Source organism: Oceanobacillus salinisoli (genome assembly GCF_009733865.1).
In the GTDB taxonomy this organism is placed as follows: domain Bacteria; phylum Bacillota; class Bacilli; order Bacillales; family Amphibacillaceae; genus Oceanobacillus; species Oceanobacillus salinisoli.
In genome coordinates this window covers 1-57,671 of record NZ_WOFB01000003.1, presented here as the reverse complement: position 1 = coordinate 57,671, position 57,671 = coordinate 1, and the positions used below count along the sequence as shown (strand labels likewise).

General features: G+C 37.6%; 56 protein-coding genes (1 of these 56 running past the window's edge). 2 read left to right on the top strand and 54 right to left on the bottom strand.

Annotation, left to right across the window (positions count from 1 at the left end):
• The 35 genes from GMJ66_RS04115 to smc form a co-directional block, all read right to left on the bottom strand.
• On the bottom strand, window positions 1–140 hold the beginning of the coding sequence (locus GMJ66_RS04115; protein ID WP_156289068.1) for a TIGR02530 family flagellar biosynthesis protein. It extends 235 nt beyond the left edge of the window; 140 of the gene's 375 nt are visible here — the first part of the coding sequence; it begins with the start codon at window positions 138–140; its stop codon lies beyond the left edge, outside the window.
• Window positions 141–175: 35 nt separating this feature from the next.
• A complete protein-coding gene (flgD, locus tag GMJ66_RS04110; RefSeq protein WP_156289067.1) occupies window positions 176–619 on the bottom strand; it encodes a flagellar hook assembly protein FlgD in 444 nt (147 codons plus the stop codon).
• 9 nt (window positions 620–628) lie between these two features.
• Window positions 629–1,924, bottom strand: coding sequence for a flagellar hook-length control protein FliK (locus tag GMJ66_RS04105; protein WP_156289066.1), 1,296 nt, complete (start codon window positions 1,922–1,924; stop codon window positions 629–631).
• Window positions 1,925–1,954: 30 nt separating this feature from the next.
• On the bottom strand, window positions 1,955–2,554 hold the full coding sequence (locus GMJ66_RS04100) for a MotE family protein (RefSeq protein WP_156289065.1): 600 nt from the start codon (window positions 2,552–2,554) through the stop codon (window positions 1,955–1,957).
• 5 nt (window positions 2,555–2,559) lie between these two features.
• Window positions 2,560–3,006: a flagellar export protein FliJ gene (fliJ, locus tag GMJ66_RS04095; RefSeq protein ID WP_156289064.1), complete on the bottom strand. Its 447-nt coding sequence runs from the start codon at window positions 3,004–3,006 to the stop codon at window positions 2,560–2,562.
• Window positions 3,006–4,325, bottom strand: coding sequence for a flagellar protein export ATPase FliI (fliI, locus tag GMJ66_RS04090; protein ID WP_156289063.1), 1,320 nt, complete (start codon window positions 4,323–4,325; stop codon window positions 3,006–3,008). Before fliI ends, fliJ begins: the two co-directional genes overlap by 1 nt.
• Window positions 4,322–5,080, bottom strand: a complete 759-nt coding sequence (fliH, locus tag GMJ66_RS04085; protein ID WP_231514817.1) for a flagellar assembly protein FliH — start codon at window positions 5,078–5,080, stop codon at window positions 4,322–4,324. The genes fliI and fliH overlap by 4 nt, the downstream gene beginning before the upstream one ends.
• A 1-nt stretch (window position 5,081) precedes the next feature.
• Window positions 5,082–6,095 (bottom strand): flagellar motor switch protein FliG, encoded by a 1,014-nt coding sequence (fliG, locus tag GMJ66_RS04080; protein ID WP_156289061.1) that lies wholly within the window; start codon window positions 6,093–6,095, stop codon window positions 5,082–5,084.
• A gap of 13 nt (window positions 6,096–6,108) precedes the next feature.
• Window positions 6,109–7,698: a flagellar basal-body MS-ring/collar protein FliF gene (gene fliF / locus GMJ66_RS04075; RefSeq protein WP_156289060.1), complete on the bottom strand. Its 1,590-nt coding sequence runs from the start codon at window positions 7,696–7,698 to the stop codon at window positions 6,109–6,111.
• Window positions 7,699–7,746: 48 nt separating this feature from the next.
• Complete coding sequence (gene fliE / locus GMJ66_RS04070; protein WP_156289293.1) at window positions 7,747–8,043, bottom strand: flagellar hook-basal body complex protein FliE; 297 nt, start codon at window positions 8,041–8,043, stop codon at window positions 7,747–7,749.
• 29 nt (window positions 8,044–8,072) lie between these two features.
• On the bottom strand, window positions 8,073–8,525 hold the full coding sequence (gene flgC, locus GMJ66_RS04065) for a flagellar basal body rod protein FlgC (RefSeq protein WP_156289059.1): 453 nt from the start codon (window positions 8,523–8,525) through the stop codon (window positions 8,073–8,075).
• Window positions 8,526–8,527: 2 nt separating this feature from the next.
• Window positions 8,528–8,923 (bottom strand): flagellar basal body rod protein FlgB, encoded by a 396-nt coding sequence (gene flgB, locus GMJ66_RS04060; RefSeq protein WP_156289058.1) that lies wholly within the window; start codon window positions 8,921–8,923, stop codon window positions 8,528–8,530.
• Between the two features lie 1,281 nt (window positions 8,924–10,204).
• Window positions 10,205–10,984: a GTP-sensing pleiotropic transcriptional regulator CodY gene (codY, locus tag GMJ66_RS04055; protein WP_156289057.1), complete on the bottom strand. Its 780-nt coding sequence runs from the start codon at window positions 10,982–10,984 to the stop codon at window positions 10,205–10,207.
• A 28-nt stretch (window positions 10,985–11,012) separates the two neighbouring features.
• Complete coding sequence (hslU, locus tag GMJ66_RS04050; protein WP_156289056.1) at window positions 11,013–12,404, bottom strand: HslU--HslV peptidase ATPase subunit; 1,392 nt, start codon at window positions 12,402–12,404, stop codon at window positions 11,013–11,015.
• A 19-nt stretch (window positions 12,405–12,423) separates the two neighbouring features.
• Entirely contained in the window at window positions 12,424–12,969 is a 546-nt protein-coding gene (gene hslV / locus GMJ66_RS04045; protein ID WP_156289055.1) for an ATP-dependent protease subunit HslV, read from the bottom strand.
• Between the two features lie 30 nt (window positions 12,970–12,999).
• Window positions 13,000–13,908 (bottom strand): tyrosine recombinase XerC, encoded by a 909-nt coding sequence (gene xerC / locus GMJ66_RS04040; protein WP_156289054.1) that lies wholly within the window; start codon window positions 13,906–13,908, stop codon window positions 13,000–13,002.
• A 931-nt stretch (window positions 13,909–14,839) separates the two neighbouring features.
• The gene (gene topA, locus GMJ66_RS04035; RefSeq protein WP_156289053.1) at window positions 14,840–16,915 is read right to left on the bottom strand and encodes a type I DNA topoisomerase; all 2,076 of its coding nucleotides are present in this window, start codon (window positions 16,913–16,915) and stop codon (window positions 14,840–14,842) included.
• 403 nt (window positions 16,916–17,318) lie between these two features.
• Window positions 17,319–18,221, bottom strand: coding sequence for a DNA-processing protein DprA (dprA, locus tag GMJ66_RS04030; RefSeq protein WP_156289052.1), 903 nt, complete (start codon window positions 18,219–18,221; stop codon window positions 17,319–17,321).
• Window positions 18,222–18,568: 347 nt separating this feature from the next.
• On the bottom strand, window positions 18,569–19,471 hold the full coding sequence (gene sucD / locus GMJ66_RS04025; protein ID WP_156289051.1) for a succinate--CoA ligase subunit alpha: 903 nt from the start codon (window positions 19,469–19,471) through the stop codon (window positions 18,569–18,571).
• A gap of 23 nt (window positions 19,472–19,494) precedes the next feature.
• Entirely contained in the window at window positions 19,495–20,655 is a 1,161-nt protein-coding gene (gene sucC / locus GMJ66_RS04020; protein WP_156289050.1) for an ADP-forming succinate--CoA ligase subunit beta, read from the bottom strand.
• Between the two features lie 93 nt (window positions 20,656–20,748).
• Entirely contained in the window at window positions 20,749–21,024 is a 276-nt protein-coding gene (locus GMJ66_RS04015; RefSeq protein WP_156289049.1) for an EscU/YscU/HrcU family type III secretion system export apparatus switch protein, read from the bottom strand.
• Entirely contained in the window at window positions 21,021–22,799 is a 1,779-nt protein-coding gene (locus GMJ66_RS04010) for a hypothetical protein (RefSeq protein WP_156289048.1), read from the bottom strand. The genes GMJ66_RS04015 and GMJ66_RS04010 overlap by 4 nt, the downstream gene beginning before the upstream one ends.
• Entirely contained in the window at window positions 22,756–23,559 is an 804-nt protein-coding gene (locus tag GMJ66_RS04005) for a ribonuclease HII (RefSeq protein ID WP_331279661.1), read from the bottom strand. The genes GMJ66_RS04010 and GMJ66_RS04005 overlap by 44 nt, the downstream gene beginning before the upstream one ends.
• A gap of 1,005 nt (window positions 23,560–24,564) precedes the next feature.
• Window positions 24,565–25,407, bottom strand: coding sequence for a ribosome biogenesis GTPase YlqF (ylqF, locus tag GMJ66_RS04000; RefSeq protein WP_156289047.1), 843 nt, complete (start codon window positions 25,405–25,407; stop codon window positions 24,565–24,567).
• A gap of 10 nt (window positions 25,408–25,417) precedes the next feature.
• Window positions 25,418–25,978 (bottom strand): signal peptidase I, encoded by a 561-nt coding sequence (lepB, locus tag GMJ66_RS03995; protein WP_156289046.1) that lies wholly within the window; start codon window positions 25,976–25,978, stop codon window positions 25,418–25,420.
• Between the two features lie 244 nt (window positions 25,979–26,222).
• On the bottom strand, window positions 26,223–26,567 hold the full coding sequence (gene rplS, locus GMJ66_RS03990; protein ID WP_156289045.1) for a 50S ribosomal protein L19: 345 nt from the start codon (window positions 26,565–26,567) through the stop codon (window positions 26,223–26,225).
• Window positions 26,568–26,708: 141 nt separating this feature from the next.
• On the bottom strand, window positions 26,709–27,440 hold the full coding sequence (gene trmD, locus GMJ66_RS03985) for a tRNA (guanosine(37)-N1)-methyltransferase TrmD (protein WP_156289044.1): 732 nt from the start codon (window positions 27,438–27,440) through the stop codon (window positions 26,709–26,711).
• Entirely contained in the window at window positions 27,440–27,955 is a 516-nt protein-coding gene (rimM, locus tag GMJ66_RS03980; RefSeq protein ID WP_156289043.1) for a ribosome maturation factor RimM, read from the bottom strand. Before rimM ends, trmD begins: the two co-directional genes overlap by 1 nt.
• A 19-nt stretch (window positions 27,956–27,974) precedes the next feature.
• Window positions 27,975–28,364: a YlqD family protein gene (locus tag GMJ66_RS03975; RefSeq protein WP_156289042.1), complete on the bottom strand. Its 390-nt coding sequence runs from the start codon at window positions 28,362–28,364 to the stop codon at window positions 27,975–27,977.
• 91 nt (window positions 28,365–28,455) lie between these two features.
• On the bottom strand, window positions 28,456–28,683 hold the full coding sequence (locus tag GMJ66_RS03970) for a KH domain-containing protein (RefSeq protein WP_156289041.1): 228 nt from the start codon (window positions 28,681–28,683) through the stop codon (window positions 28,456–28,458).
• 20 nt (window positions 28,684–28,703) lie between these two features.
• Complete coding sequence (rpsP, locus tag GMJ66_RS03965; protein ID WP_156289040.1) at window positions 28,704–28,970, bottom strand: 30S ribosomal protein S16; 267 nt, start codon at window positions 28,968–28,970, stop codon at window positions 28,704–28,706.
• Window positions 28,971–29,315: 345 nt separating this feature from the next.
• Window positions 29,316–30,659, bottom strand: a complete 1,344-nt coding sequence (gene ffh, locus GMJ66_RS03960; RefSeq protein ID WP_156289039.1) for a signal recognition particle protein — start codon at window positions 30,657–30,659, stop codon at window positions 29,316–29,318.
• A gap of 13 nt (window positions 30,660–30,672) precedes the next feature.
• Entirely contained in the window at window positions 30,673–30,990 is a 318-nt protein-coding gene (locus tag GMJ66_RS03955) for a putative DNA-binding protein (RefSeq protein ID WP_156289038.1), read from the bottom strand.
• 84 nt (window positions 30,991–31,074) lie between these two features.
• Window positions 31,075–32,088, bottom strand: coding sequence for a signal recognition particle-docking protein FtsY (ftsY, locus tag GMJ66_RS03950; RefSeq protein WP_156289037.1), 1,014 nt, complete (start codon window positions 32,086–32,088; stop codon window positions 31,075–31,077).
• Window positions 32,089–32,103: 15 nt separating this feature from the next.
• Window positions 32,104–35,670 (bottom strand): chromosome segregation protein SMC, encoded by a 3,567-nt coding sequence (gene smc, locus GMJ66_RS03945; RefSeq protein WP_156289036.1) that lies wholly within the window; start codon window positions 35,668–35,670, stop codon window positions 32,104–32,106.
• Window positions 35,671–35,953: 283 nt separating this feature from the next.
• Here smc and GMJ66_RS03940 point away from each other — a divergent pair, with 283 nt between their 5' ends.
• Window positions 35,954–36,178 (top strand): DUF1128 domain-containing protein, encoded by a 225-nt coding sequence (locus GMJ66_RS03940; protein WP_156289035.1) that lies wholly within the window; start codon window positions 35,954–35,956, stop codon window positions 36,176–36,178.
• A gap of 73 nt (window positions 36,179–36,251) precedes the next feature.
• Here GMJ66_RS03940 and rnc read toward each other — a convergent pair whose 3' ends face one another.
• The 9 genes from rnc to GMJ66_RS03895 all read right to left on the bottom strand — a co-directional run bounded on the left by rnc (window position 36,252) and on the right by GMJ66_RS03895 (window position 45,548).
• Complete coding sequence (rnc, locus tag GMJ66_RS03935; protein WP_156289034.1) at window positions 36,252–36,938, bottom strand: ribonuclease III; 687 nt, start codon at window positions 36,936–36,938, stop codon at window positions 36,252–36,254.
• Window positions 36,939–37,002: 64 nt separating this feature from the next.
• Complete coding sequence (acpP, locus tag GMJ66_RS03930) at window positions 37,003–37,239, bottom strand: acyl carrier protein (protein ID WP_156289033.1); 237 nt, start codon at window positions 37,237–37,239, stop codon at window positions 37,003–37,005.
• Between the two features lie 151 nt (window positions 37,240–37,390).
• Window positions 37,391–38,131: a 3-oxoacyl-[acyl-carrier-protein] reductase gene (gene fabG, locus GMJ66_RS03925; protein WP_156289032.1), complete on the bottom strand. Its 741-nt coding sequence runs from the start codon at window positions 38,129–38,131 to the stop codon at window positions 37,391–37,393.
• On the bottom strand, window positions 38,131–39,069 hold the full coding sequence (gene fabD, locus GMJ66_RS03920; RefSeq protein ID WP_156289031.1) for an ACP S-malonyltransferase: 939 nt from the start codon (window positions 39,067–39,069) through the stop codon (window positions 38,131–38,133). The genes fabG and fabD overlap by 1 nt, the downstream gene beginning before the upstream one ends.
• A 5-nt stretch (window positions 39,070–39,074) precedes the next feature.
• Complete coding sequence (gene plsX, locus GMJ66_RS03915; protein WP_156289030.1) at window positions 39,075–40,073, bottom strand: phosphate acyltransferase PlsX; 999 nt, start codon at window positions 40,071–40,073, stop codon at window positions 39,075–39,077.
• Window positions 40,057–40,647, bottom strand: a complete 591-nt coding sequence (gene fapR, locus GMJ66_RS03910) for a transcription factor FapR (protein ID WP_156289029.1) — start codon at window positions 40,645–40,647, stop codon at window positions 40,057–40,059. Before fapR ends, plsX begins: the two co-directional genes overlap by 17 nt.
• A 98-nt stretch (window positions 40,648–40,745) precedes the next feature.
• Window positions 40,746–42,779: an ATP-dependent DNA helicase RecG gene (gene recG / locus GMJ66_RS03905; protein ID WP_156289028.1), complete on the bottom strand. Its 2,034-nt coding sequence runs from the start codon at window positions 42,777–42,779 to the stop codon at window positions 40,746–40,748.
• A gap of 713 nt (window positions 42,780–43,492) precedes the next feature.
• Complete coding sequence (locus GMJ66_RS03900) at window positions 43,493–45,154, bottom strand: DAK2 domain-containing protein (RefSeq protein ID WP_156289027.1); 1,662 nt, start codon at window positions 45,152–45,154, stop codon at window positions 43,493–43,495.
• Window positions 45,155–45,185: 31 nt separating this feature from the next.
• Complete coding sequence (locus tag GMJ66_RS03895) at window positions 45,186–45,548, bottom strand: Asp23/Gls24 family envelope stress response protein (RefSeq protein WP_156289026.1); 363 nt, start codon at window positions 45,546–45,548, stop codon at window positions 45,186–45,188.
• A gap of 357 nt (window positions 45,549–45,905) precedes the next feature.
• Here GMJ66_RS03895 and rpmB point away from each other — a divergent pair, with 357 nt between their 5' ends.
• The gene (rpmB, locus tag GMJ66_RS03890; RefSeq protein ID WP_156289025.1) at window positions 45,906–46,094 is read left to right on the top strand and encodes a 50S ribosomal protein L28; all 189 of its coding nucleotides are present in this window, start codon (window positions 45,906–45,908) and stop codon (window positions 46,092–46,094) included.
• 163 nt (window positions 46,095–46,257) lie between these two features.
• On the opposite strand, the gene spoVM is transcribed toward rpmB, so the two are convergent.
• The 10 genes from spoVM to coaBC form a co-directional block, all read right to left on the bottom strand.
• On the bottom strand, window positions 46,258–46,341 hold the full coding sequence (spoVM, locus tag GMJ66_RS03885) for a stage V sporulation protein SpoVM (RefSeq protein WP_156289291.1): 84 nt from the start codon (window positions 46,339–46,341) through the stop codon (window positions 46,258–46,260).
• Window positions 46,342–46,368: 27 nt separating this feature from the next.
• Window positions 46,369–47,025: a thiamine diphosphokinase gene (locus GMJ66_RS03880; RefSeq protein ID WP_156289024.1), complete on the bottom strand. Its 657-nt coding sequence runs from the start codon at window positions 47,023–47,025 to the stop codon at window positions 46,369–46,371.
• A 6-nt stretch (window positions 47,026–47,031) separates the two neighbouring features.
• Window positions 47,032–47,688, bottom strand: a complete 657-nt coding sequence (gene rpe / locus GMJ66_RS03875; protein ID WP_156289023.1) for a ribulose-phosphate 3-epimerase — start codon at window positions 47,686–47,688, stop codon at window positions 47,032–47,034.
• A 2-nt stretch (window positions 47,689–47,690) separates the two neighbouring features.
• A complete protein-coding gene (gene rsgA / locus GMJ66_RS03870) occupies window positions 47,691–48,572 on the bottom strand; it encodes a ribosome small subunit-dependent GTPase A (RefSeq protein WP_156289022.1) in 882 nt (293 codons plus the stop codon).
• A complete protein-coding gene (gene pknB, locus GMJ66_RS03865) occupies window positions 48,573–50,636 on the bottom strand; it encodes a Stk1 family PASTA domain-containing Ser/Thr kinase (protein WP_156289021.1) in 2,064 nt (687 codons plus the stop codon).
• Window positions 50,633–51,394: a Stp1/IreP family PP2C-type Ser/Thr phosphatase gene (locus GMJ66_RS03860; RefSeq protein ID WP_156289020.1), complete on the bottom strand. Its 762-nt coding sequence runs from the start codon at window positions 51,392–51,394 to the stop codon at window positions 50,633–50,635. Before GMJ66_RS03860 ends, pknB begins: the two co-directional genes overlap by 4 nt.
• An 81-nt stretch (window positions 51,395–51,475) precedes the next feature.
• On the bottom strand, window positions 51,476–52,825 hold the full coding sequence (gene rsmB, locus GMJ66_RS03855; RefSeq protein WP_156289019.1) for a 16S rRNA (cytosine(967)-C(5))-methyltransferase RsmB: 1,350 nt from the start codon (window positions 52,823–52,825) through the stop codon (window positions 51,476–51,478).
• Between the two features lies 1 nt (window position 52,826).
• A complete protein-coding gene (gene fmt, locus GMJ66_RS03850) occupies window positions 52,827–53,765 on the bottom strand; it encodes a methionyl-tRNA formyltransferase (protein ID WP_156289018.1) in 939 nt (312 codons plus the stop codon).
• A gap of 33 nt (window positions 53,766–53,798) precedes the next feature.
• Complete coding sequence (gene priA, locus GMJ66_RS03845; RefSeq protein WP_156289017.1) at window positions 53,799–56,207, bottom strand: primosomal protein N'; 2,409 nt, start codon at window positions 56,205–56,207, stop codon at window positions 53,799–53,801.
• Window positions 56,204–57,412, bottom strand: coding sequence for a bifunctional phosphopantothenoylcysteine decarboxylase/phosphopantothenate--cysteine ligase CoaBC (coaBC, locus tag GMJ66_RS03840; RefSeq protein WP_156289016.1), 1,209 nt, complete (start codon window positions 57,410–57,412; stop codon window positions 56,204–56,206). The genes priA and coaBC overlap by 4 nt, the downstream gene beginning before the upstream one ends.
• Window positions 57,413–57,671 lie beyond the last annotated feature (259 nt).

Sequence of the window (57,671 nt, the reverse complement as noted above, 5' to 3'; positions counted from 1 at the left end):
GCATGCTTACTTACTTTTAATACTTCTTGTTCAGCTAAAATATCTTTAAAAACTGCTTTCGATTCCGTTTTCACTGGTTTTTTAACTGTCGGAATTTGTAACGCATATTGCTGTGATACTTGATGAATTCTATGATCCATTATTATTCACTTCCTTTATTCCGTTACATCCATTCTTACTTATCTTCTGTTGTACTTACTTTGGTCACAGCATCTGCATAAATCTTTTCACCATTATCCAATTCCAGGATAGCAGATCCTTCTTTTTGACTGACCGCAACAACATTTCCTGATAACACACCTAGTTCTTGCCCTGTTCTTTCATCCACTTGCTGGTACATAACCTCTTTCCCAATCATGTGGCTATATTGAATAACTGGAGATACAAGCTGATTTTGAACAAGCTTGTCAATCGAGCTTGCCATATTCATCATTTGTTCTAACGATGTAAGTGTAGACATCTGTTGAACCATCTCATTATCATCCATTGGGGCTGTTGGGTCTTGATTTTGCAATTGCGTCATCAGTATTTTTAAAAATCCATCCTTATCAAGAGTAGGACTTGGTTCCCTTGTCGTCTTTTGATTGGATAAGTATAACGATGTGTCTATATTGTTCATTGATATCACCTATACTTTCTCATTCATTAGTAATTCACGAAACTGTGTTTCAAAGTCATCTTCTGAGTGTTGGCTGCTTTCCTGTTCAGGATGATTAGACTGTTCACTGTCATTGTTATCTTGCAAGTTATCACTATTTTGTTCCTTTTGTGATAGTTGACCTTGTTGTGTATTCATTTCCTGTTTTTCAATAACAACTTGATGTGGTGAAAACATATTTCTTAACTGACTGGTATTGGATTCCAGCATTTCTTTAGCAGCTTGTGTCGTAACCATTATCTTCACCGTCATTTCGCCATTTACTTGCAAGAGACGAATTCTCATTTCCCCTAAATTATGTGGTTGTATGGTAATGGATAATTGATTGGTTCCATTTGGCTTAGCTAAAAATTTACTGGATTTTATAATGTTTTCAAACTGGTCCAGTAACTGCTGGTTAGCCGGTTGCGCCCCTTGGCTTTGATTAATATGAATGGCATATTGCTCGAGTTTAGACATTGTAGTACCCGTATGTACATGTAATGAAACTCGTTCGGTTAAACCATGATTTTCAAAAGCCTTTTCTAACCATCTAGTAACATCCTTATTTGTCACTTTGGCATCTGAATTATAAAGTTGTTTTGCAGATAATTGATCCCTTTTTTGAAAAGATTGAATTAAATCCTTCCAAACCATTTGTTCTTTTGACTGATTGTTCTTAAACAACTGTTGCATGTCGTTTACTTGAACAGAATTCTTTTCCAAAGCTGTCCATTGCCGAAGAAGTTCTAAAATCTTTGGTGCTACTTTGGAAGCATCTTCTTTTGTATCCATTTGTGACAGCAATGATTCAAATTCAGCAATGATTTCCATGTAAGATGGTTTGACTGGAGTTAAATCTGCTCTGTTGGAAAACATTTGATTCATTAAAACGGAATGCATGGCGCTCATCGTATCATCCGATTCTTCAGTTGATAATTGACCTTCTAATAGTTTAATTAGAGTGTTCATGTCCAAGTCATCTGAATGATTCTCGCCAATCCAATCAGATAGTGAATCTAAATTAATACTGTCCTGCACCAGTGTATCAATCGTTTGTTCGCCGGAAAGCACTCTACTTAATATTTCTCTAAGCTCTTCAGGTAATTCCTTTTCATCCATCTCCATCTCTGATAAATCTGTATTAGCTGTGGTCGTTTCCTTTGGATTATGTCGTTCACTTAGTATTTGTCTAAATAAATTTCCATTTGAAGGACTTTCCTGACTTTTTACAGATTGTCCAGATGATGTTTGTAAAAGTGGAATATTCATTCCGATCGCATTCATTTATTCACCCCCTTTCAAGTTTTCGGCGTTTTAATTACTGCTTGACATAAGCCTTTGTGTTATATCTGCGGCAATTTCCGGATCCATTTCCTGTAATATTTCTCCGCGGATATCATTGGGGACTTCTTTTAGTATGGTAACGATAGACGTTCTATCCTCCATATTTTCAAGGATGACCGCTGCTTGTACCCTGTCCATCTCCTCATAGGATTTTGCTACAGTCTTAACCGCTTCGTTCATCTGTCCTTCTATATTTGCCTCTTCCAGAGCATCCTGTTCACTTTGTGCCCTTTCCAGCCGGACCATTTCCTGTTCCAAATCACTAATAACCATTTCCAGATCACTAATATTTTGGTTTAACTGTTCAATTTCTTCATCTTTATCTTCAATCGTTTGCTCAAAGTGGTTTTCTCTTGATTTGATTTCTGCTTCTTCCTCTGTCGTAACAAGGTTAGAAACAACTGGAATATTATCTCCTTTTTCTTTTGCCCAGTTTATGACATCAATCCCGGCAATGTTTAAAATGATAATAACCAGAGTGATAACAATAATAACCGGAATAACAACTGCAAACAAAAACCAAAGGAATGGGTTCATTTTTTTATTTTCGTTCTTCTTCTTTTCTGCCATTTGCTTCACCTTATTTTACTGCTTAAAAATTGATTGATAGAGATTTCATCCATAAATGCTAGTTCCATTTTTTTTTGATGATTATCTTCTATTTGCCTGCGATGTTCAATGATTTTTTCAAACTTCTTTACTTCAATATGAGCATCAGAAAGTTTTGTTTGCTTTACTTCCATATCATTTCTTGCATTATTCACTTGTTGCTGTACTTCCAAGATCTGTCTGTTTAACAATTCGATATAGCCGGTAAGCTGTTTGATTTGATCAATAGGTACATTGGAATGAATATATTTCTCATAGGAATCCTCAGCATTCTCTTTTTTCTTGAGTAAGGTATAAAAATCGGATGCTACTGCTTCAAACGTATTCATTGACTGTGTATAGTCTTTTTGTGCAACTTTCTTTTCACTTTCTCTAACATTTAAGATTTTGGTTAATGTCAATGTTTCCGCCATCAGTTTACCCCTCCATTTAACAAGGCCTTCATCATACTAATTGTTTCTTCCAGTGTTGTGTACTCGAAAACACCCTGTTTTAAAAATGCCTGAATCTTTGGATAGAAAGATATCGCTTTATCAATATCTTTGTTTGTTCCTCTCTTGTAAGCACCTATATTAATAAGTTCCATATTCTCTTCAAATGTTGAAATCAGTGTACGCAATTCATTTGCAGCGTCCCGTTGTTCCTCTGTTGTAATCTGATTCATCACCCTGCTTACTGACTTCAAAACATTGATAGCTGGAAATTGACCTCGTTCTGCTATTTTACGATCCATAACAAAGTGGCCATCTAAAATTCCACGTACCGCATCGGCAATCGGCTCATTCATATCGTCACCATCCACTAATACGGTGTAAAATGCGGTAATGGTTCCAAGATGATTTGTACCTGTTCGTTCCAGCAGTTTAGGAAGAATCGAAAATACAGACGGGGTATAACCTTTGGTTGTTGGTGGTTCTCCTATAGCAAGACCTATTTCTCTTTGTGCCATTGCAACACGTGTCACTGAATCCATCATTAAATTAACCTGATAACCTAAATCACGAAAATATTCACTTATCGCTGTTGCTGTATAGGCTCCCTTAATTCGCATTAGCGCAGGCTGATCAGATGTTGCAACTACTACAATTGATTTTTTTAATCCTTCTTCCCCTAAATCTTTCTCGATAAACTCTCTAACTTCTCTGCCACGTTCTCCAATAAGAGCTATGACATTTATATCTGCCCCACTGTTTCTGGCAATCATGCCTAGTAATGTACTCTTTCCAACACCACTTCCTGCAAAAATTCCAACACGCTGTCCTTTACCAACTGTCAATAGCGAATCAATAGCCCTTACACCTACTTGTATAGGCTCAGAAATTGGTGGACGCAACATAGGATTCGGGGGTGTTTGATCTGTTGGAATACTAGTTAACCCTTTAGGAAGTGGAGATAAATCCAGCGGTAACCCTAATGGATCAATGGCACGACCTATTAAGCTGCGCCCGATTTTCACACGTAACGATTTGCCAGATGATTCGACTAAACATCCTGGCCCAATTTCATTAACTTCTGCATACGGCATTAAAATGATTTTCTCATTATTAAACCCTACTACTTCGGATAGAATCGGTGACTTATCCTTCCTGGAAGTATGGATATAACAAACATCTCCAATATTCGCTTGTGGTCCTTGCGATTCAATCATTAGTCCAACTACGCGAAGAACTTTACCATAATACTTATACGTATCAGCTTGGTCAATTGCAGAATAATGGTTCCCTATATTCATTGTTTGTTCTCCTGTGCTACATCCTGTAATATTTCGTGAATTTGTTTTAACTGAGTATCAATACTTGCGTCAATTTGTCCAAATGGATGTTCAATCAAACATGCATTCTCATCAAGGTCATCTTTTATATAAATGGACAATTTCATTTCATCTCCTAATGAACGTGTCAATTCTTCTTTTTGTTCTACAACAAATTCAAAATTAGCCGGATGCAAATAGATAGTAATAATTGACTGGTCCTGCAGTTCTTTTATTGCTGCATGTACAATACTCAAAAATAGTTTTGGTTCATCTGCCAGTTTCTGTGTTAATATTTTCTCAGCCGTATAAATGGCTAAGTTTAAAATGGTTTCATCACTTTTTTCAAGAGTCGCATGATAATCTTGATTGGCACGTTGAATTATAGAGTTTGCTTGTTCTATTAAACCTTTATATTGATCAAAGCTCTCTTCTTTTCCGGTTGTGAAACCAGCCGAATATCCCTCTTCCTTCGCCTGTTCAATCCATTCTGCTTTTTCCCGCACCCAATTATCTTTTTCTCTCTCGATTTCAGTTTTTGTCGATGTTAACAATTCTGTTTGCTGCTTTTTTAGAATTTCTAAATGTTGGGCAGTTTCCTGAACTTTTTGCTGGAGTTCGTGGAGCTCCACTTCTTTTGATTGAGTATCATCATCTGTCGGGATTTCATCTTGCTTAAAAAATTCAGGAGGCTTAATTTTAATAACCTTTTTAGACGCTGACATTGATTTCTGCATATCAGACAATAATATCGTCTCCTCCACCTCGTGCAATGACAATCTCACCAATCTCTTCCAACCTTCTGATAGTGGCTACAATTCTTGTTTGAGCCTCTTCTACATCAACCAACCGAACCGGCCCCATATACTCCATTTCTTCCTTGAATGTTTCCGCCATACGCTGGGACATATTGGAAAAAACAATATTCTTCACTTCATCACTAGCTACCTTAAGTGAAAGGCGAAGATCTTCATTTTCCACTTCACGAATAACCCGTTGTATTGCACGGTTATCCAGAATAACAATATCTTCAAACACAAACATACGTTTCTTAATTTCGTCAGCAAGCTCTGGATCTTGAACTTCCAACGCATCAAGGATGGTTCGCTCTGTACTCCTGTCCACTCCGTTTAAAACTTCCACAATTGCCTGTAAGCCACCGGTTTCCGTATAATCTTCGGTTAAAGCGCTGGATAAGTTTCTCTCCAACACTTGCTCTACTTGATTAATAATCTCTGGTGAAGTTGAATCCATGGTTGCAATACGCTTCGCAACATCTGCTTGCATTTCCTGAGGCAAGGCAGACAATATTTGAGCAGCTTGTTCTGAATCCAGATAGGAGAGTACTAAAGCAATCGTCTGCGGGTGTTCACCTTGGATAAAATTCAGTAGCTGCTGAGGGTCAGCCTTTCTGGCAAAGTCAAACGGCCGAACCTGTAAAGAAGAGGTAAGGCGATTAATGATACCAGACGCTTCATGGCTCCCGAACGCTTTTTCCAGTACTGTTTTCGCATAGCCAATTCCACCCTGTGATATATAGTCCTGTGCAACTAAAATTTGATGGAATTGATCAATAACATCTTCTTTAAGACTGCCATCGACTTTTTTCACGGAAGATATCTCCAGACTTAAACTTTCAATCTCTTCATCTGTTAAATGCTTATATACTTGAGCTGAAACATCTGGACCAAGAGAGATTAATAGAATTGCAGCCTTTTGTTTTCCAGTTAACGACTCTTTCGATTTCACCATTATTCATCCCCCCCTAATCTTGACCAATCCAACTTCTTAACAGTTTTGCAAATTCCTCAGGATTTTCTTTTGCCACTTTTTCTAATTGTTTCCTTCGAACCACTGATTCCGAATCATTATCCTGTTCTAAATCAGGTACTTCCGTAATCGTCTCTGAAGAAACAGATTCCTCTACGGTTTCTTCATCATTTTTTCTATTTCTAAATAGTAAAATAGCCAATACAATAATAATGATTAACAAAATTGCCCCTGTCACATACATCCAAGTAGGAATAGCTGGTGTTGTTGTCTCAGCAATGGCTGGTCCACCACTAAATTCCTGGAACACAATGGAAACTTTTTCTTCCGGATTAAACTCTCCATATCCACCATCAATGGAAGTTGAGACGATGGAATCTAAAATAGAAGCTATTCCTTCCTCTACAGCAGTTTGTTCCTCCTGGGACAAGTATTCAACCTGCCCAGCTGCTTCCCTTGCGCTATCAACTGCAACTTGAATCCCTAAATCTCTAACCTTATATGGACTTTCTACAATTTCACGGCGGATACGATTAAATTCATAATTAATCGTATCTTTGTCCAGCTCATATTCGCCATAATTGCCTTCCTCACCAGCAGGATAATTAGGAACATCTTCTTCACCTGTACCGGCAACTCCACCTTGGGCTGCATCTCCAGTATAAGATTCCTGAATGGTTTCAAGACTTACCGGGAGACCCTCCATATTTTCAATATCAACCGGCTCAACTAGCTCCTCTGTTCTATTTTCCTGAGTGAAGTCAATATCAGCCGTTACCGAAACAATTACATTATCCATGCCTACCATATTACCCAGCATTTGCTGCAAACGGCGCTGGATATCGCGCTCCACATCCCGTTTGACGGTTTGCTGATACGTATGAGCGTCCTGTGATGTGTACTGTGTTTGCGACTGGAGATCGTAGTACTCAAAATATTGATTCATAATGACTATATTGTCCTGTGGTAAATTTGGCACAGCCTGAGACACGAGGTGATATAAGGAGTTAATTTGATTTCCTTGAAACTGATGGCCTGGCTGAGTGTTTAAAACGATAGATGCACTTGCTTCACCAGTTGCTTCACTGGCAAATATTGGCTCTTCCGGAATATTAATCATAACCTGTGCATCATTAATCCCTTCAATACCCTTTATGAGGTTTGCCAGCTCTGATTGCATTGCATCAAGCTTCATGATGTTGAATTCATTATCAGTAACCCCCCAGGAGGAGTTCTCACTAAAAAAGGAATAATCTATACTTCCACTGTTCGGTATTCCTTGCCCTGCTAATTCAACTAATAACGTATCCACTTGTTCTTCTGGTACAGAGATTGTTGTTCCTCCATTTGTCAGTTCATATGGAATACTTCGCGAATCCAATTCCGTCTTTACCTGATTTGCTTCCTGTAACGACAAATCCTTATATAAAGGAACGAAATTGGAGTTTGATGTTAGTAGTACCGTTCCAATTAAAATGACAAAAACCAGCAATACGGAACCGATAAAGATTCCCTTTTGATTTTTAGAACGTCTTGTCCAAAAAGAAACGGTTGATTCCTTCCATTTAGTTAACTTTTCGTTCATTCATAAAGTCCCCCACCAAAGTGCAAGATTTAATCATTTTTGTATAAATTAAACTTGCATTCTCATAATCTCGTTATATGCATCAATTACTTTTTTCTGAATTTGCACTGTAGTCTCTAATGTTACACTCGCTTTTTGCGCTGTAATCATGACATCATGTAAATCATCTATTTCCCCTTTTGCCAGGGCTGCTGTTTTTTTATCTGATTCAATTTGAACATCATTCAAATTTTCTATCGCATTTTTTAACGTATTTGAAAAGTTTTGCTGCGCCTCACCTGGTGTAACCTTTGGATTAGGCTGGATGGTTTGCGGACCAGGGTTTTGTGCGACTACATTTATCATTGGATTCATGTCAAAAACTCCCTACATTCTTATTTTCCGATTTCTAAAGCTTTCATCAGCATACTTTTACTTGCATTTACCGCCGTCACGTTTGCTTCATAAGATCTGGTTGAACTCATTAAATCAACCATTTCCTGCAGAGGGTCTACATTAGGCAATTGAACATAGCCATTTTCATCTGCATCAGGATGATTTGGATTATATTCAGCTTTAAATGGTGCATCATCTTCAATAATTTCCGATACCTTTACTCCTGAAGATGAGTCGCCATTTCCAGATGCATGTTTTAGAAAGGATTGAAAACTTTTGTTACCAGGTTCCATTACGACCATTTTTCGGCGATATGGTTCATACTCTCCATCTTCGTTTATGGTCGCTCTCGTTGTTTGTGCGTTCGCTATATTTGACGAAACGACGTCCATACGTAGTCGCTGGGCTGTTAATGCACTGGCACTCGTGTTTAATGAATTAAATATGGACACGATTAATTACCTCCTCTTATCACGGTCTGCAGACTGCCGAATTTACCATTTATACGATCAATCAAAGCATTGTAATAGATTTGATTTTTAGCTAGTTCGGCCATTTCTTTATCAACATCAACATTGTTCCCATTGTGGTTATATAATGTACTGTTATTGGTTGTAACACGATATGCTGAATCCATATTTGAATTAAATGAAAGGTGTTTAGCATTCGTTCTTTTTGCTTCAACATTAGATTCAAGTGCACTATTTAAAACATTTTTGAATTCGACATCTTTCGCTTTATAATTAGGCGTATCAATATTTGCAATATTATCGGATATAACTCGATTTTTTGCTGATGCGTAATCAAGTGAGTTCTCCAAAGTGCGGATGGTTCCTCCAAATAAATCCACCTATATTCCTCCTAAAAAAAATTATTCCTTATACGGACATAATTGTTATCTAGCCTACGAATATTTTAATTTAATCCCCCGACAAAGTCTATCGATTTTCGACATTTTCTTTGTTCGATATAATAAAATAGTTATTAAAAACCAGGACTATTGAACTAATATAAAATCAATCTTAGGACTCATTACCGTTATTTTAACTTATTTATCGGGTTACTGATATGTTTTTTTGTCGAAATGTATGTAAATTTATTTGGTAGTACCGGTTAGATTTTCCTATTGCACGAAAATCAAATAACTGAAATTTTTGGAAGGTATAAAGGAATCCCGTGTGGCGCTTGTGTGGTGTAAATTTTAAAATATCGTTATTGTAACAGGCAGCAAATTTTCAATACACGTAGAATAGAGCAAATTGACCGAAACGAATATGTCAGTCTTATTCATTAAACTGTGGCCATTACTATGGAGCGGTTCAAGGTTTCATTCCACACTGATTGTTAACGAACGAATCAGGGGGTTGCTGGCTGCCCGTCCCCCACTTTTCATTCTTGAATTTCTCATATTCTTGAAATGGTATTCTTACAGCCTGGAAACTACTTCATTAAAAATACAGAGGCTGAGACATAACTAAACACCCTACCCTAATAATAATGATAACCTGTTAGAGAAGTTATACCTGTTCGCTAAATTTGTTGTTATGGAATTTATATAGAATGCGAATTAGTTTAATTCGGGATAATACTACGGCTACAGGAAATACATTACGACTTCCGCGGGTGACCATAAAGAAGCAGATGTCGACCGTTGTGCAAAATATCAACACAAAGAAAGCTCATTTCAACCAGTGTATGCGGGATATCAACCATTAGATGGCATTTATCACTCGTGTCTAGACTTTAGCAGCGCGGGTACTACTTGAGTAATCTCCTTTGTTCTCTTGCGCCGAGGAAGCCTACTACGGAGCGTTAATAGAAGACTAGAGGCGCACTTACGGTTTTCCTTGATTAGGCTTTAGGTCGTGCCCACGAACCGTAAGTATTCTCCCGGAGCAGATGAAGCACGCTTTCATCATTAGAATAAGCGAGAGCATCACGATGGGAATTTTCATTAGTTCAAAGTTTATATCAAATTCGAAATAAAGTTTTTCTGCAAAGGGCAATAACCCTTTAGGAAACATCCCTATATAAAGAAAAATCCGAACTAACTTTAATCTTCAACTGAAGAATTTAGTTAGTTCGGATTTTTTTAAATAAAACACTTTGGTAATAGCCTGTAGTTTGTTACTTATCTGGAACGTAATTTATCAAGCTCCACTAAGAATTTATCGTTTAGCACTTTAATATAAGTACCTTTCATTCCTAATGAACGTGATTCAATGACACCAGCACTTTCTAATTTTCGTAAAGCATTTACAATAACGGATCGAGTGATACCTACTCTGTCTGCAATTTTACTTGCAACAAGCAGTCCTTCGTTTCCATTTAACTCTTCAAAAATGTGATCAATTGCCTCTAATTCACTGTAAGAGAGAGAGCTAATGGCCATCTGCACCACCGCTTTACTTCTAGCTTCCATTTCAATTTCTTCTGTTTTTTCGTGAAGAATTTCCATTCCTACTACCGTTGCACCATATTCAGCAAGGAGTAAATCATCATCATTAAAGCTATTATTAACTCTTCCAAGAATTAATGTTCCTAAACGGTCTCCACCACCTATAATAGGTACAACGGTAGTTAAAGCATCTTGGAACAATTCTTTGTTTTCCACAGGGAACACAGAATATTGACTGTCTATATCCAGATTAGCAGTCGTTTCATGAATGTTAAAAAGACCTTGTGTATATTCTTCTGGAAATCGTCTTTCTTCCAGCATTTGTTTCATTCGATCATTTTCAATTTCCTGATTTACTGCAAATCCTAATAATTTTCCTCTTCTGCTTAAGATGTATACATTTCCTCCAATTACATCTCTTAATGACGCAGACATATCATTGAAGTTTACAGATTTCCCAGTTGCTTTTTGTAACATTGCATTAATTTTTCTAGCTCGATCTAAAAGTTTCATTATAATCCTCCATTTCATTTCTTAAACATTATAGTATAAATTGACTTAAATCTTTGTTTTGAGCGATAGATTTCAGTTTCTCGTCAACATAACTAGGAGTGATTTTTATCTCTTCCATTGTTACGTCTGGTGCTTCAAATGATAAATCCTCGAGTAGTTTTTCCAGTATAGTATGAAGCCTTCTCGCTCCAATATTATCTGTATCCTGATTAACCTGATATGCAATTTCTGCCAGTCTTACTATAGCTTCGTCAGTAAATACTACATTTATACCTTCTGTTTTCAATAAGGCCTGATATTGCTTGATTAACGCGTTAGAAGGTTCGGTTAAAATCCGTTTAAAATCTTCGACAGATAATTTTTCTAATTCTACTCGAATTGGAAATCGGCCTTGAAGCTCCGGAATCAAATCAGATGGTTTTGCCATATGAAAAGCTCCTGCCGCGACAAACAGCATATGATCCGTCTTTACTGCACCATGCTTTGTCATAATGGTAGAACCTTCGACAATTGGTAAGATGTCACGCTGTACACCTTCTCTGGAAACATTTGCTGAACTATTGTCTTTTCCAACCACCTTATCAATCTCATCAATGAAAACAATGCCAGATTGTTCGGCAAGTTCAATAGCTTCTTGTGCAGCTTCTTCCATATCCACTAACTTCTGTGCTTCCTGCCCGGTTAAAACTTTTCTTGCTTCTGAAACAGGTAATTTCCGCTTCTTTTTCTTCGTTGGCATAAATTGTCCAAAAACATCCTGCATATTCATTCCCATATGTTCCATACCCGAACCTTGCAACATGTCAAACATGGATGGGGGAACTTCTTCCATCTCCACTGTCACCATATGGTCTTCCAATTCACCTAGTGCCAGCTTTTGTTCCATCCGCCTTTTTTCACTTATTACCTCTTCATCCTTCTCATTGTCACTGTCTTCCTCTTCTGTGACATTATTTGAAAATAGCATTTCAAAAGGATTTTTTACATTTGTTTGTTTTTTTGCTTGAGGGAGAAGAAGTTTAACAAGCTTTCGATTAGCCTCTTTTTCCGCTTGGTCTTTAACTTCATTCATCTTTTCTTCCTTGACCATTCTAATGGACATTTCAACCAAATCTCGAATCATCGACTCAACATCCCGGCCAACATAACCAACTTCGGTGAATTTCGTTGCTTCTACTTTTACAAAGGGAGCACCAACCAGTTTTGCCAATCTCCTTGCAATTTCTGTTTTACCTACACCAGTTGGGCCGATCATTAAAATATTTTTGGGTACAATTTCATCTTTCAGGGAATCATCCAATTGCATTCTTCTATATCGATTCCGTAAAGCAATTGCTACAGACTTCTTAGCATTTTTCTGTCCCACAATATATTTATCTAATTGGTCCACTATTTGTCTGGGAGTATAGCTGATACTCATGCTTTAGATAGACCTCCTTTTATTCAAGTACTTCTAAAGTAATTTGATCATTCGTGTATACACAAATTTCACCAGCAATTTCTAAAGCTGACTGGGCAATTTCTTTAGCAGATAACTCCTTGGAATGTCTAACTAAAGCTCTGCCAGCGCTCAGCGCATAGTTACCACCTGAGCCAATTGCAAGAATTCCATCATCAGGCTCAATAACCTCTCCAGTACCTGAGACTAAATACATTTGTTCCTTATTCATGACGATAAGCATAGCTTCTAATTTTCTTAGAACCTTATCACTACGCCATTCTTTCGCCAATTCAACAGAAGCACGTGTGAGGTTACCATTAAAAGATTGCAATTTCCCTTCAAACTTTTCAAACAATGTAAAAGCATCAGCAACCGAACCGGCAAAACCGGCCAATACCTGACCATTGAATAAGCGCCTTACCTTTTTGGCTTTATGTTTCATCACTACAGCATTTCCCAATGTCACCTGACCATCACCACTCATGGCGCACTGACCATTATGCTGAATAGCAAATATAGTTGTCGCATGCATCTCATTCGTCATATGTTTCACCTCAAATACGATACTAATCACTTAATCTTTCGCACGCGGATGACTTTTCATATATACATCACGCAAGAAATCTTTGGTTACATGTGTATAAATTTGCGTGGAAGATAAATTCTCATGCCCAAGCAACTCCTGTACTATTCGTAAATCTGCACCCTCATTAAGCATATGAGTAGCAAATGTATGACGCAGTTTATGCGGATGAACATGTATAGTTAAAGCCGCTTTTTCTACCATCTTGTTTAGTATCAGTCGCATTCCTCTAGCCGTTAATGGAGTACCCCTTGAATTTAAAAAAACGGCATCTGTATCGGAATTGGACTTTTCTAACAGCTTAGCCCTACCTTCATTTATGTAGGTCTCCAGAGCGATTTCAGCAAACCTTCCAAAAGGGACGTAACGCTCTTTGTTGCCCTTACCGCGAATAAACATTGTTCCAATTGAAAAATCAATATCCCCTAATCTTAGGCCTTGACATTCACTTATTCGAATACCGGTTCCATATAGGGTTTCAATCAGCGCCTGGTCGCGTTGCCCCAGTGGATCTGTCGTATCGCTGACCTCGAACAGCTTTTCTATCTCTTCTTTATATAGAAAGGTAGGGACTGGTTTATCCGTTTTTGGAAGCATAATTTGAATAAATGGATTACTTGAAACAATTTCTTGTCTTTCCATAAATTTAAAAAAGCTTCTGAGAGACGAAATTTTCCTTGAAACTGATTTTCTGCTAAGTTGTTTGTCATAAAGATGAGTAAGAAATAATCGTACTGTTCTTGAATCCACGTCTGTCAAATCCTCAACTAATTCCTGCTTTAAAAAGGCAAAAAAAATTTCAATGTCCTGTTGATAAAACTTAGTTGTATATGGGGAAACATTTTTTTCGATCTGCAAATACTCCATGAATAACTTAGAATATTCAGCGATTTGACGCATCATAACATCCCCTTCACCCACCAGCTATAAAATCATATCATACAAAATTTTTCCATGCAATAAATTTAACAAAATTGCAACAAAATTCTGAATCGTAGCCACTCAAATTTATTATAGCATAATTATTTGATTTGTCACGCAATTTGTTAATTTATGTATTAAACAATTACTACCTCACCAATGCGTAATTATAACGATTATAATTTAAGAAGTCAACGATATATTATTCATTTTTTTATAAATAGGAGATACAGTGAAAATTTTGTGAATAAAAGTACTATTACTTTTATAACCAAATTCAATAAAAGGTATTCCTTTTTTCTAAAAATTTTCGTTTCAACTTTTAAGAAAGGCTCTTCTCATATGTTAGCTCCCTCTAGTCCTTCACAATTGATATAAACTCCTGACTAACTTAATTAAGAATAAATGTCTGATGGGATGGGTGCTATGTTGATTTCCGCTCCGGGCAGTTGCGGACCTTAGGGCACGGCCTCAGCCTCCTCGGAAGAAAACCACTTCCTGCTCAGGTCTGGACACGTGCTATTCCCGCAGGAGTCGACTGCCCTCCGCTGCAATCACCATCTTAATAGTGGTAGAGTATATTTTATAGCATAATCACATGCTAGAAAGCCAAAAGCACCAAACTAGCGGAGGAAATACACGGAGACTCCTGCGTGAAAAGAGGCATCGGTGAGACCCCTAAAGAAGACAGCACGAGGAGGCTCACCAGCCGCCCTAAGGTGCGCGTAGTGTATTTCGCAGCGGTAGTATTATCTCAAACTAAATATATTTGCAGCCTATATAAAATGCGTAAATAAAATTTTACTTTAAAAGGCAACAATCCTTTAGAAAGCAGCCTTTAGTTAAAATAAACTTTGAAAGAAACCTTACCTCAAATGGCTGCTTACCCCTAAAGGTAAGCAGCCATGGGTTAATTTTGAGCTTCTTCTTTATAATCACAATTGGTACACTGTACTTGTGTTCCTTTTTTATTTTTCTTTTCAACAAGCAAAGATTCACATTTTGGACATGGTCTGGCTATTGGTTTATCCCAGGAAACGAAATCACAATCAGGAAATTGATCACAGCCATAAAAAGTTCTTCGTTTTTTTGATTTACGTTCTACCACATTTCCCTCTTTACATTTAGGACATTTCACACCAATTTCTTTTAGTATTGGCTTCGTATTTCTGCAATCCGGGAAATTGGAACAAGCTAAAAACTTCCCATATCTGCCCATTTTATACACCATTTCATGTCCACATTCTTCACAGTCAATACCAGCAGGTTCGTCTTTAATTTCTATTTTTTCCATTTCTTGTTCCGCTTTTTCTAACCGTTTATGAAAACCTTGATAAAATTCATCAATGATTGTCACCCAATTGCGTTTGCCCTCTTCAATGGAATCTAAATCACCTTCCATTTTAACGGTGAAGTCCACATCAATTATTTCTGGAAAAAACTCTTCAAGCAGCTCCGTTACAATTGTACCAAGTTCCGTCGGTATAAAACGTTTATTATCAAGCGTAACATACCCACGGCGCTGTATGGTATCCAAAGTTGGAGCATAAGTTGACGGTCTGCCAATTCCCAATTCTTCCATCGTACGTACCAATCTTGCCTCGGTAAATCTTGGTGGTGGCTGTGTGAAATGCTGATTAGGTATGATTTCTTTGGAATCAACGACCATCCCTTTTTCTAGATGGGGTAGTAATTTATCTTCAACCTTTTTATTATCATCTGTTCCTTCAATATAAACTTTCATAAACCCTTTAAACTTAATCTTTGAACCTGTTGCTCGAAATTCAATGTTATTATTCAGCAAATGAACTGTCATAGTGTCCATTATTGCTGGGGCCATTTGGCTCGCCAAAAAACGTTCCCATATTAATTTATACAACCTGTACTGGTCTCTGGATAGAACATCTTTCAGCGATTTCGGATCCCGATGAATGGACGTCGGCCGAATAGCCTCATGTGCATCTTGAGCTGCCTCGTTCTTTTTTTTCGGTTTACTTGTACCCAAGTATTCTTCTCCGAAATTTTCAACAATATAATCATAGGATTCTGCTTTTGCTGTATCAGAAATCCTGGTGGAATCTGTACGCATATAAGTAATTAAACCGGTAATCCCACCAGCCTTTTTGCCAAGATCTATCCCTTCATATAGCTGTTGTGCAACCATCATCGTTTTTCTTGCTCTGAAATTTAACTTCCTTGCAGCTTCCTGTTGAAGAGATGAAGTAATAAATGGTTGGGCTGGATTTCTTTTCCTTTCTCTTTTGGTCACTTTATCTACAGAAAATTGCTTATCTAATTTATTTATAATTTCTTTTACATCATTTTCTGTCTTTAATTCCTGTTTCTTTCCATGGATGCCATAGAAGGATCCTTCAAATACAGCATCCTCTTTTAGAAACTCCGCTTCGATTGACCAGTATTCTTCCGGTTTAAAGTTCTCAATTTCCTTTTCACGGTCCAAAATTAATTTCATAGCAACAGACTGTACACGACCTGCGCTTAAACCTTTTTTCACTTTTTTCCACAATAAAGGACTGATATTATAACCAACTAAACGATCTAATATACGCCTTGCTTGCTGGGCATCGACTAAATCAATATCAATGGTGCGTGGATGCTTAAAAGATTCCTTAATCGCATCCTTTGTAATTTCATTAAAAACGACGCGGCATTCGGAATTCTCGTCAACATCCAATATATGTGCCAGATGCCAAGCAATCGCTTCCCCTTCACGGTCCGGGTCGGCTGCGAGGTATACTTTTTTAGCCTTCTTGGCTGATTTACGTAGTTCTTTTAATACATCACCTTTACCGCGTATCGTTATATATTTTGGTTTATAATTTTCATCTATGTTTACCCCCATCTGACTTTTTGGCAAGTCACGGATATGTCCCATAGATGCTTTTACTTCGTATTTTTTACCTAAATATCGTTCAATGGTTTTCGCTTTAGCAGGTGATTCTACGATTACTAGATATTCTTTCATGTGAGATCCTCCTAGAATGAGGTTACAATTTTTAGAAAAACTTAGTATTCTATTCTGCTTTTATCAAGAATTCAAGAGTTTTTCTCATACTTGGTACCTTGAAATTTTTATTACGGCGATATACATCATTTCTAAAATTTCCCTAACTTGTAAAATTAGAAATCTTCACTAATACTAAATAGTTACATTCAATTTGTCAAACATACTGTTACGATAACTTACTAAAATGAACCCTCAACCAATGGCGAGGTCTCTCACCCCTACTTATTGTCTGACCATAAGGATATAACCTAAAGACATCTTAACCAATCAGGTGTTTACTGCCTGTTCCTCTTGTGATAAATATAAACGTTTTATAATTATATGATCACTTGCTTTATTTACATTAAATATTTTACGCATGTTACGATTTTGCATTACCATATATTTTTGAAAGGGTTTCCCAATCTTCGTGAATATCCTCTGAAGAATAAACTAATTTCGCACCTTCCTGTATCATTCGGTGACACCCTCTCGTTTGAGGTAGTAATGGTGAACCAGGTACTGCATAAACTTCCCTGCCTTGATCAAGTGCCTGATCTACCGTGATTAATGTACCACTTTTTTCCGTCGCTTCAATAACCAGCGTTCCAAAGCTAAGTCCGCTAATAATCCGATTTCTTTCAGGAAAATGAAATTTTGCAGGAGGAATATCTGGTGGGTATTCCGATATAATTAAACCATTTTCTGCAATTTGCCGAAATAAAGAGGTATTCTGTTTTGGGTAGATATGATGAAACCCACTGCCAACGACAGCAACCGTTTTACCTTTATTTCTTAATGCAATATGATGTGCAAAACTGTCAATACCTTTTGCTAATCCACTTACAATGAACCAGTTATCTTTAACCAATGGCTTTACAATATACTCCATTTTCGCTATTGCTTCAGTGGAGGGATTTCTTGTACCAATCACACTTAGCATTTGAGTATGACTCAATAAATTAAAATCCCCCATCGTATACAATACAAGTGGTGCATCTTTTATTGTATTTAACACAGGAGGATAGTTGTCGTCAACTATAGTGACGTTTTGATACATGCTTAAATCCCTTTTTAACCTCTGTCTAACACTTAAATTATGTAAATCTGAATGAAATAATGATGCGTTTTTCAGTGGAATCGAGAAGGTTTTTGAAATCTCAAGAGGGGATAATTCATAAATCTTTGTTAATGTAGAGTCAAAAAGGAGGAATTTTCGAATTACTCTTCTAGTTACACCACGACATCTAGTTAAATGAATTAATCGGAGCCGGATCTTTTCCATAGTATCACGTCCTTATTTTTAGGTCTTAGAAAAGCGCAAGCGCCCGTTTAGCGACGTACGGACTGAGCCTGGCCATGCTAGGTGGTTCGGTGTTGCCTCGTAAAGCGGGGCGATGGTGCTAGACATCAAAGCGCAAATTTATACTTTCTTATCTTACTAGAAAAACTCACATTCGATTGTATTTTAGTAAATGTTTTCTTACAAATGGGGCAGAACTAGTGACAAGATTAATGTAAAAAATGGAACCTAAAAGATGACTCCCTTAGGTTCCATTACTAAGATTATTGCATTTGGAAATTAATGGGCCTTTTCTATACAATATTCGCTAAACGAGTACTTTCGCCTTTCTAGTGGGTTTTACATTTTTCAGCGAGGCCCTTTTCCTGTAGAACTTTGATCATGGTCTCACCAATTACGGCCGGTGTATCAGCAACAGCGATTCCGGACTCTTCCATAATACGGATTTTTTCCGCTGCAGTACCTTTCCCCCCAGAAATGATCGCTCCAGCGTGCCCCATGCGTTTTCCTGGAGGAGCTGTAGCACCGCCAATAAATCCAACAACGGGTTTGTTCATATTTGCCTTCACCCATTCTGCAGCTTCTTCCTCTGCAGTACCGCCAATTTCACCTATCATGATTACTGCCTCTGTTTCAGGGTCTTCATTAAATGCTTGAAGGACATCGATGAAATTCGTTCCATTTACAGGGTCACCACCAATACCAACAGCAGTTGTTTGGCCATAACCTGCTTCAGATAATTGGTGAACGGCTTCATATGTTAAGGTTCCTGAACGAGATACAACACCAATATGACCTTTTTTATGAATATAACCAGGCATAATTCCTACTTTACATTCATCTGCAGTGATAACACCTGGGCAATTTGGTCCAATTAATCTTGTTTTCTTTCCTTCCATATAACGTCTTACTTTTACCATATCAAGCACCGGAATATGTTCTGTTATACAAATAACTAAATCCAGTTCTGCATCAACCGCTTCAATAATCGCATCAGCAGCAAATGGTGCTGGAACATAGATAACAGAAACCGTTGCACCAGTTTGATTTACTGCTTCTTGCAATGTATTATAAACCGGTACTCCTTCTACTTCTGTACCACCTTTTTTAGGTGTCACGCCTCCAACAATTTTCGTGCCGTATTCAAGCATTTGTTTTGTATGGAATCTGGCAGTTCCGCCAGTAATTCCTTGGACAATTACTTTTGTGTCTTTATTTAAATATACACCCATTTTCGTCCGTCCTTTCTAAGTTATTATTTCACCATAGAAACAATTTTTTCCGCGCCATCAGCCATAGAATCTGCTGAAGTGATATTTAATCCGGATTCGTTTAGAATTTTCTTGCCTAAGTCCACATTAGTTCCCTCTAGACGTACAACTAGCGGAATCTCTAATCCTACTTGTTTTGTTGCTTCTACAACACCTTCCGCAATAACATCACACTTCATTATTCCACCAAAAATATTTACAAAAATGCCCTTAACATTTGGATCGGATAAAATGATTTTAAACGCTTCCGTAACTTTCTCAGCAGTAGCACCGCCCCCAACATCAAGGAAGTTAGCCGGTTCTCCGCCAAAATATTTAATAATATCCATCGTTGACATCGCAAGACCAGCACCATTTACCATACAGCCAATATTCCCATCTAGTGCAACATAACTCAGGTCATATTTAGAAGCCTCAATTTCTTTTTCATCTTCTTCATCTAAATCACGCAATTCCGTAATCTCAGATTGACGATATAAGGCATTATCATCGAAATTTAACTTTGCATCCAATGCCATTACTTCCCCATCTCCAGTTGTAACTAGCGGATTAATTTCTGCAATCGAACAATCTTTTGCTACGAATGCCTCATATAGCCCTGTCATAAATTTAACCGTTTTTCCTACTAACTCATCTGGAATATTGATATTAAATGCTAATCTGCGAGCTTGATAAGGTGCTAGTCCAACAACAGGGTCAATTACTTCCTTAAAGATTTTTTCTGGTGTTTCTGCAGCCACTTCCTCAATCTCTGTTCCACCTTCTTCTGATGCCATCATTACGACACGGGATGTAGCACGATCGAGAACAACACCTATGTAATATTCTTTTTTAATATCACATCCTTCTTCAATTAGAAGGCGTTTTACTTCTTTCCCTTCTGGTCCTGTTTGATGAGTGACCAATGTTTTTCCTAATATTTCATCGGCGTATGTACGTACTTCATCCAAATTCTTTGCAACCTTAACACCACCTGCTTTACCGCGTCCTCCAGCATGAATTTGTGCCTTGACAACGGTTACAGCAGTGCCTAACTTTTCCGCTGCTTCTACAGCTTCATCAACTGTATATGCTACGTGTCCATTAGGAACTTTTACACCAAATTCACGTAAGACTTCTTTACCTTGGTACTCGTGAATGTTCATCGTTCATCCTCCTAACAAATTTACTGCAATTTCATTGTATTAGAAAAATAAGCATTTAACAAGAAAAACTATCTAATATTAATCACAAAATTGTCATATTTTTTTCTCTAAACTTTGGTCTGTTCGGTAAATAAACGCAAATACCTCAGCAACCGCCTCGTATAATTCAGCTGGGATTGTCTCATTTATATTTAATTTTGCAAGCAATTCAACTAAGGAGGGATCCTCCAATATTGGAATATTATTTTTCGTTGCCCTTTCTATGATTTCTTCAGCAATCAAGCCTTTTCCAGATGCAGACAGGACTGGTGCAGCATTCTTTTCCAAATCATATTTTAGAGCAGCGGCTTTCTTTTGCATATTGGTCATATTCGATAGTCAACTCCTTGATAAGAAGATTGAAATAGCTTCTTGTCTTTTAAAGGGTAATCGTTATTTGTCTCGGATGGAATTGGTTTAAAAGAGATTGCTGTCAGATGATAGTTCAATTTTTCCAAACCAGACTTTAATAAAGGTTGTAATGAAAGGGTCTGATTTTTTAATGATTCTGTATTATTATAGATGGTTAAGGTGACGTTTCGTTGTTGAATATTCATATCAATCATCGTTTCTTTTAAGTTAGCAAGTTCTAAATAAAAATAAATCCGACAAAAATCAGGACTAATTTCCCCATCTTTTGTTTTTCTGCTCTCCATTTCAAGATTCAAATCACTTTTCAGCCCTAACCTTTCCCCAGGTATTTGAAAATTGGCATGTACAAAATTATCCATTTCAGTCACTGTATTTAATTGCATGCCATTCATAAAATGGAGTAATTTTGCTGCATGATCATGGTATGAACCGTCGTTATTTGCTATAAGTTGTAATAGCAGACCTTTAATGGTTTGTTCTTGTTCCATTTGGTGATGTATTCTGTATTCATAGTCCAGTCCGGTAACCGTAAAAAACTGGTTAAATTGCTGCAATAACTGATCTTTCGGCCCCATGTTTATAAATCCATGATCATGTTTTATCGAAGCTAGTCTAGATTGAATCACTTTATATACTTCATCCGTACTTAATGTTTGTAAGAGACGGAATGCTTCATGCAAAGAGCTTGGATGATTGTTAATCTTCATTTCTTTATTTTGATTTAGCATCTCTATTAAAGTAGATAACTGCTTTTTAAATGAGATAAAATCATTATGATTCAACGACTCATTTCTGTTTATCGCTGTTTGTAATTTTACTCCCCAATTTTGTAAAAGGGGTTCCGCCTGTTCTAGCAGTAATCCTCTATTTTTGCTCATAGTCTCCAATAATTCCCGCATATCTCCAGAATCTAATCTAAATGGCAGTGGCATCGAATGTTTATTTGATTGAGAAAATACTTCCCACTGTGATTTCCATTCATTAAAATCTACATTTGAATCCACTAGCTGTGAAGTTTTTAAAATTTGAAAAAACTGCTGTGAATTCCTACCAATGTCTGACATAATATGCTTGACCAAAGCCTCTTTTTCTGAAAGAGCAGGTGCTACTGTATTTCTTAAATGATCATATAACGGATTATCGTCACCATTTTGCTCTAACTGGTTTAACAGGTTCCACATTAATTCCGATTGGTTCGAAGTCTTATACGAAAGAAAAGCTTGAAATAATCTTTCTGTAATTGGCAAATTGCGGTTAATTAATTCTTTTAATACATCTTGAACCTTTTCATCATTTTTATGTTGATGCAGTAATGGTATAGCACTGGCAAGCTGATGCTGTTCAAAAGGAACGCCTTCCCTCATCAATTGTTGGACAAATACACGATTTGCCTGATTGGCTTTTAATCCTAAGTGTTGTAAAAGAACGGATGCATCCAACTTAGATTGATTTTTAAGTTTTTCTCCAATTACCTTTAAATATAAGACATTATTCTTTAACTGTACTTGAAAATGATATTTCCCGCCAATAACTAAAGGTGCTTCCAATTTTGCGATTAATGTTTGATTATTTAACTGAATGAGTGCCTTATTTTCAGGATATAGCTTGGCTACCTGGCCTTTGATAATCTGTCCTTGATTAAGTGTTGATGAAATAGAGGACGTCTTAAAAAGTTGTCCTCCTCCAGTCCTATAAATATTCAGTTGTAGCCCCCTCCTTTTTCTCCAACACATTTCTTACTGGTGCAAATGTCTTCCGGTGATAAGGAGTTGCACCAAGTTCTTCCAGTTTTTTCATATGATGCTTTGTTCCATATCCCATATTTGCTGCAAAATCGTATTCAGGAAATTCCATATGTATCTCTCTCATGATATGGTCACGAGTTACTTTCGCCAGTATACTCGCTGCAGCAATGGATATGCTTTTAGAATCGCCTTTAATAATGGATTCCGATGTACAGGGAAGGTCTGTTAATTGTACCGCGTCAATTAACACATGATTGGGAAGAACATGGAGTTTTTGGATGGCCCCCCTCATCGCTAATTTTGTAGCTTCAAATATATTGATTCTATCGATGGTTTGACTATCAATTACTGCAACTCCATAACTAATAGCCTTGTTTTTTATAATAGTGAAATAGTTTTCTCTCGCAGCCTCATTTAATTGTTTCGAATCATTTAAACCCAGCAGTTTAAAATCATCCGGTAAAATCACTGCAGCAGCAACTACAGGACCAGCTAACGGACCTCTTCCCGCTTCATCCACACCAGCAACAAACTTCTTCCCTAACTGAATGGCACGGTGTTCAAATTGGGACATTTCGCTAAACTTTTTCTCTAGCTCCTGTTCTTTTTGTCTTTGTTTCTCGTAAGCTTTAACTAGACTTTGTACACCTTTTCGTTCATCTGTTTTTAATTCCTTTATTTTCTCTTCCTTTAATTCTCCATTTTCAAATAAACGCCTTAAATCAGCAATGGATTGTTTCTTCATCATTACACCTGTCTCTCTTTCTTTTATATCGGTATGTATCCCAGCTTTATGTAGTTCTATTATATAGCCTTTTCGGGCGTATGTTCACTTAGAACATTTTGAACACTTAGTTAATAAAGGCTCATTTCGCAAAGTTTATTGTGATGTAATTTATATAAACTTAGAACTAATGAAAATTCTTATCGTGGCTCTCGCTTGTTCTAATGATGATAGCGTGCTTGCATTCTCTCCGGCAGAATACTTACGGTTCGTGGGCACGACCTAAAGCCTCCTCGCGGAAAACCGGTGCGCCTGCGTCTTCTAGTAACGCTTCATAGTAGACTTCCTCGGCCCAAGGGAACAAAGAAGATTACTCAAGTAGTACCCTCGCTGCTCAGGTCTGGAACGTGCTATTCCCACAGGGGTCTACGTATTCTTCCTACGCTAGTACTGATTTTCTGATTTATGTATAGCTATAACTTATAAAAGGGACGTTTGATAATAAGCTTCTTTTCACCTGAAGATAGAGCTTAATTTATTCTATGTAAAAAGATACATAATGCACTAGACTGCTTGTTACTCATAAAAAAGAAAAAATCTTTGTATTCTAGAGAAATAAACTATTCTCTAATCCAATCAAAATAGGTTAGTAATACTCAGATAGAAAGTTGAATAGCACAAACCCAGCGGAGGAAATACACGAAGACTCCTACGGGAACAGTGACCAGAGTGAGACCCCTAAAGACGAGACAGCACGAGGAGGCTCACGGGTCGCCCTAAGGTGCGCGTAGTGTATTTCCGGAGAGGAATGTAAGCAATATCCTACTTTGTGAGGAGTTTATATCAAATGCGAAATAAAGTTTTCCTGTAAAAAAGCAACAACTTTTTAGAAAACCCCGCATTCGTCGTCTTTTAGAGTTACATAGGAGGTAATAGCTTAAAGCTACGTCCGGAATCACTTATTTGTCTAATACTTTCCTGGTGCAAAAAAAATAGGACACCCATCCTAAGATGCATGCCGCATAATCCTTATGGTGTTTCCAGTGTTATTCTTCCAAGCCTTCCTGTTCGTAAGTCTCTGAGAACAATATCCGAAACTTTATCAAAGTTTACATTTCCACCGCTTTCCAGGGCCCCTCGCTGTTTACCAATTTTAACAAAAATATCCCACATATCGTCCATATTTTCATCGATCTGATATCGTTCCATCAGTGAATCCGGATAATGCTCTTGCATGTATCTAATAACAAAAGCCACAATATCCTGTAATGACAGCAGCTGATCCTTAATAGTACCTATTGCTGCCAGACGATGGGCAACGGTCTGATCTTCAAATTTGGGCCAGAGTATCCCGGGTGTATCGAGCAGTTCAAAATCCTTTTTCACTTTTATCCATAATTGATGTTTGGTAATACCAGGTCTGTCACCTGTTTTCGCTATTTTTTTATTGACTAAGCGATTGATCAGCGTTGATTTCCCAACATTAGGAATACCGACAATCATTGCGCGGGATGGCCTTGGTTTGATTCCCTTTTTTTCGAGTTTTTTCATTTTCTCTTGTCCCAATTCTTTGGCAAGCTGAATTACACTTTTTATATCTGCTTTATCATTCACATCCACTGCAATAGCTGGAATATTTTTTTCCTGAAAATAAGTTAACCATTTTTCCGTTGTTCGTGGATCAGCTAAATCTTTTTTCATTAGGACTACCATTTTAGATTTATTTTGCAGTGCTTGCTGCAGCATTGGATTTTGCGATGATAATGGTGCTCTGGCATCCAACAGTTCTATTACAAAGTCCACTAACTTTAACTTTTCTTCAACTTCCCGTTTGGCTTTCGACATATGTCCCGGGAACCACTGTATTGTCATAAGAAAAAACCTACTTTCCTACAAATTGCATCCTGTCCAATGGCCAATAAATAAGGCTTGCTTCCCCAACAATCTGGTCCATGGAAATGACGCCCAACATCCTACTGTCGGTTGAATTCCCACGATTATCCCCCAACACAAGAACATGTCCTTCTGGAATCACTTCATACTCACCAGGCAAATCCTCCATGGTGAAATCATTTGTAATCGTTTGGTAGGATTTCATGTTCTCTTTTTGTTCTCTTAAAAATGGCTCTTCGACAGGTTCCCCGTTTATGTATAATACTTCATCTTTAACTTCCACATGTTCACCAGGCAATCCAATTACCCGTTTAATAAAATCCTTTTGTGCAGACGCATGAAAGACAACGATATCAAAGCGTTCTGGCTCACTAATTTTATAAGTAAATTTGTTTACAATCATTTGATCTTGGTCATGTAGGGTTGGTAACATGGATGGTCCATCTACAACAATCGGAGAAAAAAGGAACATTCTCACAATAAATGCTAATCCTAATGCAAATAAAAGTGCTTTTAACCAATCAAACCATTCGTTATTTTTATCAGCCATTCGTTCTCCTCCGCGCCGTGCAAATCTCTATATACTATAGTTTATCATATCCTCCAAAATTAATGAGAAAGATTAAAAAAACTCATTTATTTTTCTAATCCAACTAAATGATTTTAAAGATACGATACAAAATGTAATAAAAAAGGAGCTTGTGCTAAGCCCAAGTTCCTTTTTCATCACTGTTATACAGTTCCATTTTATTCGTCTAGCATCTGTGTAAACTGACACTTCAGCTATTGAATTATTATCGGCGTTCTTTAATACGTGCAGCTTTACCACGTAGATTACGTAAGTAGTATAATTTCGCACGACGTACTACACCACGACGAGTTACTTCAATCTTATCAACACGAGGTGAATGTACTGGGAATGTACGCTCAACACCTACACCATAAGAAATTTTTCTTACTGTAAATGTTTCACTGATTCCACCGTTTTGGCGTTTAATAACAACACCTTCAAACACCTGGATACGCTCACGAGTTCCTTCCACAACCTTAACGTGAACTTTTACCGTATCACCAGGGCGGAATTCAGGATGGTCTGTGCGTAATTGATCTTTCGTAATGTCTGCAATTAATTGTTGCATCCTACTTCACTCCTTCCAAACTAATGCTCATCATTCTTTTAAAGAACAGCGGAACATCGTTTTACGGCCTAAACGTACTTAAGCACAATAATTAATATATCATAACAAAATTATTTGTTCAACTATATTTAGCGTATTATTTTACTTTTCCTGCCATCTATTTAATAGCTTTTTATCCTCTTCCGAAAGATTGATGAAATCCAATAAGTCCTTGCGGCGATCATATGTTCTTTTTAACGATTGTTCCCTGCGCCATGATTCTATTTTTGCATGATTTCCTGATAATAGTACATCTGGTACTTTCATTCCACGAAATTCAGCAGGGCGGGTATAATGAGGATGTTCCAGCAATCCGGTTGAAAATGAATCCTGTGGTGCCGATTCTTCGTTTCCCAGTACCTCTGGCAGCAAACGAACCACACTGTCGACAACAACCATAGCACCCAATTCACCACCAGTTAATACGTAATCACCAATCGATATTTCATCTGTCACCAAGTTCTCTCTAATTCGTTCGTCATAACCTTCATAATGCCCGCAAATTAAAATTAGATGTTCCTCTTCTGCCAATTGTTCTGCTTTTTTTTGACTATATGTTTCTCCTTGTGGACACATCAGGATAATCCTTGGCTTTTTCTTAGTTTTTTTTGTAATGGATTCAACCGCATCAAACACTGGCTGCGGGGAGAGAACCATTCCAGCTCCACCACCGTAAGGATAATCATCTACTTTATTGTGTTTATTTTTTGCATACTCTCTAAAATTCACAAGATTATAGGTGAACTGACCTTTATCATGTGCTTTTTTTAATATCGAGTTATGAAATACACCTGTAAACATTTCAGGAAACAGTGTAAGTACATCAATTTGCATTAATCAAGCAGTCCTTCCATCGGTTCAATTACAATTTTTCTGTCATCAATATGAACATCCTTCACTACTTCTTCTATATAAGGAATTAAGATATCCTTGCCTTTTGGCTGTTTCACTACCCAAACATCGTTTGCACCAGGTGACAGGATTTCCTTTACTTCCCCTAGTCGTCTGTCGTCTGTTGTAAACACGTCACAACCAATAATCTCGTGATAATAATATTCGTTTTCCTCTAACTTGGATAGCTGGTCCTCTGATATTTTCAAATGAAACCCTTTAAAATTCTCCACATCATTCAGATTATTATATCCCTCAAAATGAAGAAGATCATATCCCTTATGTATTCGGTGCCCATCAATAACTAATTTTAATTGTTCCCCATTTTCTTTCACTAAATAAACAGTGTTTCCTTTTTGAAAACGATCTTCAAAGTCACTAATACGCAGGACCTTTACTTCACCGCGAATTCCATGCGTATTAATAACTTTTCCAATATTAAACATTTTTATAGTCATTTTATCACCTGCTGTTTCTCTATTTATCAATACGAACAATAACACCATCTTTTATAATGATTGCTTGTTCGCTCATTATCTCATCCCAATGCGTACCTTCCGAGACTTCAACAAGAGCCTCAACCTCTTTTTCAAGAATTTCACTGCCTAGTTCAAGCATTTCCAATTGCTCTGTTTTAAAATCAACGAGTTTTATTTTTTCCCGACGTTTGTTAATTTCTTTTTGAAAACGTCGGGTAATTTCCTGTTTGGAAATACCGGATTTGTTTTGCAGTTTTCGTTTTTCAAACAGTAATTGTTGACACTCTTGTTCAAGTCGCATTTTCTCTTTATAAAAATTTTCCTTTAATTTCTCCTTGCTTTTCTCTGTGACAATTTGCTTGATCAGGACTTTTTTCAATATTTCCAACGCTCTCTCCTCACTCTCACAAAAGGTCTATAAAAACATATGGAAGAATGTAGAAAAGGGAAAGAAAAACTCAATGGTCCCTTTCCCTTGTCTACATAATATCTAAGTAAATGCGCTTTTCCCCATCTGTTTTAGCTGCGTAAACAACTGTACGAATCGCTTTTGCAATACGACCATTCTTGCCAATCACCTTTCCCACATCGTCTTGATGAACCGTTAGATGGTAAACAATTTTTGTACCTTCTTCTTTTTTTGTCACCGCAATATCTTCCGGGTGATCAACAAGTGGTGTAACAATAGATTCAATTAGGGCTTTCATGATATCACACTACTTTGCTATTAATTTTTCTGTTCGTGGAATTTTTTCATGATGCCTTCTTGTGAGAATAAGTTGCGAACAGTATCACTTGGTTTTGCGCCTTTTTTCATCCAATCAAGTGCTTTTTCCTCATCTATTTTAACTTCAATTGGATTAACAACCGGGTTGTACGTTCCAATCTGTTCGATATTACGTCCATCACGAGGAGAACGTGAATCAGCTACAACGATACGATAAAAAGGATTTCTTTTAGATCCCATACGTTTTAAACGAATTTTAACTGCCATTTTTTTAGCACCTCCATAAAATGTTTTTCACAAGATATGATTCTAACAGATATTTTCATGTCTGTAAAGTGTTTTTCCATTACACAATGAAAAAAGTATAAATTCTAAGCAACTCCCACTTTATTTAAATCGCTCTTATCGATAGTGTTGTTACTTTTCACCCTAACAATTGATATAAACTACGAACTAACTTCATATAATGTTGGAGTATCAGCATAACGCTACGGAAATAACAGGACGCGCACCTTAGGGCGACCCGTGAGCCTCCTCGCGCTGTCTCGTCCTTAGGGGTCTCACTCTGGTCACTGTTCCCGCAAAAACAACAATTTATTGGAAAACAGCCATTTACATAAACGGGAAGTTCATGCCTTTGCCTTTTTTTCCTTTTTGCATGTTGGTCATCTGCTTCATCATTTTCTTCATATCATTAAATTGTTTAAGTAATCGATTGACTTGTGAGACAGTTGTACCTGAGCCTTTTGCAATCCGCTTTTTGCGGCTTGCATTAATAATATTTGGTTCCTGTCTTTCCTTTTTGGTCATCGACTGGATAATAGCTTCCACATGGGAAAGCTGTTTCTCATCTATTTGTGCGTTCTTTAAGCCCTTCATTTTATTGGCACCAGGAATCATATTAATCAATTCATCCAATGGCCCCATATTTTTCACCTGTCCCATTTGCTCTAAAAAGTCATCAAATGTAAAGGACATTGTGCGCATTTTTTCTTCCAGTTCTTTCGCTTGTTTCTCATCCACATTGGCTTGAGCCTTTTCAATCAGTGAAAGTACATCTCCCATTCCTAGAATACGGGAAGCCATTCGCTCCGGATGAAAAGGTTCCAGCTCATCTAACTTTTCGCCCATCCCTGCAAATTTAACCGGTTTATCGGTTACTGCTTTAATAGACAGTGCTGCACCACCACGAGTATCCCCATCAAGCTTAGTTAATACAACACCAGAAAGATCCAGCTGCTCATTAAAACTTTCCGCAACATTTACGGCATCCTGACCAGTCATAGCATCTACCACAAGGAAAATTTCTTCGGGTTTTACATTTGCTTTAATTTGCTGGAGTTCTTCCATTAATTCAGAGTCTACATGCAAACGCCCGGCCGTATCAATAATGACATAATCATTATGCTCTTCTTTCGCTTTTTCTATTGCTTTTGTTGCGATATCTACAGGGTTTGCTTCTGTTCCCATAGAAAATACGGGCATATTTAATTGCTCGCCTAAAGTTTCCAACTGGTTAATTGCTGCAGGTCGATAAACATCACAAGCGACAAGAAGTGGGGAACGATTATGCTTCTTGCGCAAATGATTTGCTAATTTACCTGTGGTCGTTGTTTTACCAGCACCTTGCAAACCGACCATCATAATGACAGTAGGCGGACGATCAGCAACTGCAATCTTGCTTTGCTCACCACCCATTAGAGCAGTTAATTCTTCTTTTACAACTTTGATGACTTGTTGACCAGGCGTTAAACTTTCCATCACTTCTTGTCCGACAGCACGTTCTTTAATTCGTTTGATTAAGTCTTTTACGACCTTAAAATTAACATCTGCTTCCAGCAATGCAAGGCGTACTTCACGGGTCATTTCCTTTACATCTTGCTCAGAAACTTTACCTTTGCCTGTAATTTTTTTTATCGTACTTTGCAGGCGTTCGGCCAATCCTTCAAATGCCATAGAAGGTGTCCTCCTAATCTATTTCTTTTAATTGTTGTATAAAAGATAACATGCTTTCATCCGAAGTAGACTTTTCCATTTTCTCTAATATCTGTCCACGCTTAAGAAATCTTTCATACAAATGTAATTTTTCTTCATAGGATTCAAGCATCGACTCGGTACGTTTGATATTATCATATACAGCCTGCCTCGATACTTGATATAATTCGGATATTTCTCCTAGCGAATAATCTTCTAAATAGTACAATTCCATATAATTACGTTGTTTAGAAGTTAACAATGCTTGGTAAAAATCATATAGATAATTCATCCGGGTTGTTTTCTCTATCAAAACGCCACCCCTTTGTTAAGTGAATCTCCTTTACATAATATCATACCGGAATATGTATATCTGTCAAGGGAATCCTTTTCTTTATCAAACATCCTTTTGTTCTTCTTCACTGTCTTCCATCATATCAGCGAAAAGTCCATACACAAATGCATGGGCATCAAATTGCTGCAGGTCATCCACTTTTTCTCCAAGGCCAACAAATTTCACTGGAATATTTAATTCATTACGTATTGCCAAAACAATACCACCCTTAGCTGTACCATCTAATTTCGTTAAAACGATACCTGTTACATCGGTAGCCTCAGAAAATGTTTTTGCCTGGCTTAATGCGTTTTGGCCTGTTGTCGCATCTAATACCAATAATACTTCATGCGGAGCACCAGGTATTTCCCGCTCAATGACGCGTTTTACTTTTGCTAGTTCGTTCATTAAATTTACTTTATTTTGGAGTCTGCCAGCTGTATCACAAATTAATACATCTGCTCCTCTTGATTTGGCAGCTTTAATTCCATCAAATATAACTGCAGCAGGGTCACTTCCAGCACTTTGCTTAATAACGTCTACACCTGCGCGTTCACCCCAAACCTCAAGCTGTTCGATAGCACCTGCGCGAAACGTATCACCAGCAGCGAGAACAACATTTTTTCCTTGTGTCTTTAATTGATGTGCTAATTTACCAATGGAGGTTGTTTTCCCAACCCCATTCACACCAACTACTAAAATAACAGATAACTCATCCTCTTTGACCTTTAATTTCTCAATCTCTTCATTTTCATCACCATAATAAATTTCCACCAATTTTTCAGAAATAACGTTTTTAACTTCTTTGGTATCCTTGATATTCTGACGCTTGACTTCCATTTTTAATTCATCGATCAAATCCATAACAGTCATAACACCAACATCAGCAGAAATGAGGACTTCTTCCAGTTCCTCAAAAAAGTCTTCGTCCACTTTTCGATATCTGGCAATGAGATCGTTGATTTTTCCTGAAAAAGTATTACGGCTCTTTTTCATACCCTCTTTATATTTTTCACTTATCTCTTCTGTTTCCTTGTTTTGTGTAAATTTACTCTTCAATTTGTCCATAAATCCCATAATTGTTCTACCTCCTTAGGAATTAATTAATTCTTTCGTATCTTCCAGTTTTACGGAAACTAAGCGGGACACACCAGATTCCTGCATCGTTACACCATACAATACATCCGCCTCTTCCATCGTACCTTTTCGGTGTGTAATCACAATAAATTGTGTTTTTTCACTGTACAGCTTAATATACTTGGCAAAACGAGTGACATTCGCCTCGTCCAATGCCGCTTCCACTTCATCTAAAATACAAAATGGTACAGGCCTTACCCTTAAAATGGCAAATAACAGGGCAATAGCTGTCAGAGCACGTTCCCCACCTGAGAGCAATCCAAGATTTTGCAGTTTTTTACCTGGAGGCTGGGCAATAATATCTACCCCCGTATCCAATAAATGGTTTGGGTCGGTTAATTTCAATTCAGCATGCCCACCACCAAATAACTGTTTAAATACAACTCCAAATTCTTCTTTAATTTTTGAAAAGGTCTCATCAAAGCGTTTCATCATTTCTTCGTCCATTTCAGAAATAACGGAAAACAGCGTTTCCTTTGCTTCTACTAAATCATTCCTTTGATCCGATAAAAATTTATATCGTTCTGAGATTCGATCATATTCTTCAATGGCTCCTAAATTAATAGTACCTAATCGTTCAATTCTAGTTTTCAACTCTTGCACTCGTGCTTTGGATTGATCCATATCTACTGCTTTTTCATAGAGCTGGGCTGCCTTTTCATAGGTAATGATATATTCCTTCTGCAGGTGATTTAAACGATTTTCCAAATCAACATCCAGGCGATTTGCTTGTACTTCCTTTTCCTGAATCATTTGCACAAAAGCTTGATGTTTTTTATTTTCTTCTTTCAATTCCCTCTCCTGATCCTGTATCCATTGTGTTAGTTTAGCACGATCAGATCGTTTTTCTTGAATGGAATTGGTGATTTCCGCTTTTTTCTTTCGATTTGAAAGCAGCATTTGCTCTATTTCTTCTTCTGTTTCTTCGATGTGATTCATCTCCAGCAGGGTATCTAAATCTTTGGTATAAGAATCATATTGTTGCTGTAATTCCGTCAACTGGTCGTTAACCACAGTTACTTTATCTTTTTGACTTTTCACTCGTTCTTCCTGCTCAGCTAAGGAAACTTGATACTGATGCAGTTCATTTTGCATCGTTTCCTGATTATCCTTAAATTGTGCTTCTTGTACGGTTAATCTGTCAATTTTCTTTTGAATCGTCTCTAATTGTTCTTTTACGTGAGCCAAGTCATCTGTTAATTGTTTATCACGTAACTCTAAAGAATTCCCATCCTGAATATATTGTTTTTGATCCTGATCATAGATATACAGATTATCGTTTAATGAATCCAGTTTTAGTTCCATTTCTTTATACTCAGTTTTAAGTTTTTGCAATATTTGCTGTTCATGCAAGATCACTTCTTCTTCACTTTGAAGTTGTTTTTCTGTGTCTGTAATTTGCTGTTTTTGTTTTTGAACCTTCTGCTCAAACAACAAAATCTTTTCCTGGAATTCATCTATTTTTTCTGTTAATTCCTGAATATCCTTTTCCCTGGAAAATAAGGATTGATTTGTCTTCTTTAATGCACCACCCGACATAGAACCACCAGGGTTGACCACATCGCCATCCAGTGTTACCACTCGAAATCGACGTTGTACCATTCGTGCAATTTCATTGGCATCTTTTAGTGTTTTGGAAATGATTACATGCCCCATGAGATGATTAACGGCCTTTTGATAAATCAAGTCTGACTTTACCAGGTCTGCTGCAATTCCAATAAAACCTGGATGGTTTTCAATTTGTAAAAGCATGTCTTTTGAAACAAAACGCTCTTGAATCGATTCAATCGGCAGAAAGGTTGCACGGCCATTATTCGTTTTCTTAAGCCATTGAATCGCGTTACGTGCTGCTAAGTCATGCTGCACAACAATATGCTGTGCTTGTCCGCCAAGAACCGTTTCAATTGCCGTAATATACGTTTTAGGAACATCAATTAATTCAATCACTGCACCATGAATATGCTCTAAAGCATTTTGTTCACGTGCCTTCAATACAGCCTTTACCCCTTGGAAAAACCCTTGAAAGTCTTCTTTCATTTCTTCAAGCATTTCTCTTTTGGACTTTAGCTTTTCAATATACTGATATCCTTGGTAAAGCTTCGTCTGGGATTCCTGAAAATCATTTCTTTCCTTTTCTAAATTGGCTTTTAAATCTTTTACCATCTCTTGCTTTTCAGCATATAATTTTTCCTGTTTTTTATGTTCCTCTTCCATTTGATGTTTCTTTTCTGTAAGTTCATCTCTTAATTTTAATAAATCCTGAAACTTTGCAGCTTGTTTATCTTTTTTTCCTGAAATTTGCTGGAGTTGCTGTTGAATAGATTGCTTCTCATTACGCATAGCAGCTTGCTTATTCAGGTATTCAATATAATCCGATTTAAGTTCTTCAATTTGATCGGAAATGGACTCCTCGCTCCATGTTAATTTCTCCTCCAATTGTTTAACCTGTTGCTTGGTCTTTTGTCTCATTTCCATTAGATCGGATAATTTGTTTTGCTCCTGAACTAGCTCTTCATGTAGTTTTCCAATATTCTCTTCTGTATCATTTTTTTGTAATTCCAGCTTTTTTCTGTTCTCATCAAAATGTTTCGTTCGCTCATTTAAAAGTTGCTTTTTACCTTCGTATTTTTCTAATTGTTCCGTTGTGAACAGCAGCTCCTGTTGAGATTTCTCAATTTCTTCATCCATTTTATCTATTTGCAATCTCTGTTTTTCGATTTCGGATTCTTTTTGCTGAATGGATGTCTTTAGCTGCAGTTCTTCCGACTTTTGTTCATTAATACTTTCCAGCAGCAACTGCCATTCATTGTGCAGTTTTTCGATTTCAGCAATTAAAAATGAGATTTCTTCCTGTTTTAGCTCTTCTTTTAGCTCTAAGTATTTTTTGGCAGTTTCGGCTTGTTCTTGAAGCGGATTAATTTGCTGTTCAATTTCGTGAATGATATCTTCCACACGATTTAAATTTTCCTGTGTTTCTGCCAGTTTATATTCGGCTTTCTTTTTTCGTTGTTTATATTTTAAAACCCCTGCAGCTTCTTCAAATATCGTACGTCTTTCCTCTGCCTTGGAACTTAAAATTTCCTCTACTTTTCCTTGACTGATAATGGAGAATGCTTCACGTCCGAGCCCGGAATCCATAAACAAGTCAATAATATCTTTTAAGCGACAGGATTGTTTATTTATATAAAATTCACTCTCTCCAGAGCGGTAAACTCGTCTAGTCACACTAACTTCATCGTAATCTAACGGTAATGAATGATCTTCATTATCCAGTACGAGTGTTACTTCGGCAACATTCAACGGTCTTCTTGTATCACTGCCCTGGAAGATAATATCCTCCATTTTAGACCCACGTAAAGATTTAGCGGATTGTTCACCAAGTACCCAGCGAATAGCATCCGTTATATTACTCTTACCGCTTCCGTTTGGACCAACCACAGCAGTAACACCAGGAACAAATTCAACACTGATGCGTTCAGCAAATGATTTGAAGCCCACACTTTCTAACCGTTTTAAATACATATACATTCTCCTAGTTTTCAGAAAAACTTGGCACCCGCCTTCTTTAGCGAATGCCTCTGTTTCATTAATACTTACACCATAAACCTTTACTTTTATTAGTACGCCGTTAGAAAATTTTATGGTTTTATTCTTACGTAATTAAATTTGTTGATTTTCCATTCTTTTTTTAGAAAAACATTGGCTTTTTACCGCATTTATTTTATCATAAAGTTATTAACAAAAGAAGTGTAGAACTGATACATAACGTATTTGCAACTTATAAAAATAAAGGAGGTACATGAAGATGAGTTTAGAAACCGCATCACAGGAAAACCTTAAAATTCTCCTTGATGAATTGGCTGACCGGCTAAATGTCGTAAATCGAGGTCTTTTGGATGCAGAAGATTATGATCTGAATAAGTATGAAGACCTAAAATTAATGTATGATATTGTTGTACAAAAAGGCAGACTTAGTACATCGGAAACCCAAGCATTTGTAGAAGAATTAGCAACCATAAGAAAAAAATAACCATGTATAAAAGGCTGTTATTCCAAACGAATGACAGCCCTTTTAATCTAATCTTTCAATATTCATTAGTAAATTATGATTCATTATATTGATCAAGCGCTTTTTTAGCTGCCCGCTGTTCTGCTTCTTTCTTTGTTCTGCCAACACCTTTTCCAACCACTTGTTGATTAATTAATACATTTGCAATGAATTCTTTATTATGAGATGGACCTTTTTCATCCACAATTTTGTATTCAATCAATCCATTCCTATACTGTTGAACATATTCCTGTAATTGACTTTTATAATCCATCGCATGCGAAAAAGTACCTGCTTTGATTTTCGGAAAAACATGCTCTTGTAAGAATGTTAAAGCTTGTTCAAACCCTTGATCCAAATAGAGTGCTCCTAAAAATGCTTCGAACACATCTGCTAAAATAGCCGGGCGTTCTCTCCCGCCAGTCCGCTCTTCCCCTTTTCCTAATAACAAATAATCCCCGAAATGAAGATCTTGTGCAAACCCCATTAATGAAGGCTCACAAACGATAGCTGCCCTTAGTTTTGTCATTTCGCCTTCAGGCATTTTTTCATTATTACGATACAGGTATTGAGAAACACCCAATTCAAGAACGGCATCCCCTAAAAATTCCAAGCGCTCATTGTCCGAAAATACTTCTTTCCGATGCTCATTCACATAAGATGAATGCGTAAAAGCCTGTTTGATTAATTCGTGGTTATGAAAAGAAAGGTTTAATTGTCTTTCCAGTCGTTCAACATCCATATCTGTCACCTCTATGCAAAAGATACGGAAAGTCCCGCAAGGATTGCGGGACTTTCACTATTCATTAGGATTGTTTACTGTTTATGTAATTAACAGCATCCCCTACTGTATTAATATTTTCCGCTTCCTCATCAGCGATTTCCATATCAAATTCATCTTCAAGCTCCATTACAAGCTCAACTACGTCTAATGAATCTGCTTCAAGATCATCCTTAAAAGATGCTTCTAGCGTAATTTTATCTTCTTCCACATCAAGACGATCTACAATAATAGCTTTTACTCTGTCGAACACATCTGCCATCATACTTCACCTCCCTTCAAGTAATTGGAAAGGGCTATACAAAAGCTTATCCCCTCTAAACACATAAAACGTCTCATAGCTGAGATATTATACTATCATAAGTCTCGGTAAATGTACTAGTAAAAACTAACACATTTTATATATTTGTGAACTACATAACCATTCCGCCGTCAATATGAATCGTCTGTCCAGTGATGTAATTTGCATCATCTGAAGCAAGAAAACGAACCACTTTTGCAACATCTTCTGGCTGTCCCAATTTTGCCAATGGAATCATATCCAGCATGCCATTTTTCTGTTCGTCAGTTAACTCATCTGTCATGTCTGTTGCAATAAATCCAGGTGCAACAGCATTCACCAATATATTTCGTGAAGCAAATTCTTTTGCCGTTGTTTTCGTCATACCGATGACACCAGCTTTTGCAGCTACATAATTAGCTTGTCCAGGATTGCCGGCTACGCCAACGATGGATGCTACATTAATGATTCTTCCTGATCTCTGTTTCATCATTTGACGAGAGACAGCCTTTGTGCAAATGAATACCCCTTTAAGGTTCGTGTTAATAACTTGGTCAAATTCTTCCTCTTTCATTCGCATTAATAAATTATCTCTTGTTATACCAGCATTATTTACTAAAATGTCTAAACTTCCAAATTGTGAGGTAACTTCCTTAACCATTGCCTTTACTTCTGATTCACTAGCAACATTAGCCTGTACTTTACATGCTTTCACGCCAAGTTTTTCTATCTCTTCTACCACTTCTTGTGCTTTCTGTTCACTACCAGCATAGTTCACCGCAACATTAGCACCCTGTCTGGCCAATTCCAATGCAATGGCTCTTCCAATACCACGGGATGCACCGGTTACTAGCGCATTTTTACCTTGTAACATTAATGTTCCTCCCTATACCATGAAATAAACTGATCCATGGACTCCATATTTTGAACAGCAAATACTGGCATTCTGCGGTTTATTTTTTTCAATAAGCCAGAAAGTACTTTGCCATTCCCAACTTCAACAAATGCATCGACACCTTGTTCGATCATATTCCGAATCGATTCTTCAAACCTTACTGGTGAGTACAACTGTTTGATAAGAAGGTCTTTTATTTCATGCTTATCCGTTACAGGACTTGCTGAAACATTTGCAAATACTGGGATCTTTGCGTCGTTAAATTCAATTTGGTCCAGGTAGCTGGAAAACTCTTCATTTGCTGCTTTCATTAATCGGGAATGGAATGGTCCACTGACATTTAGTGGGAGAACTCGCTTGGCACCCTGTTCTTTCAAAAGACCTGATGCTTGCTCTATCCCTTCTTTAGAACCAGAGATGACAATTTGACCTGGACAATTTAAATTGGCAATATCAACGATTTCATCTGTTATTGCTTCCAATGCCTTTTCTATTTCTTCTTTTTCCAAACCAAGTACCGCAGCCATGGTACCTTGACCTTTAGGAAAAGCGTCCTCCATTAATCTGCCACGAGTAGCTACCAGGGGAACAGCATTTTCAAACCGTATGGCATCTGCTGCGACTAATGCACTGTACTCTCCTAAACTATGACCAACCGTCATTACAGGTTCGATTCCTTCTTTTAATAGTAATTGATGGATAGCCACACTGGACAATAATAATGCAGGCTGGGCATTTTCTGTTTCTGTTAGTGACTCCTTGGGACCTTCGAACATTAACTTAGTAATATCTTTATCTAATAGGTTATTTGCTTGATGAAAAAGGGCTTGTACCTCGGGATAGGCATCATAAAATTCTTTACCCATTCCAATATCCTGGGAACCCTGACCCGGAAACATAAATGCAACACGTTTCATCATCTTCACTCCTTCTCAAATTCCATGGACTCAACTGTTGTTTTAATAATGTTGGTTACATCGTGGTCCACCATATATTTTGCTTGTTTAATAGCACTTACAATAGCACGATGGTTAGATGAACCATGTGCCTTTATTACGGGCGCAGCAAGACCGAATAATCCTGCACCACCATACTCTGAATAATCAAGCTTCCCCTTTAATCCGCGTAGATCATTTTTCAGCAATGCAGCACCAATCTTCGTTTTAAAAGAAGACATCATCGTATCCTTTAAGATGGTAAATAAAGCCCCCGCTGTCCCTTCTATCGATTTTAAAGCAACATTTCCACTAAATCCTTCCGTAACAACTACATCCGCTACACCATTTAACAGATCTCGCGCTTCTACATTTCCAATAAAATGAATGGGGGCGTGCTGTAATTGAGCAAATGCTTTTTTCGTCAGTTCATTTCCTTTTCCATCTTCGGTTCCGACGTTTAGCAGACCAACTGTTGGCTTTTCGATAGAACGAACGTTTTCTGAATAAATCGATCCCATCACAGCGTACTGTACGAGGTGTTCAGGTTTAGCATCGACATTAGCACCTACGTCCAAGAGTAAAAATCCCTTTCCATCAATAGTAGGTAATGTGGGAGAAAGCGCTGGTCTGTCAATACCAGGAATTCTGCCAACAACAAACAAACCTGCACTCATTAATGCACCAGTATTTCCCGCTGATATACAAGCATCTGCTCTCCCGTCTTTGACTTCTTTTGCTGTTAATACAAGGGATGCGTTTTTTTTGCGTCTTACTGCCCGTACAGGTTCATCATCCCCTGTAATCACCTCTTCCGTATGGATGATATCAATATTTTTGGAGTCAGTCAGCAATGGTTTTATTTGATTTTCATTACCAACTAACGTGATATGTAACCCCTCTATCTCGGAGACTGCTTCTAACGCACCACGAACAATTTCCTTTGGAGCATGATCGCCTCCCATGGCATCAATTGCTAATTTCATGATTGTCTTCTCCTTTTTCTTCATTGGATCGGTACATGTGGAAAATGCCACTAAACACTTTTTCATTTCCTACATAGCTTTTAACATTAACAATCGTTAACCCTTTTTGATTTCCTTCCACAAAAGCCTTGGCAACAACACGTTCTCCCTCTTTTACCTGTCTTGTAAATTTAATATCTGCTTTAGCAGTCAGTGCTAATTCATCATTAATCACAGCAACAGCAAGGGAATTTGCCTGAGCAAATAAATGATGACCGCGGGCTATCTTATTTCTGGAAAATACCAAATCGGAATGGATGTCTAAAATAGAAATGGCACGTCTGTCCAATTCCAAATCAATGACTTCCCCAATTACTTCTTCCAGTGGTAAAGCTTTTACCGTTTCATTCCATTGATTGGTTGCTACGTATTTTATCCTTTCCCTTAACTCCGGAATGGAAAGTTCCATACGGTCAAGCCGGATGGTTTGTATACTGACAGCAAAAAAATTAGCCAATTGTTCATCCGTTATAAATGGTGTTTCCTCAATTTTTTCTTTTAAGAGTCGTTGACGTTCAGCTTTTGTTCGTTTCATTATTATCACGCACCGTTCAAATCTATTGACCTTACAATTTTATGACTTGGTACTAACAGTAATATATAATACCATATTCAATTATGCAAGTAATGTTATTAATCTAATGTATTTGTAAAGACCGGGTCGCTTTCCAGCAATTTTCTTAAGGAAAAATATTCCTCATCTTCATACAGAAGATTATTCTCAATCATTTCCTGCGCATCTACTCTGGCAGTTTCCAGTGCTTTATAATCGTGCACCATATCAGCAACTTTAAATTCAGGAACACCACTCTGTTTTTTTCCAAAGAAGTCACCAGGTCCCCTTAATTTTAAATCCTGCTCGGATAATTCAAATCCATTTGTCGTTTCTGTCATAATTCGCATTCTTTCTTTCCCGACTTCACCTTTAGGGTCTGCAATTAATATACAGTAGCTCTGTTTATTTCCTCGTCCAACTCTTCCCCGCAATTGATGCAATTGGGATAAACCGAAACGCTCAGCATCATAAATAACCATAATCGTTGCATTTGGAACATTCACACCTACCTCAACCACGGTAGTAGACACCAATACCTGAACCTCATTCTCAGCGAATTTCTTCATGACGTCTTCTTTTTCATTCGATTTTAACCGTCCATGCATCAATCCTACTTTAAGATGTGCAGGGAAATATTCCACGAGCTGATGATATAAATCAACAGCATCCTGAATATCCAGCTTATCGGATTCCTCGATAAGTGGGCAAATAACGTATGCCTGTTCCCCTTGGGCGACATGTTTTTCTATCATTTTTAATACTCTCTCAAACATATTATCTTTTGCCCAATACGTTCCAATTTCCTTTCTTCCTTTTGGCATTTCATCAATAACAGATACATCCATATCACCAAAGGCTGTTATTGCAAGTGTTCTGGGAATGGGCGTTGCAGTCATAAAAAGGACATCCGGCTGTAATCCCTTATCCCTCAAGGCCCTTCTCTGCTCCACTCCAAAACGGTGCTGCTCATCCACAATGACAAACCCCAAATCGGAAAAGTTGACATCATCCTGAATGAGGGCATGGGTGCCAATGACAATGTCTATGTCATGATTTTCTAATTGTTCCAGTATTTCCTTGCGTTTTTTTCCTTTGACAGACCCCGTTAACAGTGCAATATTAGCTTTATCGGCAAATAGTTCCTCTAATGACTCATAATGCTGTTCTGCTAAAATTTCAGTCGGGACCATAAGTGCTCCTTGTTTTCCTGCTGTTATGGATGCGAATAACCCTATAGCAGCCACAGCGGTCTTTCCAGAACCAACATCACCTTGCAGGAGACGATTCATACGATATGGAGATTTCATATCAGATAAAATCTGCTGTAATGATTTTTTTTGAGCGTTCGTTAAGGAAAAAGGAAAACTGTTGATAAATTCTTCCACTTTATCAACATCATAATGCTGAGCATTGCCTTGTGTGGCCTCACGTTTTAATTTACGCAACAATTGCATTTTTAATTGAAATAGTAAAAATTCTTCAAAAACAAATCTTCTTTTAGCATGTTTCAATGCCAATCGGTTCGCCGGAAAATGCATGGTTTGAATCGCTGTTTTTCGTTCAGGTATTTTATACGCAGTCAAATATCTTTCCGGTAAAATCTCTGGCACTTCATGCAGGTATTGATTGATTGCCTGCTGAACAGTTTTTTTTAGTTTGATATTGGTTAAGTTTCCCTTTAATGAATACATAGGTTGGATTTTTGCCTGATCTTCCGCCGGCCCTAATTTATATTGACTAACTGTAATCTGCAAACGGTGTGCATCCCATTTTCCAGTTAATGTAATGATATTGTCTATATGGATCTGCTTTTTGGCAAATGCCCGATTAAACATAACCGCTTTAATAGCTACCCCTTCTACTTCTACTGTAAAGGTGAGTCTGGACTTTCTTTTGCCATAAAACTGAAGAGTAGGGTCATGAACTACTCTCCCCTCGATCGTTACTTTATCATCGTGAATTAATTCAGCAAGGGGCTTAATTTCATACACATCATATCGATAAGGAAAATAGTTTAATAAATCCTCAATTGTATATATATGTAACAAGGCTAAATCTTCCGCATATTTCCCCCCTACTCCTGGTATCTCAGTTACCGATTTATCAAGCACAATAATCACTCTTTCTATACGGACATTTCGAATACTTTCTCTTTTTGCAGTCTAGTTTTATTTGGTATTTAGCTTTTACCTTACATATTAGGAAAAATTTCCCGAACCTTTCCCAACCATTTTTTAGAGCAGTAGCTGTTGTGCGTGAACATAATGGAGTAATAATATCATATTTCATTGTTATATCACCTTTTTATCACTCAGATCGTACAAAATCTGGCTATTGTAAATTATAACAAAAAGTCCAATGTTATTCATTTGCGACATGGGTAATAAAGTAGTTTTTAGGTTTGTGGCAAATAAGTCAATAATGCACTCACTGGTCGTATTTTTATGTGTATGAAAAAGCAATAAACCTATTAGAGGATGTTCAAAAAGTCCGGTAAAAAAGGACGCATCGAATTTCTTCGTTGGCTCGCTTTTCCGTTGCTCACGTATGGTGAGGACCTTCTACTAAAACCGCCCACGTCCTGTGGGCAACGTAGAAGTCACCACATCCTGTGGAAGCCCGCTACTCAAAGCATCGCCGCCTCGAACTTTCGACGCACAGGACGTGCTAGTGTCGGCGTTACGACAAATGTTTTCGATGGGACGAGTAACCGCAGTCCCAGGACGTTGCGATCTTAGCCGACCGGTCCTTTTCATCCTCCTTTTTGAACATGCACTATTAAGAAAACAGCAAAAAAATTCGCCACTTAAGATGGCGAATTTGATTACTCCACTGAAAAGATATAAGAATATATCGGTTGGTTTCCGTTATGAACTTCTATTTCGATATCTTCATAAGTCTCTTCAATATAATCTACTAGTTGGTCCACTTCATCGGAATGAATATCTTCTCCATAAAGAATGGTTAAAATCTCATCATCTTCAGAAATCATTTCCTTTAATAGTAATTTAACCGTTTCCTCTTTATCTGGATGGGTTGACTTTATGTTCCCGTCAAGAATTCCCATGAAATTACCCTTATCTATCGTAATTCCCTCGATTTGTGTGTCCCTGACAGCATAAGTAATCTGTCCGGTTTTCACTTGCTTTCTAGCTTCATCCATCGCTTGCTGATTAGCTTGGATGTCCAAATCAGGATGAAACGCGAGGATTGCACTGATACCTTGTGGAATGGTTGTAGTTGGGACAACTGCCACATTTTCTTCGACAACCTCAGCAGCTTGATCTGCCGCCATACGAATGTTTTTATTATTTGGCAAAACAATTATATTTTTTGCATTTGCCTGCTGAATCGCATCTGCAATATCCTGAGTGCTTGGATTCATGGTTTGTCCACCCTCAATAACAACGGATGCACCAAGACTTTCCAGTAGTTCTTTCATTCCTTTCCCCATAGCAACTGTAACAATAGCATATTCTTTCTTTTTATCTACAAGTGTTTTGTTTGATTTATCTCCAACAATTGCAGTATGCTGTTCACGCATGTTTTCAATCTTCATATTAATTAAACTGCCGTAGCGCTGACCTAATGTCAAGCATGTTCCTGGTGTCTCAGAGTGAACATGAACCTTGACAATGTCATCATCTGATACGACTAATAAAGAATCACCGAGTTCACTTAGCTCATTTCGAAATTCCTCTTCGTTAAATGGGCTTTCTGCAAGTTTTTCTTCTTCAAACTTGACCATAAACTCCGTACAATAACCAAATTCGATTTCTGAAGTATCCATGAAATCCTGTGTTACTTTATGATGTTCTGCATTAACCATATCTTCCATATCGATTTCAGATGAGTTTTCAGGGAGTTCTTCCCCTTTCAGTGCGGCTAAAAACCCTTCATATATCGTAACAAGACCTTGGCCTCCGGAATCAACAACCCCTACTTCCTTTAACACGGGCAATAGGTCTGGCGTACGTTTTAGGGAAGCTTTGGCCTCTGCAACAATTTTTTCCATTAGCCCTACGATATCTTTTTCGGTTTTACAAGCATCCATAGCCTCTTTTCCGGCATCCTTTGCTACGGTTAAAATCGTTCCTTCCACAGGTTTCATAACAGCCTTATATGCAGTCTTCACACCAGCATCCACAGCAACGGCAAAGTCCTCTGCGGTTAAAGCTTGCTTTTTTTCCATACCCTTGGCAAAACCGCGAAAAATTTGCGATAAGATCACACCTGAATTACCTCTGGCACCCATCAGCAATCCCTTTGAAAAGGCGTTTGCCACTTCTGAAGCATGATCACTATTCAATTTTCTTACTTCATTTGCACCTGAAGTCATGGATAAATTCATATTTGTTCCTGTATCCCCATCAGGCACAGGAAAGACATTTAAAGCATCTATTTTCTTGGCGTTATTGGTTAAATGGTGAGCCCCATTTAAAATCATCTGGGTTAATATAGCGCCATCAATTTTTTGAACCGTCACAATACTTCCTCCTCAGCTTACGTAAAAGAAATTAATCCTTGGCTACGCGGACCCCTTGAATATAAATATTCACGGAATCAATCGATAGTCCGAGTGATTGATTCAATGCGTATTTTACTTGAGACTGTACATTACTGGCTACTTCAGATATTTTCGTTCCATAGCTGACAATAATATACATATCTATATGTAGTTTTTCATCCTTTTGGCGAACAATAATACCTCTGGAATAATTTTCTTTTCTTAATATTTCTGCGATACCATCTCTAATTTGACTTTTGGATGCCATCCCAACAATACCATAACATTCTACTGCTGTCCCTCCTGCTATGGTTGCAATGACATCATTGGTAATGGTTACTTGACCATCATTCGTATTTAACTCAATGGACATAAAAAATCCTCCTTAAACACCTGCTATTAATATAAAGAAATTATACTATATACCAAAACATTTTAAAAGAACAACCATTATACTAGAACTTGTTGTATAGAGAGTCTTAGCTAAAATGTTGTTTACTGCTATTGACTGTTCCATTATAACAATGTATGTTATGTATAACTCTGTCAAGAATGATTCTTTATTTCTCATAAAGTAAATCTTCAATCAATGGTTCATATAAAGTTGGGATATCCTTTATTTTGTCCCACTACTGTACGGTTCATGAAAAATATTCAATTGCATTCTTTGCTTACTTGTGATAAATTGTATAAGTAATAATGACACATGTTAGAGTTAGGAGGGAATAACATGGCTAGAAAATGTGTTGTAACTGGACGTAAAACTCGCAGTGGTAATCAACGTTCTCACGCTATGAATTCCAATAAGCGTAAATGGAAAGCTAATGTACAAAAAGTACGTATTATGGTAGATGGAAAACCTAAAAAAGTTTATGTATCTGCTCGTGCACTTAAATCAGGTAAAGTTGAGCGCGTTTAATATACGTTTACATTAGTGATTGGACAAAAAGCACCCTTACCGTCGTATGGGTGCTTTTTGTTTTACGATCTTTTCGTATAATACGCTCTTTGCTAAATATTATGCTTTCCTAATGTAAAAAAAGATGCCTTTGCCTTTATTGGCAAAAGCGGTAACAAGTTAATTACTTTTCTTTTTTAAAGATACCAATAACTACTTTCACAAATCCACCTATAAATTTCGGGAGTTTTATAGTATAAAATTTCATAAGTGCCCTCCTCTTTAAGCAATTCCATTATAAAGGAATCGCACTACGACTCTTTACAACTATTAATATGCCTTTCCTATAAAAAAAAGTACCATAATTTGAAATAAGCTGATTAGAAATACACTGAGTCGAACCCCAGGAAATTGTTTTATCCTCAAGAGGGTAATAAAAGTTCGTTAATGTAATACCTTCCACTTCCGGGGTGAACGGAATAAAAGATACATATGGGTACCTTTTATCCGCTGAGATCCTGTGCTCCCCGGGAAATGTTAATTCTATATGATTTAAATAATCAATAATAACTCCCCGAATCCCCTTTTTCTGTATCTGGTATAATAGTTGAATATTTACCAGTTCGTGATCTAATCTCCCACCTGTCACTCCAAATAAATAGATTGTTGCGGGATTTTCTTTAAATGCTTTCTTTAATGCTAATTCCAGGTCTGTTTCATCTTTCTCCGCCGGATGTTCTTCGTATACTTTTGCATGGTGTTTAATTTTCTGCTTCTCTTTATCCGTAATGGAATCAAAATCTCCAACAGCATAAGTAATAGGAATTTGATTCTCTGCAAGATAAAACGCCCCCCGATCGGCACCTATCCAAACATCAATCTCCTCTTTAAATTGTTTGAAATCAGGATGGGTTTCAGCAGGCCCATTTCCTACAATTGCAATACATGTCATAAAGGGTTATCCCTTCGCTGCTCGCAAGATATCCTGGATTGCTTCTTTGCGATTTGGACGGTTAAAAACAGCACTACCCGCAACCAATACATCTACACCAGCATCTGTACATAATTTTGCAGTATCTACATTAACGCCACCATCCACCTCAATTTCGAAATCAAGATGGAATTCTTCTCTCCATGCGGCCACTTGTTTTATCTTTGTTAACGTATTTTGTATAAACGACTGTCCGCCGAAACCAGGATTAACCGTCATAATTAGTACCAAATCAACATCGGGCAGGATCGGCAATAATACATCAGCAGGAGTTGCTGGATTTATAACAACTCCGGCTTTTACTCCGTTGTCTTTAATGAGCTGTACGGTCCTGTGAAGGTGTATACATGCCTCCTGATGTACAGTAATGATGGAAGCACCACTTTTGGCAAACGCCGGAATATAGGCATCTGGATTTTCAATCATAAGATGTACATCAAGCGGAAGATCGGTAACTGGTCTAATGGCATCCACAATCAGTGGACCAATCGTAATATTTGGAACAAAATGACCATCCATGACATCTACATGGATATAATCCGCTCCCCCCTGTTCGACATCCTTGATTTCCTCTCCAAGTTTTGAAAAATCTGCTGATAATATAGAAGGTGCAATTTTTGTCATGTCTAATACCTCGGCTTTCTTGATTGTATTTCGTCGAGAAAATGAATATAGTTTTTATAGCGAAACGCTTCTATTTTCCCATCGCTTAAAGCTGTTTTCACCGCACATTTAGGCTCCTTATAATGCAGACAGCCACGAAACTTGCATTCATTCCTACGTTCCCTCATTTCAGGGAAATAATCTGTCAACTCTTCAGCCTCTATTTCATTAAAATCCAACGCACTGAATCCGGGAGTATCTGCGACTAATCCCCCATGAATTTCCAGAAGTTCTACGTGTCTTGTAGTATGCTTTCCCCTTCCAAGACTCTGTGAAATCTCAGCTGTTTCTAAAAGCAGGGTAGAATCCAATGCATTAATTAATGATGTTTTTCCAACTCCGGACTGTCCAGCAATTACAGTTACATTATCTTTAAAATAAGAGCTAATATCAGGTAAATGATCACTATCTATAGTTGAGAGCAACTCTACTTGATACCCTATATTTTTATATATTTTTTTATAGGTTAGCATTTCTTGTTTCTTTTGATCTGATAATAAATCAATCTTCGTAATAAATATAACCGGGTTAATATTCTTTGATTCAATCAAAACTAAAAAGCGGTCAAGCAATGTTGTGCTGAAGTCTGGTGAAATGGCAGAACTTACAATGATTGCTTGATTAATATTCGCAATCGGTGGACGAACTAGTTCATTTTTTCTAGGTTTGATTTTCATGATATACCCTTCGTTTGGGTCATTTATTTCAAATTCTACAAAATCACCTACTAAAGGGGTAATCTTCTTATTTCGAAATACCCCTCTGCCCCTGCACTGGTATATTTGATCTTCTGATTTAACATAGTAGAATCCACTTAAAGCTTTAATAATTCTGCCTTCTGCCATTTATTCACCTTCTTCATATGAAATTCTGTTTTCTTTGATTAATACATCGTCTCGCATTACTCTGTATTCTGCAGTACTGTCTGGTGCTATCGTAAGTGTAAACGTAAAGTCCTCGTCACTGGTTATTGCCTTTTCTTCATACAGCTCAGAAATATCGTTTTCCGCATCGCCAATATAGATTCTAACTATTTGTTCAACTGGTTCCTGATTTTCTGATTCATCCGTATTTTCTTCTTCATTCCCATTCGCTTCTGGAGGCTCATAGGGTACAGATACAGTTACTGAATGGGACTTTGGTGCTTTTGGTTCTGGTCCAGTTGATATATAAACATCCACTGAATCTCCTTCTTGCAGCATTTCTCCACTTCCAGGATCCTGATCCATTACCGTACCCGCTTCAACAGTATCCGAGTTCCTCTCTATTTTATTCATTTGTAAGTCATTCTCTTCTATATAATCCCTTGCCTCTTCTTCTGATAGTCCTCTAAGGTTACTTAAACTAATCGGTTCTGGGCCTAAGCTGACCACAAATCGAACGGTCGTTTCACTCGGAACCACTTCATTGCCAGGATTAGGAAAAATTTGCGTGATAATTTCACCCTCTGGTTGTTCGGAATGCCTTTCGAAAGGTTCAAAGTCTTCAAACCCCGCAACCTCAAGTTCTCGCTTAACTTGAGTATATTCCCTGCCTACATAATCTTCAAATGTTACTTTTTCTTTGCCTGTACTTACATATAATGTAACGGTAGACTCTTCTTTTACGGTACGGCCAACATTTGGGTTAGTTCTTACAACAAGTCCTTCTTCTGTTTCTTCTGAGGCAACCTCTTCCTCTTCCACTACTAAATTTAAACTTTCTAACAAGTCAGCTGCATCATTTGCTTCCATTTCAATCACATCGGGAATGGTAACTTCTGCCGGTTGCAGCATACCTGGTAAAACAAACAAAGCAATCACACCCGAGATGAGTAAAATCAAAATAATGGACAAAATAATAGGCCATTTTTTCTTTTTTTGTTTTTTCCCCTTTTTTTGTTTCTTCGTTTTATCCTTCTCCGATGATGTATACTCTTTTTGTTCAGCCGGGGATTCTTCCGGGTAATTCTTTGTTGCCCCATTTGTATGATGGATTAAGGTTTCCTGATCAAAGTTTTCTTGCATTTGATTATCCGTAATGATAGGGATCGCCTTTGTTTCTTCTCCTACCTCAGCAGGAGGAGAATATGGTGCCTCATTGATTTTATCAGGATGTAATGCCGTATCTATAGCGTCTTCCAGGTCATAAATCGTTTCATATCGATGAAAAGGATCTTTGGCCGTGGCTTTTAATACGATATTTTCAACACTTTGTGGTATATCCTGATTGAACCTTCTGACAGATGGAGTATCACTTTGCAAATGCTTTAGAGCTATAGATACAGGGGATTGTCCTGAAAAAGGTAATCTACCCGTAAGCATCTCAAAAAGGACTATTCCTAAAGAATAAATATCTGACTTTTTAGTTGCCATTCCACCTCTTGCCTGTTCCGGTGATAAATAATGCACAGATCCAAGAATAGAGTTAGTCTGTGTTAACGACGTCGCACTTAATGCAATAGCAATACCAAAGTCAGTTACTTTTACTTGACCAAAGTTATCCATTAAAATATTTTGCGGTTTTATGTCCCGATGAACAATATCATTAGCATGCGCATGGGCAATCGCTGAAGTCATTTGTTTCATAATATCCAATACTTCTTGCACATTCAGTGGCCCAAAGCGTTGTATGTATTCTTTCAAAGTCATTCCATCCACATATTCCATGACCATATACAGTAAATGATCTTCTTCACCAACATCATAGATACTGACAATGTTAGGATGCGATAAACTGGTGGCAGATTGGGCTTCCCGATCAAACCGAGCGATAAATTCCTGATCATTGGCATATTCCATTCGCAATGCTTTGACTGCTACATCACGTTCAAGGATTGTATCCCTCGCCAAAAAAACATCGGCCATTCCACCACCACCGATTTTAGCCTTTATTTGATACCGCTCATTCAAAAGGTGACCACTTCTCATTTATTCTCACCTTCTTCCCCAGATGAAGAACTCTTTGATAGTAGAATAAGAGAAATATTATCTTCGCCACCCCTGCTGTTAGCCATATCAATTAATTGCTTAGCTACCTCATTCAAATCTTCAGAGGCATTAATCTTTTCCAATAATTCTTCATCCTGGATTTTATCCGTAAGCCCATCCGAACAGAGCAGCAGCTTATCGCCTTCCTCAATCGTAATGGTTTTAATGTCTGCATCCACTTCAGATTCTGAACCCAAGGCTCTTAAGACCACATTTTTTCTGGGATGATATTTTGCATCATCTTTTGAAATTTGTCCAGATTGTATAAGAGCATTTACGAGAGAATGATCCTCGGTAATTTGTTTAAACCCATTCCGATTTAATAAATAACACCGGCTGTCACCAATATGAGCGACAGTCAGGAAATCACCAATATGAATAGCTATGACAAGTGTTGTTCCCATCCCTTCACATTCTTTGTTTTTCTGGGCATGAAGGAAAATCGATTCGTTAATTTCATTAATCGTGTTTAATAACCATTCCTCCAGCTGGTCAGGTTTGTCAAATTCACTTGTATTTTCCCATTTTTCCTGTATCAAGGTCGTAGCCATTTGACTTGCTACATCACCTGCTTGGTGACCGCCCATTCCATCGGCAACCACTGCTAGCATTTGGTCAAAGGAATTGTAATATATTCCTCCAGCATCTTCATTATGGCTTCTAATCCTACCTCTGTCTGTCAGGAATGTTCCTTTCATTTTATCCCCCCTCCAAGTATAGCGTGGGTATACTTTTATCTAATCCAAGTATTACACAAAACCTGCTATAAAAGAACATAATTATCCAATTTTTTTCAAACGCGTAAGAAAAAATCCATCTGTCTGATAATCTTGGGGAAACAGTTGAAAACCAAGATCTGATATTCCAGGTGATTGTTTCACCTCATCCGGTAAACTGTCAAAGAACGTCTCATCTATTTGAAAATCGGAATGCTTTTCTAAAAAATTTTGAACAACATTCTCATTTTCTTCTACATCCACCGTACATGTACTATAAATGAGCAATCCACCTGTCTTCAATAACGAGGCAATGCTATCCAATATTTCAAGCTGGATTTTAGAAAGGTTCCTAATGTCTTCTTCTTTTTTATTATATTTAATTTCCGGCTTTCCTCTTATAACCCCTAAACCTGAACAAGGAGCATCCACTAAAATTCTATCAAAGCTTTCCGGTTGATGAATTTCCTTTAGTCTTCTGGCATCAGCTTGATTGGCATCAATGATTGTCAAACCTAAAACAGAGGCTTTATCATCGATTAAATTTACTTTCTTTTTATGTAAATCATAGGCATGAATAGCACCCTCATTCTCCATTTTCTCAGCGATATGCGTTGCTTTTCCTCCGGGTGCACTGCATGCGTCCAATACTTGCATATTTGGTTTTGCCTCAAGCATTTCCCCTACCAGCATGGAGCTTTGATCCTGGATTGTAACAAATCCATTTTTAAATAAATCGGTTGAAAGAATATTGCCTTTTTCAATAATTATTCCTTGGTCGGATAATTTGGAGGGCCGAACTTCAAAGCCGATTTCAGTTAGTGTTTCGATAGCTTTGTCCCGTGATATTTTTAAAGGCTGAACGCGAATGGACTGATGTTTTCTTGTAATATTTGCTTCACACATAAACCTAGTTGTTTCATAGCCATATTCAGAAATCCAGCGTTTTACAAGCCACTCTGGATGACTCGTCTCTATGGAAAGTCTTTTCGCATCATCTTTAATGGCAGAAGTCTGCGGAATACCCTTGCGCTGAACACTTCTTAAAATTCCATTAACAAATCCCGATATTCCCTTATGTCCCCGCTTCTTGGCAATTTCCACAGCCTCATGAATCACCGCATGATCTGGTACCTTATCAAGGAAAACCATCTGATAAATGGACATACGGAGGAGTGCTCTTACCCATAAATCCATCTTCTTTTTGGAATTGATAAAGCAGTCAATATAATAATCTATAGTTATTTTTCGCTGCAGGGTACCATATACTATCTCCGTTAACAGTTTTTCATCTTTTGGATCAAATTGCTTTGATTTTATTTCATGATCAATCAAAAGATGGCTAAATCCTTCGTCCTTTTCCGTTCGAATGAGCAAATCTAATACCGAATTTCTTAATTGGAATGTTTTCATTTTAACCACCTAAAATAATGCCTTTTTGGATTCGATCATTTGCACCGCGTAAGTAATCTTTTACATGCAACCTCTTTTTTCCTGCAGGCTGTATTTCTGTTACTTTAATTCCCTTACCATTTCCACAGACAACGATAAAACCATCTTCCATAACCTCTACAATCTTACCAGGCTCTCCTTGATAAATAGAATCATCAGGGTCGCCCCACCAGATTTTCATATTTTTCCCTTCATACGTTGTAAAGGCCACTGGCCATGGATGCAACCCACGGATATGGTTGTAAATTTCTATGTTTGCTTTCGTCCAGTCAATCTTTTCTTGCTCCCGTTTTATATTGGATGCAAATGTTGCTTGGGAGTCGTCTTGTCTGACTGGCTTTATTTCCTTATGAAAGATTTTAGGTAAAGTATCCATTAATAGTTTCGCGCCAGCTTCTGACAGTTTATCATGCATCGTACCGACATGGTCCTTATCTTCTATTAGAACTTTAACTTGGGAAAGAATATCACCGGCATCCAGTTTTTCAACCATATACATAATCGTAATACCTGTCTCCTTTTTTCCTTGCATAATGGCATAATGAATCGGTGCACCACCACGTAATTCAGGAAGTAAAGACGCATGCACATTAATGCAACCAAATGGTGGTACATCCAGTAGCTCATTTGGCAATAACTGGCCATATGCTGCTGTTACAATGATATCCGGTTCATGGGATAAGATTTTCATATATTCATCTTTCAAGTTTTCGGGCTGAAAAACGGGTATATTATATTTCTCAGCTTCCACCTTCACTGGGGGAGGCGTAATGACACGCTTCCTCCCCTTAGGGCGATCCGGCTGGGTGACAACCAATACCACCTCATACTCTGAATCTGCCAGTGATTTTAATACAGGTACAGAAAAATCTGGTGTACCCATAAATACAATTCGCTTCATTTAAACAACCTTCTTTCTTACTCCTTATCGTGACTACATCAAATGATATGGTTGTAAATCAACGGATATCAATAGATTGTCTTTTTTTATTTCATCTGAGAATTGATCGATGATTTTATTTAAAAAAGTGCGGAGATTTGGCTCATTTCTGTATTTTATCATGCATTGATACCGATATCTATCTTTGATACGCGGAATTGGTGAAGGTGTTGGGCCAAGTACAACCGTATTTTGATTCACCTTTTTTATTAATAGTTGTACCATTCTTTGCGTTGTCTGTACCACCTTAACTTTGTTTTCATGTGACACTGTAATCAGTGCCAGAAAATAGTATGGCGGATATTGAAATTTCTTTCTCATTCCCATCTCTTGTTTATAAAAATCAAGAAAATTATATTCACTAGCAAGTTTTATACTATAATGGTCGGGAGTATACGTCTGAACGAAAACTTCCCCGGTTAATTCATGTCTGCCAGCTCGTCCACTCACTTGAGTTAACAATTGAAAGGTTTTTTCACTTGACCTGAAATCTGGTAAATGCAGCATGGAATCGGCCGTTAATACACCTACTAAAGTGACATTTTCAAAGTCCAGCCCTTTCGCAATCATTTGTGTTCCAAGGAGTATATCAGCCTTTTTATCACCAAACTCCTTTAGTATTCTTTCATGGGATCCTTTTCTTCTCGTTGTATCGACATCCATCCGCAAAACCCTTGCTTCCGGTATCAGTTCGGTTAACGCTTCTTCTACACGTTGTGTTCCTGTTCCAAAATAACGAATCAAATCACTGGAACATTCCGGACAAATAGTTGGCACCATTTCTTCATAAGAACAATAATGGCATTTAAGCCGATTGCTGTTTTTATGGAAGGTTAGGGCAATGTCACAATGCGGGCATTCTTTTACATGTCCGCAATCCCGGCACATTACAAAGGTGGAATAGCCTCTTCGGTTTAATAGCAGTACGACTTGTTCACCGTTTCTGATGCATTGTTCCATCCGTTCTTTTAATTTTCTCGAAAACATCGTACGGTTACCTGCATGAAGTTCAGCACGCATGTCGATGATTTCAATATTTGGCATTGGTTGATCATTCGTCCGTTTGCTTAGCGTGGCTAGTTTATATACCCCTTTTGCTGCACGGGCATACGACTCTAGTGTCGGGGTGGCACTGCCTAAAACCACGGGGCAGTTGTGATTTTCTCCACGATGAATAGCAACATCGCGAGCATGATATCGTGGCTGATCTTCTTGCTTATAAGTTGTTTCATGCTCCTCATCGATAATAATGATTCCAATGTTTTCAAATGGAGCAAAAATAGCAGACCTAGCCCCAACAACTACTTGAACCTCCTTACGATGAATTCGCTGCCATTCATCATATTTTTCACCAGCAGATAAAGCACTGTGCATCACTGCTACGCTTTTTCCAAATCTTCCCTTAAATCGATTGACCATCTGTGGGGTTAAGGCGATTTCTGGTACGAGTACAATCGCTTCTTCCCCTTTGTTTATCACTTTTTGTATCGCTTGTAAATATACTTCTGTTTTCCCGCTTCCGGTCACTCCATGTAATAGAAAGACATCATGCTGGTTACGATCAATAGCGTCATGAATTGGTTCAATCGCTTGCCGCTGTTCCTCCGTTAATTCCAGTGGTGTAGTGCGTTCAATCGAATCGTCATCATAAGGGTTTCTGAATATTTCTGTTTTAAAGGTTTCTAAAAGTCCTTTATCAACTAAATTTTTAATAGTCCCAGGTGTTGTCTGAAGTTTATTTACTAACTCTTTTTGCGATATAGAACTGTGATTTTCGATAAAATACGTCAAAAGCTGTTTTTGTTTTTTTGCGTTTTTGGGAAGGTCTATCATTGCCTCTTCCAAAAAATAAGATTCTCTTGCCGGTTTCACCATTAGTATCTGTTTTTTCGTAATTTTAGATTGGACAAGATAATCAACAGATATATCACCAGCTTGAATCACTTTTTGCAATTGATAGTAACTAATATTTACATGTTCAAATTCTTCATAGTCTATTGAATCTCTACCTGCAAATAAATGCTCTAATTCTGTTGGCAAAGAAGCATCCGTCATGCGCACTAATTCTTTTTTGTACTTTGATTTTAAAACTTGGGGAAGCATAGCTTGAAGGGCAGTAATAGACAAACTTAATGTTTCATGTGCTACCCATTTTCCCAATTCAAGCAATTCTTTTGTTAAAACCGGTGTTAAATCTAATACATCCAAGATATCTTTTAGCTTATCAAAAGATGATTCCGAAACCCTCTCAACTACAAAACCCATGATCTTTCTCGGTCCAAATGGTACTATTACACGCATCCCCGGCTCCAGTATTTCCTGAAATTTTATAGGAATAGAATAATCAAAAGTTTGATTAATAGAACTTGCAGGAACATCGACAATAACTTTTGCTATATTCACTGCATACCATCCTTTATATCTCTGTTGATCAAAGTAAGCAGTTTGGTAGCTACTTCTTTTTTCGACGCAATCTCTATTTCTTCTTTTTCCTGCTGTTTGTTTAAATACGTAACAATATTGGTATCTTCCCCAAAACCGGCACCTTTCTGAGAAACATTATTAATCACAATCGCATCCAGATTTTTCTTTTCTAATTTATTCACGCCATATTCCAAAGGGTTGGTTGTCTCAGCAGCAAAACCTACTAAAAATTGATGTGTTTTGTTTTCTCCAAGAGATTGAAGAATGTCATTCGTTCTTTCCATTTCAATTTGCCATGTTCCAGGCTGTTTTTTTAACTTTTGATCATATACCTTTTTTGGTCTGTAGTCGGCAACGGCCGCTGCTTTAATAACAATGTCATTGGATGGAAAGAATTGATGCATCGCTTGATACATTTCTTCCGCTGTTTCTACATCGATTCTCATTATTCGACTATGGGATACTTTTTGCTCTGATGGTCCCGTCACCAGTGTAACTTCTGCTCCAAGCTCAGCCGCTGCGTCCGCAATGGCAAAGCCCATTTTTCCTGTTGACCGATTCGTAAAAAAGCGTACAGGATCAATTTTTTCCCTTGTCGGACCAGCAGAAACAAGCAGTTTTTTACCGGAGAGAAACCGATTCACATTCTGATGTTCCTCAATCACCTTAATAATCGTTTCTGGTTCTTCCAGCCTTCCTTTTCCAACATAACCACATGCTAAATAACCGGCACCTGGTTCGATAAAATGATACCCCCATCCTGCTAATTTCTCCATATTTTCCATCACGGCAGGATGTCCGTACATATGTACATTCATAGCAGGAGCAATATAAACGGCTGCTTCCGATGCTAATAAAGTAGTGGAAAGCATATCATTTGCTATGCCATTTGCCAGTTTTCCAATAAAATTGGCAGTGGCTGGGGCGATAATTATCATATCCGCCCAATCCGCCAAATCGATATGAGCAATCTTACTTGGATCTTTTTCATCAAATGTATCTGTATAAACAGGATTTCGTGATAATGCCTGAAAGGTTAATGGTGAAACAAATTTGGCTGCATTCTCGGTCATTATTACTCGAACATTAGCCCCTTTTTGGGTTAATTTGCTCGTTAGTGCACATGCCTTATATGCAGCAATTCCTCCAGAAACACCTAATAGAACATTCTTTTGATCAACCATCTTTTGTCCCCTCTCCAAACGTTCGACATTCTTAGTATATTTATACCATAAGTAAATGATTATATTAAGACAAACGCTGTATCACTTACATGTTAGAACGGAAAATATACCGTTTTCCCTTTCTTTCCTACTCCCTGTTTTTATTAAGTATAGTTTACAGTTTTATATAGGCTATTTTCATAAGTTTTTTGCTTTTTCATCTTTGCATTTGATATAAATTCCTAATATCTTTAATTCATAATAAAGTGCTTAACACCGC

Coding starts and splice junctions, on each gene's coding strand:
- flgD (WP_156289067.1), bottom strand. CDS start 619: ATGAACAATATAGACACATCGTTATACTTATCCAATCAAAAGACGACA.
- GMJ66_RS04105 (WP_156289066.1), bottom strand. CDS start 1,924: ATGAATGCGATCGGAATGAATATTCCACTTTTACAAACATCATCTGGA.
- GMJ66_RS04100 (WP_156289065.1), bottom strand. CDS start 2,554: ATGGCAGAAAAGAAGAAGAACGAAAATAAAAAAATGAACCCATTCCTT.
- fliJ (WP_156289064.1), bottom strand. CDS start 3,006: ATGGCGGAAACATTGACATTAACCAAAATCTTAAATGTTAGAGAAAGT.
- fliI (WP_156289063.1), bottom strand. CDS start 4,325: ATGAATATAGGGAACCATTATTCTGCAATTGACCAAGCTGATACGTAT.
- fliH (WP_231514817.1), bottom strand. CDS start 5,080: ATGCAGAAATCAATGTCAGCGTCTAAAAAGGTTATTAAAATTAAGCCT.
- fliG (WP_156289061.1), bottom strand. CDS start 6,095: ATGGTGAAATCGAAAGAGTCGTTAACTGGAAAACAAAAGGCTGCAATT.
- fliF (WP_156289060.1), bottom strand. CDS start 7,698: ATGAACGAAAAGTTAACTAAATGGAAGGAATCAACCGTTTCTTTTTGG.
- fliE (WP_156289293.1), bottom strand. CDS start 8,043: ATGATAAATGTAGTCGCACAAAACCCTGGTCCGCAAACCATCCAGCCT.
- codY (WP_156289057.1), bottom strand. CDS start 10,984: ATGAAACTTTTAGATCGAGCTAGAAAAATTAATGCAATGTTACAAAAA.
- hslU (WP_156289056.1), bottom strand. CDS start 12,404: ATGAGTATCAGCTATACTCCCAGACAAATAGTGGACCAATTAGATAAA.
- hslV (WP_156289055.1), bottom strand. CDS start 12,969: ATGACGAATGAGATGCATGCGACAACTATATTTGCTATTCAGCATAAT.
- xerC (WP_156289054.1), bottom strand. CDS start 13,908: ATGCGTCAAATCGCTGAATATTCTAAGTTATTCATGGAGTATTTGCAG.
- topA (WP_156289053.1), bottom strand. CDS start 16,915: ATGAAAGAATATCTAGTAATCGTAGAATCACCTGCTAAAGCGAAAACC.
- dprA (WP_156289052.1), bottom strand. CDS start 18,221: ATGGAAAAGATCCGGCTCCGATTAATTCATTTAACTAGATGTCGTGGT.
- sucD (WP_156289051.1), bottom strand. CDS start 19,471: ATGGGTGTATATTTAAATAAAGACACAAAAGTAATTGTCCAAGGAATT.
- sucC (WP_156289050.1), bottom strand. CDS start 20,655: ATGAACATTCACGAGTACCAAGGTAAAGAAGTCTTACGTGAATTTGGT.
- GMJ66_RS04015 (WP_156289049.1), bottom strand. CDS start 21,024: ATGACCAATATGCAAAAGAAAGCCGCTGCTCTAAAATATGATTTGGAA.
- GMJ66_RS04010 (WP_156289048.1), bottom strand. CDS start 22,799: ATGTGTTGGAGAAAAAGGAGGGGGCTACAACTGAATATTTATAGGACT.
- GMJ66_RS04005 (WP_331279661.1), bottom strand. CDS start 23,559: ATGATGAAGAAACAATCCATTGCTGATTTAAGGCGTTTATTTGAAAAT.
- ylqF (WP_156289047.1), bottom strand. CDS start 25,407: ATGACAATACAGTGGTTCCCGGGACATATGTCGAAAGCCAAACGGGAA.
- lepB (WP_156289046.1), bottom strand. CDS start 25,978: ATGGCTGATAAAAATAACGAATGGTTTGATTGGTTAAAAGCACTTTTA.
- rplS (WP_156289045.1), bottom strand. CDS start 26,567: ATGCAACAATTAATTGCAGACATTACGAAAGATCAATTACGCACAGAC.
- trmD (WP_156289044.1), bottom strand. CDS start 27,440: ATGCAAATTGATGTACTTACACTGTTTCCTGAAATGTTTACAGGTGTA.
- rimM (WP_156289043.1), bottom strand. CDS start 27,955: ATGACTATAAAAATGTTTAATATTGGAAAAGTTATTAATACGCATGGA.
- GMJ66_RS03970 (WP_156289041.1), bottom strand. CDS start 28,683: ATGAAAGCCCTAATTGAATCTATTGTTACACCACTTGTTGATCACCCG.
- rpsP (WP_156289040.1), bottom strand. CDS start 28,970: ATGGCAGTTAAAATTCGTTTAAAACGTATGGGATCTAAAAGAAATCCT.
- ffh (WP_156289039.1), bottom strand. CDS start 30,659: ATGGCATTTGAAGGATTGGCCGAACGCCTGCAAAGTACGATAAAAAAA.
- ftsY (WP_156289037.1), bottom strand. CDS start 32,088: ATGGGATTTATGGACAAATTGAAGAGTAAATTTACACAAAACAAGGAA.
- smc (WP_156289036.1), bottom strand. CDS start 35,670: ATGTATTTAAAACGGTTAGAAAGTGTGGGCTTCAAATCATTTGCTGAA.
- GMJ66_RS03940 (WP_156289035.1), top strand. CDS start 35,954: ATGAGTTTAGAAACCGCATCACAGGAAAACCTTAAAATTCTCCTTGAT.
- rnc (WP_156289034.1), bottom strand. CDS start 36,938: ATGGATGTTGAACGACTGGAAAGACAATTAAACCTTTCTTTTCATAAC.
- acpP (WP_156289033.1), bottom strand. CDS start 37,239: ATGGCAGATGTGTTCGACAGAGTAAAAGCTATTATTGTAGATCGTCTT.
- fabG (WP_156289032.1), bottom strand. CDS start 38,131: ATGTTACAAGGTAAAAATGCGCTAGTAACCGGTGCATCCCGTGGTATT.
- fabD (WP_156289031.1), bottom strand. CDS start 39,069: ATGAAACGTGTTGCATTTATGTTTCCGGGTCAGGGTTCCCAGGATATT.
- plsX (WP_156289030.1), bottom strand. CDS start 40,073: ATGAAATTAGCAATTGATGCCATGGGAGGCGATCATGCTCCAAAGGAA.
- fapR (WP_156289029.1), bottom strand. CDS start 40,647: ATGAAACGAACAAAAGCTGAACGTCAACGACTCTTAAAAGAAAAAATT.
- GMJ66_RS03895 (WP_156289026.1), bottom strand. CDS start 45,548: ATGTCCATTGAGTTAAATACGAATGATGGTCAAGTAACCATTACCAAT.
- rpmB (WP_156289025.1), top strand. CDS start 45,906: ATGGCTAGAAAATGTGTTGTAACTGGACGTAAAACTCGCAGTGGTAAT.
- spoVM (WP_156289291.1), bottom strand. CDS start 46,341: ATGAAATTTTATACTATAAAACTCCCGAAATTTATAGGTGGATTTGTG.
- GMJ66_RS03880 (WP_156289024.1), bottom strand. CDS start 47,025: ATGACATGTATTGCAATTGTAGGAAATGGGCCTGCTGAAACCCATCCT.
- rpe (WP_156289023.1), bottom strand. CDS start 47,688: ATGACAAAAATTGCACCTTCTATATTATCAGCAGATTTTTCAAAACTT.
- rsgA (WP_156289022.1), bottom strand. CDS start 48,572: ATGGCAGAAGGCAGAATTATTAAAGCTTTAAGTGGATTCTACTATGTT.
- pknB (WP_156289021.1), bottom strand. CDS start 50,636: ATGAGAAGTGGTCACCTTTTGAATGAGCGGTATCAAATAAAGGCTAAA.
- GMJ66_RS03860 (WP_156289020.1), bottom strand. CDS start 51,394: ATGAAAGGAACATTCCTGACAGACAGAGGTAGGATTAGAAGCCATAAT.
- rsmB (WP_156289019.1), bottom strand. CDS start 52,825: ATGAAAACATTCCAATTAAGAAATTCGGTATTAGATTTGCTCATTCGA.
- fmt (WP_156289018.1), bottom strand. CDS start 53,765: ATGAAGCGAATTGTATTTATGGGTACACCAGATTTTTCTGTACCTGTA.
- coaBC (WP_156289016.1), bottom strand. CDS start 57,412: ATGGTTGATCAAAAGAATGTTCTATTAGGTGTTTCTGGAGGAATTGCT.